Origin of the sequence: Qipengyuania vulgaris, from assembly GCF_009827325.1 — a bacterium.
Classification (GTDB): Bacteria; Pseudomonadota; Alphaproteobacteria; order Sphingomonadales; family Sphingomonadaceae; genus Qipengyuania; species Qipengyuania vulgaris.
Map to the genome: position 1 here is coordinate 57,025 of NZ_WTYC01000002.1, position 54,706 is coordinate 111,730.

General features: G+C 58.1%; 57 protein-coding genes, 1 tRNA gene and 1 pseudogene (2 of these 59 running past the window's edge). 29 read left to right on the top strand and 30 right to left on the bottom strand.

Annotated elements, in window-relative coordinates; translation table 11 throughout:
* Together GRI69_RS04575 and GRI69_RS04580 are read right to left on the bottom strand one after the other, a co-directional pair.
* Positions 1-569 carry the 5' portion of a hypothetical protein gene (locus GRI69_RS04575; protein WP_160727100.1) on the bottom strand. Its footprint begins 22 nt before the window's first position, so the window shows 569 of its 591 coding nt (coding positions 1-569); its start codon is at positions 567-569; its stop codon lies off the left edge, out of view.
* Positions 566-1,804: a potassium/proton antiporter gene (locus tag GRI69_RS04580; protein ID WP_160727101.1), complete on the bottom strand. Its 1,239-nt coding sequence runs from the start codon at positions 1,802-1,804 to the stop codon at positions 566-568. The genes GRI69_RS04575 and GRI69_RS04580 overlap by 4 nt, the downstream gene beginning before the upstream one ends.
* A gap of 827 nt (positions 1,805-2,631) precedes the next feature.
* On the opposite strand from GRI69_RS04580, the gene GRI69_RS04585 reads away from it, so the two are divergent.
* Complete coding sequence (locus tag GRI69_RS04585) at positions 2,632-2,916, top strand: hypothetical protein (RefSeq protein WP_160727102.1); 285 nt, start codon at positions 2,632-2,634, stop codon at positions 2,914-2,916.
* Positions 2,917-2,993: 77 nt separating this feature from the next.
* Here GRI69_RS04585 and rnk read toward each other — a convergent pair whose 3' ends face one another.
* Positions 2,994-3,416 carry a nucleoside diphosphate kinase regulator gene (gene rnk / locus GRI69_RS04590; RefSeq protein WP_160727103.1) on the bottom strand — a complete coding sequence of 141 codons (423 nt, stop codon included), beginning with the start codon at positions 3,414-3,416 and terminating at the stop codon, positions 2,994-2,996.
* A 313-nt stretch (positions 3,417-3,729) separates the two neighbouring features.
* Between rnk and GRI69_RS04595 the strand changes: the two genes are divergently transcribed.
* The gene (locus GRI69_RS04595) at positions 3,730-4,695 is read left to right on the top strand and encodes a rod shape-determining protein (protein ID WP_160727104.1); all 966 of its coding nucleotides are present in this window, start codon (positions 3,730-3,732) and stop codon (positions 4,693-4,695) included.
* Between the two features lie 314 nt (positions 4,696-5,009).
* Here the strand turns inward: GRI69_RS04595 and GRI69_RS04600 are convergent, their stop codons facing one another.
* From GRI69_RS04600 to GRI69_RS04610, 3 genes are all read right to left on the bottom strand, one after another.
* Complete coding sequence (locus tag GRI69_RS04600; protein WP_160727105.1) at positions 5,010-5,675, bottom strand: DUF488 domain-containing protein; 666 nt, start codon at positions 5,673-5,675, stop codon at positions 5,010-5,012.
* Complete coding sequence (locus GRI69_RS04605) at positions 5,675-5,887, bottom strand: HVA1 family protein (RefSeq protein ID WP_160727106.1); 213 nt, start codon at positions 5,885-5,887, stop codon at positions 5,675-5,677. Before GRI69_RS04605 ends, GRI69_RS04600 begins: the two co-directional genes overlap by 1 nt.
* Positions 5,888-6,015: 128 nt before the next feature.
* Entirely contained in the window at positions 6,016-7,614 is a 1,599-nt protein-coding gene (locus GRI69_RS04610) for a glutamate synthase-related protein (RefSeq protein ID WP_160727107.1), read from the bottom strand.
* A gap of 541 nt (positions 7,615-8,155) precedes the next feature.
* On the opposite strand from GRI69_RS04610, the gene GRI69_RS04615 reads away from it, so the two are divergent.
* From GRI69_RS04615 to GRI69_RS04640, 6 genes are all read left to right on the top strand, one after another.
* Positions 8,156-8,650, top strand: coding sequence for an MgtC/SapB family protein (locus GRI69_RS04615; protein ID WP_160727108.1), 495 nt, complete (start codon positions 8,156-8,158; stop codon positions 8,648-8,650).
* Positions 8,651-8,981: 331 nt separating this feature from the next.
* Positions 8,982-9,593 carry a DUF3261 domain-containing protein gene (locus tag GRI69_RS04620; RefSeq protein ID WP_160727109.1) on the top strand — a complete coding sequence of 204 codons (612 nt, stop codon included), beginning with the start codon at positions 8,982-8,984 and terminating at the stop codon, positions 9,591-9,593.
* The gene (locus GRI69_RS04625) at positions 9,590-10,804 is read left to right on the top strand and encodes a type II toxin-antitoxin system HipA family toxin (protein WP_160727110.1); all 1,215 of its coding nucleotides are present in this window, start codon (positions 9,590-9,592) and stop codon (positions 10,802-10,804) included. The genes GRI69_RS04620 and GRI69_RS04625 overlap by 4 nt, the downstream gene beginning before the upstream one ends.
* A gap of 291 nt (positions 10,805-11,095) precedes the next feature.
* A complete protein-coding gene (locus GRI69_RS04630) occupies positions 11,096-11,446 on the top strand; it encodes a hypothetical protein (protein WP_160727111.1) in 351 nt (116 codons plus the stop codon).
* 21 nt (positions 11,447-11,467) lie between these two features.
* Positions 11,468-12,463, top strand: coding sequence for a GSU2403 family nucleotidyltransferase fold protein (locus GRI69_RS04635; RefSeq protein ID WP_160727112.1), 996 nt, complete (start codon positions 11,468-11,470; stop codon positions 12,461-12,463).
* A gap of 521 nt (positions 12,464-12,984) precedes the next feature.
* Positions 12,985-13,461: a hypothetical protein gene (locus GRI69_RS04640; RefSeq protein WP_160727113.1), complete on the top strand. Its 477-nt coding sequence runs from the start codon at positions 12,985-12,987 to the stop codon at positions 13,459-13,461.
* A gap of 252 nt (positions 13,462-13,713) precedes the next feature.
* Here the strand turns inward: GRI69_RS04640 and GRI69_RS04645 are convergent, their stop codons facing one another.
* The gene (locus GRI69_RS04645; protein ID WP_160727114.1) at positions 13,714-13,914 is read right to left on the bottom strand and encodes a DUF6961 family protein; all 201 of its coding nucleotides are present in this window, start codon (positions 13,912-13,914) and stop codon (positions 13,714-13,716) included.
* Between the two features lie 87 nt (positions 13,915-14,001).
* Positions 14,002-14,358, bottom strand: coding sequence for a thermonuclease family protein (locus tag GRI69_RS04650; RefSeq protein WP_160727115.1), 357 nt, complete (start codon positions 14,356-14,358; stop codon positions 14,002-14,004).
* A gap of 482 nt (positions 14,359-14,840) precedes the next feature.
* Between GRI69_RS04650 and gntA the strand changes: the two genes are divergently transcribed.
* From gntA to GRI69_RS04690, 8 genes are all read left to right on the top strand, one after another.
* A complete protein-coding gene (gntA, locus tag GRI69_RS04655) occupies positions 14,841-15,530 on the top strand; it encodes a guanitoxin biosynthesis heme-dependent pre-guanitoxin N-hydroxylase GntA (RefSeq protein ID WP_160727116.1) in 690 nt (229 codons plus the stop codon).
* On the top strand, positions 15,527-16,108 hold the full coding sequence (locus tag GRI69_RS04660; RefSeq protein WP_160727117.1) for a DUF1989 domain-containing protein: 582 nt from the start codon (positions 15,527-15,529) through the stop codon (positions 16,106-16,108). The genes gntA and GRI69_RS04660 overlap by 4 nt, the downstream gene beginning before the upstream one ends.
* A 352-nt stretch (positions 16,109-16,460) precedes the next feature.
* On the top strand, positions 16,461-16,805 hold the full coding sequence (locus GRI69_RS04665) for a c-type cytochrome (RefSeq protein WP_237452947.1): 345 nt from the start codon (positions 16,461-16,463) through the stop codon (positions 16,803-16,805).
* A gap of 403 nt (positions 16,806-17,208) precedes the next feature.
* The gene (locus tag GRI69_RS04670; RefSeq protein ID WP_160727119.1) at positions 17,209-18,738 is read left to right on the top strand and encodes an acetyl-CoA acetyltransferase; all 1,530 of its coding nucleotides are present in this window, start codon (positions 17,209-17,211) and stop codon (positions 18,736-18,738) included.
* Positions 18,739-18,756: 18 nt separating this feature from the next.
* Positions 18,757-19,572, top strand: coding sequence for a WecB/TagA/CpsF family glycosyltransferase (locus tag GRI69_RS04675; protein ID WP_160727120.1), 816 nt, complete (start codon positions 18,757-18,759; stop codon positions 19,570-19,572).
* 69 nt (positions 19,573-19,641) lie between these two features.
* A complete protein-coding gene (locus tag GRI69_RS04680; protein WP_160727121.1) occupies positions 19,642-20,427 on the top strand; it encodes an enoyl-CoA hydratase-related protein in 786 nt (261 codons plus the stop codon).
* 3 nt (positions 20,428-20,430) lie between these two features.
* Positions 20,431-21,246, top strand: a complete 816-nt coding sequence (locus tag GRI69_RS04685; protein ID WP_160727122.1) for an HTD2 family dehydratase — start codon at positions 20,431-20,433, stop codon at positions 21,244-21,246.
* Complete coding sequence (locus GRI69_RS04690) at positions 21,243-22,883, top strand: acyl-CoA dehydrogenase family protein (RefSeq protein WP_160727123.1); 1,641 nt, start codon at positions 21,243-21,245, stop codon at positions 22,881-22,883. Before GRI69_RS04685 ends, GRI69_RS04690 begins: the two co-directional genes overlap by 4 nt.
* Before the next feature lie 109 nt (positions 22,884-22,992).
* Here GRI69_RS04690 and GRI69_RS04695 read toward each other — a convergent pair.
* Positions 22,993-23,487 (bottom strand): annotated as a pseudogene (locus tag GRI69_RS04695) (magnesium chelatase ATPase subunit I); the annotation flags it as partial.
* Positions 23,488-23,625: 138 nt separating this feature from the next.
* Here GRI69_RS04695 and GRI69_RS04700 point away from each other — a divergent pair.
* Entirely contained in the window at positions 23,626-24,126 is a 501-nt protein-coding gene (locus tag GRI69_RS04700; protein ID WP_160727124.1) for a TspO/MBR family protein, read from the top strand.
* Between the two features lie 583 nt (positions 24,127-24,709).
* Positions 24,710-26,143, top strand: coding sequence for an amidohydrolase family protein (locus GRI69_RS04705; RefSeq protein ID WP_237452948.1), 1,434 nt, complete (start codon positions 24,710-24,712; stop codon positions 26,141-26,143).
* A 3-nt stretch (positions 26,144-26,146) separates the two neighbouring features.
* Here GRI69_RS04705 and GRI69_RS04710 read toward each other — a convergent pair whose 3' ends face one another.
* Both GRI69_RS04710 and GRI69_RS16020 read right to left on the bottom strand, forming a co-directional pair.
* Positions 26,147-27,574 carry a serine hydrolase domain-containing protein gene (locus tag GRI69_RS04710; RefSeq protein WP_337191026.1) on the bottom strand — a complete coding sequence of 476 codons (1,428 nt, stop codon included), beginning with the start codon at positions 27,572-27,574 and terminating at the stop codon, positions 26,147-26,149.
* 5 nt (positions 27,575-27,579) lie between these two features.
* Positions 27,580-28,872 (bottom strand): DUF3667 domain-containing protein, encoded by a 1,293-nt coding sequence (locus GRI69_RS16020; protein ID WP_237452949.1) that lies wholly within the window; start codon positions 28,870-28,872, stop codon positions 27,580-27,582.
* Positions 28,873-29,312: 440 nt separating this feature from the next.
* On the opposite strand from GRI69_RS16020, the gene GRI69_RS04730 reads away from it, so the two are divergent.
* The gene (locus GRI69_RS04730; RefSeq protein WP_160727128.1) at positions 29,313-29,537 is read left to right on the top strand and encodes a hypothetical protein; all 225 of its coding nucleotides are present in this window, start codon (positions 29,313-29,315) and stop codon (positions 29,535-29,537) included.
* A 13-nt stretch (positions 29,538-29,550) separates the two neighbouring features.
* Here GRI69_RS04730 and GRI69_RS04735 read toward each other — a convergent pair.
* The 5 genes from GRI69_RS04735 to GRI69_RS04755 all read right to left on the bottom strand — a co-directional run bounded on the left by GRI69_RS04735 (position 29,551) and on the right by GRI69_RS04755 (position 32,786).
* Positions 29,551-29,627: transfer RNA gene (locus GRI69_RS04735), tRNA-Met, on the bottom strand.
* Positions 29,628-29,706: 79 nt separating this feature from the next.
* Positions 29,707-30,225, bottom strand: coding sequence for a 2'-5' RNA ligase family protein (locus tag GRI69_RS04740; RefSeq protein WP_160727129.1), 519 nt, complete (start codon positions 30,223-30,225; stop codon positions 29,707-29,709).
* The gene (gene mltG / locus GRI69_RS04745) at positions 30,222-31,190 is read right to left on the bottom strand and encodes an endolytic transglycosylase MltG (RefSeq protein WP_160727130.1); all 969 of its coding nucleotides are present in this window, start codon (positions 31,188-31,190) and stop codon (positions 30,222-30,224) included. Before mltG ends, GRI69_RS04740 begins: the two co-directional genes overlap by 4 nt.
* A gap of 1 nt (position 31,191) precedes the next feature.
* Positions 31,192-32,451 carry a beta-ketoacyl-ACP synthase II gene (gene fabF / locus GRI69_RS04750; RefSeq protein ID WP_160727131.1) on the bottom strand — a complete coding sequence of 420 codons (1,260 nt, stop codon included), beginning with the start codon at positions 32,449-32,451 and terminating at the stop codon, positions 31,192-31,194.
* Between the two features lie 98 nt (positions 32,452-32,549).
* Complete coding sequence (locus GRI69_RS04755; RefSeq protein ID WP_006834437.1) at positions 32,550-32,786, bottom strand: acyl carrier protein; 237 nt, start codon at positions 32,784-32,786, stop codon at positions 32,550-32,552.
* 152 nt (positions 32,787-32,938) lie between these two features.
* Between GRI69_RS04755 and GRI69_RS04760 the strand changes: the two genes are divergently transcribed.
* On the top strand, positions 32,939-33,370 hold the full coding sequence (locus GRI69_RS04760) for a ferritin-like domain-containing protein (protein WP_160727132.1): 432 nt from the start codon (positions 32,939-32,941) through the stop codon (positions 33,368-33,370).
* A 67-nt stretch (positions 33,371-33,437) separates the two neighbouring features.
* Here GRI69_RS04760 and aspS read toward each other — a convergent pair whose 3' ends face one another.
* Positions 33,438-35,294 carry an aspartate--tRNA ligase gene (aspS, locus tag GRI69_RS04765; protein WP_160727133.1) on the bottom strand — a complete coding sequence of 619 codons (1,857 nt, stop codon included), beginning with the start codon at positions 35,292-35,294 and terminating at the stop codon, positions 33,438-33,440.
* A 154-nt stretch (positions 35,295-35,448) separates the two neighbouring features.
* On the opposite strand from aspS, the gene rnd reads away from it, so the two are divergent.
* Positions 35,449-36,681, top strand: a complete 1,233-nt coding sequence (gene rnd / locus GRI69_RS04770) for a ribonuclease D (RefSeq protein ID WP_160727134.1) — start codon at positions 35,449-35,451, stop codon at positions 36,679-36,681.
* Positions 36,678-37,574 (top strand): LysR substrate-binding domain-containing protein, encoded by an 897-nt coding sequence (locus GRI69_RS04775; protein WP_160727135.1) that lies wholly within the window; start codon positions 36,678-36,680, stop codon positions 37,572-37,574. Before rnd ends, GRI69_RS04775 begins: the two co-directional genes overlap by 4 nt.
* Here GRI69_RS04775 and GRI69_RS04780 read toward each other — a convergent pair.
* On the bottom strand, positions 37,571-37,828 hold the full coding sequence (locus GRI69_RS04780; protein ID WP_160727136.1) for a hypothetical protein: 258 nt from the start codon (positions 37,826-37,828) through the stop codon (positions 37,571-37,573). The genes GRI69_RS04775 and GRI69_RS04780 overlap by 4 nt on opposite strands.
* A gap of 103 nt (positions 37,829-37,931) precedes the next feature.
* Complete coding sequence (pgsA, locus tag GRI69_RS04785; protein WP_160727137.1) at positions 37,932-38,525, bottom strand: CDP-diacylglycerol--glycerol-3-phosphate 3-phosphatidyltransferase; 594 nt, start codon at positions 38,523-38,525, stop codon at positions 37,932-37,934.
* Positions 38,526-38,641: 116 nt separating this feature from the next.
* Between pgsA and GRI69_RS04790 the strand changes: the two genes are divergently transcribed.
* Positions 38,642-39,988, top strand: coding sequence for an MFS transporter (locus tag GRI69_RS04790; protein WP_160727138.1), 1,347 nt, complete (start codon positions 38,642-38,644; stop codon positions 39,986-39,988).
* Here the strand turns inward: GRI69_RS04790 and GRI69_RS04795 are convergent.
* Positions 39,981-40,175 (bottom strand): hypothetical protein, encoded by a 195-nt coding sequence (locus GRI69_RS04795; RefSeq protein ID WP_160727139.1) that lies wholly within the window; start codon positions 40,173-40,175, stop codon positions 39,981-39,983. The two genes, GRI69_RS04790 and GRI69_RS04795, sit on opposite strands and share 8 nt — an antisense overlap.
* A 147-nt stretch (positions 40,176-40,322) precedes the next feature.
* Between GRI69_RS04795 and GRI69_RS04800 the strand changes: the two genes are divergently transcribed.
* Complete coding sequence (locus GRI69_RS04800; protein WP_160727140.1) at positions 40,323-41,990, top strand: thiamine pyrophosphate-binding protein; 1,668 nt, start codon at positions 40,323-40,325, stop codon at positions 41,988-41,990.
* Positions 41,991-42,055: 65 nt separating this feature from the next.
* Here GRI69_RS04800 and GRI69_RS04805 read toward each other — a convergent pair whose 3' ends face one another.
* Positions 42,056-42,238, bottom strand: a complete 183-nt coding sequence (locus tag GRI69_RS04805) for a CsbD family protein (RefSeq protein WP_160727141.1) — start codon at positions 42,236-42,238, stop codon at positions 42,056-42,058.
* A gap of 119 nt (positions 42,239-42,357) precedes the next feature.
* Positions 42,358-42,768 carry an EVE domain-containing protein gene (locus GRI69_RS04810; protein WP_160727484.1) on the bottom strand — a complete coding sequence of 137 codons (411 nt, stop codon included), beginning with the start codon at positions 42,766-42,768 and terminating at the stop codon, positions 42,358-42,360.
* Between the two features lie 211 nt (positions 42,769-42,979).
* On the opposite strand from GRI69_RS04810, the gene GRI69_RS04815 reads away from it, so the two are divergent.
* From GRI69_RS04815 to GRI69_RS04835, 5 genes are read left to right on the top strand one after another with little or no spacing between them, the layout of a single operon-like run.
* Complete coding sequence (locus GRI69_RS04815; RefSeq protein WP_337191027.1) at positions 42,980-44,623, top strand: putative bifunctional diguanylate cyclase/phosphodiesterase; 1,644 nt, start codon at positions 42,980-42,982, stop codon at positions 44,621-44,623.
* Positions 44,624-44,670: 47 nt separating this feature from the next.
* Positions 44,671-45,480 (top strand): diaminopimelate epimerase, encoded by an 810-nt coding sequence (dapF, locus tag GRI69_RS04820; protein WP_160727143.1) that lies wholly within the window; start codon positions 44,671-44,673, stop codon positions 45,478-45,480.
* Positions 45,462-46,652: a MiaB/RimO family radical SAM methylthiotransferase gene (locus GRI69_RS04825; RefSeq protein WP_202391853.1), complete on the top strand. Its 1,191-nt coding sequence runs from the start codon at positions 45,462-45,464 to the stop codon at positions 46,650-46,652. Before dapF ends, GRI69_RS04825 begins: the two co-directional genes overlap by 19 nt.
* Entirely contained in the window at positions 46,649-47,572 is a 924-nt protein-coding gene (ftsY, locus tag GRI69_RS04830) for a signal recognition particle-docking protein FtsY (RefSeq protein ID WP_160727144.1), read from the top strand. The genes GRI69_RS04825 and ftsY overlap by 4 nt, the downstream gene beginning before the upstream one ends.
* Entirely contained in the window at positions 47,572-48,225 is a 654-nt protein-coding gene (locus GRI69_RS04835) for an inner membrane-spanning protein YciB (protein ID WP_160727145.1), read from the top strand. The genes ftsY and GRI69_RS04835 overlap by 1 nt, the downstream gene beginning before the upstream one ends.
* Positions 48,226-48,237: 12 nt before the next feature.
* Here GRI69_RS04835 and GRI69_RS04840 read toward each other — a convergent pair whose 3' ends face one another.
* From GRI69_RS04840 to ccmE, 8 genes are all read right to left on the bottom strand, one after another.
* Positions 48,238-48,447: a hypothetical protein gene (locus tag GRI69_RS04840; RefSeq protein WP_160727146.1), complete on the bottom strand. Its 210-nt coding sequence runs from the start codon at positions 48,445-48,447 to the stop codon at positions 48,238-48,240.
* Positions 48,448-48,517: 70 nt separating this feature from the next.
* A complete protein-coding gene (locus GRI69_RS04845; protein WP_160727147.1) occupies positions 48,518-48,730 on the bottom strand; it encodes a cold-shock protein in 213 nt (70 codons plus the stop codon).
* Positions 48,731-48,972: 242 nt separating this feature from the next.
* Complete coding sequence (locus GRI69_RS04850) at positions 48,973-50,910, bottom strand: potassium transporter Kup (RefSeq protein ID WP_160727148.1); 1,938 nt, start codon at positions 50,908-50,910, stop codon at positions 48,973-48,975.
* A gap of 121 nt (positions 50,911-51,031) precedes the next feature.
* Positions 51,032-51,679, bottom strand: coding sequence for a tetratricopeptide repeat protein (locus GRI69_RS04855; RefSeq protein ID WP_160727149.1), 648 nt, complete (start codon positions 51,677-51,679; stop codon positions 51,032-51,034).
* Complete coding sequence (locus GRI69_RS04860; protein WP_160727150.1) at positions 51,676-52,080, bottom strand: cytochrome c-type biogenesis protein; 405 nt, start codon at positions 52,078-52,080, stop codon at positions 51,676-51,678. Before GRI69_RS04860 ends, GRI69_RS04855 begins: the two co-directional genes overlap by 4 nt.
* Complete coding sequence (locus GRI69_RS04865) at positions 52,077-52,604, bottom strand: DsbE family thiol:disulfide interchange protein (protein WP_160727151.1); 528 nt, start codon at positions 52,602-52,604, stop codon at positions 52,077-52,079. The genes GRI69_RS04860 and GRI69_RS04865 overlap by 4 nt, the downstream gene beginning before the upstream one ends.
* On the bottom strand, positions 52,601-54,556 hold the full coding sequence (locus GRI69_RS04870; protein WP_160727152.1) for a heme lyase CcmF/NrfE family subunit: 1,956 nt from the start codon (positions 54,554-54,556) through the stop codon (positions 52,601-52,603). Before GRI69_RS04870 ends, GRI69_RS04865 begins: the two co-directional genes overlap by 4 nt.
* A protein-coding gene (gene ccmE, locus GRI69_RS04875) for a cytochrome c maturation protein CcmE (RefSeq protein ID WP_160727153.1) crosses the window boundary here: on the bottom strand, positions 54,553-54,706 show its final stretch. 308 nt of this gene lie beyond the right edge of the window; 154 of the gene's 462 nt are visible here — the last part of the coding sequence; the start codon falls outside the window, past its right edge; the stop codon is at positions 54,553-54,555. Before ccmE ends, GRI69_RS04870 begins: the two co-directional genes overlap by 4 nt.

Here is a 54,706-nt window from a genome sequence, read left to right on the forward strand (position 1 = left end):
TTTTCCGGGTCGCCCTCTTTTGCTCTCTCTTGGCGGATTTCTACTGAATGCTGTTCGAGCAATCGCGTGGCACTACCGACGAGCGCTTCGACCTCGTTACGAAGTCCTATCGGGAATAAAAGCGTCCACTCCACCCCCGCGCATTCGAAGATTGTGCCGCACCCTGATTGCGCCATCATGCCGCGCCGACAGGCTATGATCGCGCCGTCCTCACGTTCGGCATATTCGATACGCGGGTAATCCTGGTCAGTGACGGAGAATATCTGAGCCCTACCCGTCTTGTCCGATTTTCCCGCAGACATTTCATCGAGCACAATCTCCGCAGCAAAATCGGGAAATTTTATCCGTATGAAATCTTTCTGACCGCCCACTCGGATCGAGGGGATATACGCGGCAGGAATGGTATACTCTCGCTCACCCAACTCGAACTCGTGAACGGCAGTTTCCTGAACTACGTCAGGCTCGGGCGCCGACGAAACTTGGGACGCCTCGGATCCGCTCTCATTGCCTTCCGGCGCGCAGCTAGAAAGTGAGAGACCCAGCAAAAATACAAACGGTAGTGGTTTCAATGAACATCCTCCAAAGCGCGATCGCGTGCCGATGCCCGGTCGTAATGATCACCTATGGCCAGTTTCTTCGCGACCCAGTTGATTGTAGGGCCCTGGATAACACTGGACAGAAGAACGACGAAAAAGACCACGTTGAAAATCGCAAAAGCTCCGTCGACACCGGCCACGATGGGGAAAGTCGCCAGCACGATTGGGACTGCGCCGCGAAGTCCAGCCCACGATATAAATACTTTTGCCCGCCATCCGAACTGCCGGAAAGGTGCGAGGCACACAAAGACACTGATCGGGCGGGCCACGAACATGAGAATAGCCGTTATTGCTAGACCCGGAACAATGACCGGACCCAGTTGAGAGGGTGTCACTAGAAGTCCCAGGGTCAAGAACATTGCCACCTGGGCAAGCCATGCCATTCCATCCTGAAAGGTCGATACGGTGCGCTTGGCAGCATAATGACGGTTGCCAGCAACGAGGCCCGCCAAATAGGCGGCGAGAAAGCCGTTGCCCAACAACAGTTCGGCGGCACCGAATGCGATCAAGGCAGCCGCAATCGAAATCACGAATGCCAAGCCACCTTGGCGGTAACCCCCTCTCTTCAGGATCTCGGGCATGGCAAAGCCGATCCCCACTCCTATCAGGGCTCCCATCACCATCTGAATCATGAAATCAGGCGCAAGGGCGAAGGGAGAGGCGCTGGGATTTGACATGAACAGCAGGACGGCACCGACGAGAAAGATGGCCATGGGATCATTCGAGCCGGATTCGACTTCGATGAGCGCGGGCACATCTCCATGCAAATCGAGCCCGGTAGAACGCAAGATCGCGAACACCGCCGCAGCATCAGTAGAAGCGATGATTGCTCCGAGAAGCGCGGCTTGTGCGGGTGTAACTCCTAAGAGGAATACCGCCGATATTGCCACAACGCCTGCGCTAATGAGAACACCGACGGTGGCCATCACGAGCGCGGGTCCCGCTACTCTCTTAACGTCCCGCCAATCTGTATCCAGACCGCCCGAGAACAGAATGAAGATGAGCGATGCTATGCCGACGGCCTGAGCGAGGACGAAGTTGTCGAAAGAAATTCCGCCCGGTCCTTCGACGCCCGCCAGCATACCAAGGCCTAAAAACCCGATAAGTGCAGGTAGTCCGAAACGGCTCGAAAGACTTCCAGCAAGGACGGTTGTCAGAAGCAGCACGCCAATCAGGAGAAGCGTGGATTCAGTATCTAGAAACCCCATGAACAGGCCGTAGCACGAGAGGGTAGATTGGCACCTACATTCTTTTGGTCGGAACTGTTTGCGTCCGGTCGACCCGAAAACGTGGGTCTGATAGCCTTGTCTGTATGGTAGGAAATCGAACTTTAATAAGCTCTGCGGCGCTGCTTCTCTTGGCTGCTTGCGTGGGAGAGAACGGTAAATGCAGCGGCTTCGAAATAAGCTCATCTAGTGGTCGAAGCTTTACGGTCCCGGAGCTTATGGCTCACGCGACTGCGATGGGTATGACACAGCAGGAAGCGGAGACGCTGATATATCTGGAAGGCATATCGTCTACCACGTCGCTTAAGCCGGGTGATACTCTTTGCATCGATGGCAAACCGGGCTGATCTCGCCAACGGTGGTCCTTGCCGTGCGCTGCCCAGGCGATTATTACTACAACGATGGCGTGGTTCAGCTTACGCAGATTTGTTTTCAGGCTTGGGCTGTTATCAGTTCTCGTTGCTGTCCTGTGTCAGGCCACACCCTCCACTCCATTTGCGGAAATCAGGAACCGCGGTTCAGCATTTGATGCAACCACCGTCGAGGTGGCGATACTAGCGCAGCGCGATGGCGTTGAGCAGCTGGCCCCAATTCTCAAACCTGCACCGGTGCCAGTCCTCGTCCCCGTGCCTCGATCGCGGGCTATGGATTTCGTGGTCGACCACCCGTTCGATCCCCGAAAGACCGGACCGCCTCTAAAATCTATCTGGCGACTTGTGCCCCCGATGAGAGGGCCGCCCATCCTCACCTGATCTATCTGACCTCCAATCGGGGTCTTAGCCTGACCAAATAGATTAAGGTGTTATATCATGAGTGACCATAAGGCGGCAGCTGCCGATCCTTCCGCGCGGTTCGATGAAATCGAGCAATTACTCAATTCCTATCCGGACGTTAGCGATGAGCAACTGGGCGAACTAAAGCGCTGGTTCAAGAGAGAAGCCAGCGCATTTGAAGTGGCCAGCCTGGCTAGCAAACAGCCGGCTAGCTACGCAAAGTTTCGCGCTGACCATATCGACAAGTTTAGCAAAATCGAAATTCTACTAATCGGGGCCGTATCCCTCGCTATCTTTGCTCTGATTCTTGTGTTCGTTTGACGTAGGGGAGCCCGCCCACTCGCTAACAAGTGGGCGGGCTGTTCTCACAGCCAGCCAACGATCGCGCCCGAGAAAAATTAGGCCGCTTCGTCCTGAAGCTCTGGCTGACTGACCTCCACGATACGAAGACGTCTTTCTTCACCGGATCTATCGGGCCAGTTGATTGAGGCACCTTTCCTCATGCCGATCAGACCGGCGCCTACGAGGGTCATCACCGAAAGTCGGTTCTGGTCCATATCCGCGTCACGCGGCCAGACCAGTTCAACCTTCCTTTTGTCGCCTGATCGCTCATCCACGAATTCGACGTGCGATCGCATGATCACAACGTCGGAAGGGATATCCTGGACAGACAAAACATTTGCTCGGTCAAGCTCCTCGCATAGCTTGTGCGCGACGTCGGGGCTGCGCTCCTCGATACTAACCGCCAACTCGTAAAGAGCGTCGGCTTCGGTATCGATAACGTATATTGGCGGGGGTCCACCGTTCTCAGAAACAGTCATGTCGGTAACTCGCGTAAGTCGCCGCAATATCAGATGCGGCCTGGCTGAAGATCGTCCGGGAGCCTCGCCCCGGACCGCTTCACGGCCGACGAGACGAGGCACGCGCCCGTGCGGGCAGCTGTCCTGCGTGTGCGAGATGTCGCTTCAGAAGCCGAGAAAAGACCATGCTGAGTATCTGGGCCCGGAGGGCAGGTAAGTCAAATTATGGAAATCAACTAATGATCGGCGAGTTATCAGAGACATTCCCGGCCGGAAGGCCTACCTTAGAAAAATGATAAACTTCCGCTCATTCGCTTCTTCGCGCAGGCCCGACATGGCTATCGATCTCGGCACGGCCAACATGCGTATCATGGTTCGCGGGGAAGGCGTCGTCTTCGATGAGCCCTCCCTGTGCTGTTATGAAGATCGCGGAGGCCGCCCACATTTCGTTGCGGCGGGCAGTGAGGTTTTCGCAATGGTGGACCGGGTTCCGATAACCTTTTCTGTTCGCCGACCGCTAGCGAGGGGGGTATTGCAGGACATTGAAGCCACGAGTGCACTGCTCTCTCACGGACTCTCTGCTGTGCTTGGGAAGAAGCGAAAATCTCGTCCCACTGCCATGATAGGTATTCCGGCAGATGCCACGAAAGCAGAGTCAAATGCCCTATTAGCCGCGGCCGAAGACGCCGGGTTCGGGCGAATTGAATTGGTGAGTGAACCTTTTGCAGCGGCGATAGGAGCCGATCTCCCGGTTCGAGAAGCGCGCGCTTCCATGGTTGTCGAATGCGGAGCCGGCACCACCGAAATCGCCGTGTTTTCGCTCGATGGTAAATGTTACTCGCGCTCCGTGCGCTTGGGTGGTCTGGGTCTCGACGAGGCTCTCATCGAACACCTGCAGACGCGGCACCATTTTCTGATCGGAAAGCTCACCGCCGAAAACCTCAAGATGCGGCTTTCTTTGGAAAATGATGAGAGCCAAATCTTAGAGATCAAGGGACGCGGCCTGCACAACGGCTTGCCCGGGGTCATAACGCTCCCGGCCTCGGAGTTTTCTCCGATCCTTAAGCGGCACTTCGCTCGTTTCGCGGATGCCGTCCGGTTGGTTATCGGCGAGATTACTCCTGACCTGGCCGCGGATTTGCTAAGCGAACGGCTAGTAGCGACCGGGGGCGGCATTTGCGCAGGTTTTCTTGCCGATGCCGTCGCAGTGGAGTGCGGTCTGCCCATCACGGTCGCCAATGATCCTTCTGGATGCGTTGCACGGGGTTTGAACCGTCTGATGGAGGAAAAAGCGGCTTGATCCGGTTTCTGCTAGCCTTTTCTCGATGAAGCTGAACCCGCTCGCTACGCATTGGGACGCGATGTTTGAATGACATTGCCGTCCGACAATCCGAACCGTGACACGCCGAGGGATGAAAACCCGGGCCAGCCAATCGCCGCCGAAGAGACGATGGCATCTCTACTCTGCCGCGGCGATCGTGGAAGAAAGGTTGAGGTCGTTCAATATCGGCACGTCGAGAACGAAGTCACTGCACTTGGGACGAGGCGGCGCCTTGGTGCTATCAGTTGGAGAACAGCCGACGGGCGGCCTGTCCGGCAGATAGACGCCGACCTCTACGAGATCGAATCCTCGGGCGAACTTCTCGAACGAGTTTCTTGATCTGCGCGCCGCGCTCGCAATTCATTCTCTCGAATAGCGAGGCGTTCATGTCGGCACAGCGGAATATGACCGGTCGATGTCTGGTCGGTTTTCGCTTCGGGATAGATCACCTCATCCACGGATCGGCGAACAGCACCCTTGGTCATCTCGGCTGTGTCTTGGCGGCCAGGAGCCATTAAATGACAAACTTTGTGCCCCCGTGCCATCAGATGATCAGCGATGATCCGGCGATGGCAGCGCCACCAGACAGCTTCCGAGCACATGAGGGCCACGTGTCGATCGCACGCCAACTTTTCGATCTCGTCGAGGGCTGACTTAAACTCATCGCCGAGCGCGTAGTCGGCATAGTTATGAAAACTTTGGACGCGCCAATATCCGTTGAGTGCGGGATCTATCGATGGGTGCTTTTTTCGCCGACCGCCGAGCTTCTCAAAATGCATGTACTCAATTTCATGCTCGTCCAGCGCCGCTGGAAATGTGTCGACATTGAAAGCAGGATTGGACCGGGAGCGAGGGAATGCGCGGACGTCAGCCAGAAGATCGACGCCAGCTTCGACTAACATCTCAAGAACAGTCTCCGGACTGCGATTAGAATGCCCGATGGTGAAGACAGTGGGCATTAGCGCTCGAGCTTGGTCAATGCGCTTTCCTTGTGCGCGGCAATATGATCGGTCTTGTCGCTCTCGATCTCGTATTGCGGTTCATCTTCCGATGCGCGATGGGTATGGCCCTTGTATTGAAAATCCTTTTTATGGACTTTCGAAATTGTTCCATGAACCCGTCCGGCTTCGGAATTCCAGCTTACGTGATCTCCCACTGAAAACTTTGCCACGGCTGTGCTCTCCTGCCTGACTGAATAAGACTGCTCAATTATACAAATCGAACGCAGTCAGATTGTTTCGCGATCGCGTTCAGGTTTTCTTACCCCGGGCAAACGGGCAAAGCATCCACACCGCCGACTCATGAAGCGAGTTCAAATCGATCGGCGCGTGCCAGCTTCCAAGCCGCGCTGTAGAAATCACGGTCATGGGATCCCGTTAGCAGTTCACCTTCCTCAAGAAACATATGCAACTGCGAAAACAGGCGGATTTCGGTCAAGGAGACCCGGCGCACGAGATGATGCGGTCCAATTTCCGACGGATGTGAAAGGCCGGCAGCAGCCGTCATCTCGGCCAGAGCACGAAGCGTATTATGGTGAAAGCGCCTTACTCTTTCGGCCTTGTCAGGAACGACGAGCGCGCGTTGGCGCAGCGGGTCCTGCGTAGCAACGCCCACCGGACAGCGGTTCGTGTGGCAGGAAAGCGACTGGATGCATCCCAAGGCGAACATGAAACCGCGTCCTGCATTGGTCCAATCAGCACCCAAGCCTAGTACAGCTGCAATGTCGAACGCGCTCACGATCTTACCGGCTGCACCAATTTTAACGCGATCCCGAATACCTGCCCCCACAAGCGTATTATGGACAAATAAAAGGCTCTCGCGCAGCGGCATGCCGATATTATCCGCAAACTCCACCGGCGCCGCACCGGTCCCACCTTCCGCACCGTCAACGACGACAAAATCCGGATAGGTTTCGGTTTCGCGCATCGCCTTGACCATTCCCATGAACTCCCAGGGATGACCGACACACAGTTTAAAACCAACGGGCTTTTGCTTGGAGAGTGCGCGCAACTGGGCGATAAATTCCATCATCTCGAGGGGATTACCAAATGCCGAGTGCTCAGCTGGTGAGATGCAGTCTACGCCAATGGGGATCCCTCGGCTCTCGGCTATTTCGGACGTAACCTTTTCGCCCGGAAGAATGCCGCCGTGACCAGGCTTTGCCCCTTGGCTGAGCTTGATTTCGATCATCTTCACTTGTGGATCGCTGGCCTGGTCAGCGAATTTGATTGGATCAAAGTTGCCGTTCCTCGTGCGGCAACCGAAATATCCGCTACCGATTTCCCAGATGAGATCCCCGCCATATTCCCGGTGGTAGCGGCTTATTCCGCCCTCCCCTGTATCATGAGCAAAATCCCCTAATCTGGCGCCCTTGTTGAGCGCCCGTATGGCGTTGGCGCTCAGCGAACCGAAGCTCATTGCCGAGATGTTGAACATCGAGGCGAGATATTGGGATCCAGTCTCGGCATTCCCGATCGCTATACGAAACGTATCGGGATCAGCTTGAGGCTTGGGTTTTGTCGAATGCGAAATGAACTCATATCCATTCCGATATACATCGGCTCGCGTGCCAAAAGGACGATCGCTTACTTCGTCCTTCGCACGGGCATAAACCAGAGATCGCTGCGCTCTGGAAAACGGTGTCTGATCGTCATCACTCTCGATCAGATATTGACGAATTTCGGGCCTGATCTCTTCGAAAAGCCAGCGTAGCCGTCCAATGATGGGATAATTTCGCCGGACCGAATGTCGCGTTTGATGTAGATCGAGAAGCCCTAAGATTGTGAATGTCGCACAAAGGGTAAAAGTGAGCACTGCCCAACGCTCGGAAACGTAGGCAGCAGATAGTAATAGCCCAAACAGGCTCGCGCCGAGCGCGGTGAAGCGAGAAAAGAACACGGGGATGGCTCCGGTCGCGCCAATAGCGCGATGGGGACTGACATTGTCACAGCAAGGAAGTGATAGTGACCGAACGATCGCGTGATATTAAGCGACACCCTAGGTCACCACGAATGACCTAGGGATGTAGGCGTGCGGTGCTGCTGCCCGCAGGAGTCCCTGCGGCAAGTCCGATATTTTCTGAAACCATCAGCCTTTAATGTGCCCTACGAGATCGGAAATCAAGGAGGTGAGATAGCACTCCTGCGGAGCTGCAGTGCTGGATGGGGCACCACCCTAGCAAGCGTTCCGTGGGACATGGCGAAAAGTGCGGTGCCGCTGCCTCTTGCACCCTACCAATCTTGTCTTCTTCCATAGCCAGGGCGCGCCATGGATGCGGCCCAATTGTGGGTCACAATCTCATTGCTTTTTTCGGTCACGCTAGTGCGAATTCCTAGGTCGGCATCTTGCGATGCGCCCAACAAATAACGGTGGTGATTATGATGCCCCGGAACGTCTGAGCTGGTTTTGGTTAATGACTACAACAACCGCGGAGCTTTGAATGTTCGAGCAGTTTCTGGGTCCTGATCATTTCGACATCATGCCCCATCTTGTTGCAATTGGATTAGCCTATCTATTGGCGTTCCCGATCGGCTGGAACAGGGAGAAATCAGAAAGAAGTGCCGGACTTCGGACTTTTCCTCTCGTAGCAGTTGCCAGCTGCGGCTTTATCCAGGCGGCGGAATCTATGACGGCCGACACTCCAGAAGCGATGGCCCGGATTGTGGAGGGTCTTATCACCGGCATGGGCTTTATCGGTGGTGGCGCCATTCTGCGCCTGAAGGACTCGGTCAAGGGCACCGCCACCGCCGCTAGCCTCTGGATAACCGGAGCTATTGGAGCCGCGGTTGGGCTTGGCAGCCTCGATGTAGCAATCATGCTTTCGGTCATAACCGTCGCCACACTATGGATCATGGCCCCCCTTAAACATTTTGGACACCTCGATAACGATGAGGCAGTCGAGGACAGCGAAATTGGACAACCCCGGGAGAAATGAGGCATGTCATTGATCACGCACGTTACGCGGAGCGAATCCCCAGGCGGTGAGAGAACTTTGCTCTCCTGATACTCCTTTATCCCACAGCAGTAAAAATCTCTAAAAGACTGGGATAACTCATATTTATGGCTAGACGCCGCCTTCTTCGGTCACAGGGGTGCGGCAATCACCGCATGCGAGATCAAGCTCTGATTGTTCCACACTGCAATGCATATGCTATAATATATATTTGAGTGATGAGATATGCGTTTGCATATTTCGATGGTTTTCAGCCGCGGTGATGATATGTAGGCGCATATACTCCTAGAGCAATATACGTGGAAACATATCGATGAGTGAAATCTCCGAAAGCATTAAAGCTGCTCGCGCAGCAAAAGGCTTCACCCAAAGACAGCTGGGCGAACGGGTAGGCCTGCCCCAAAGTCATATCTCGAAGATTGAGAGCGGCGCCGTGGACCTCCAACTCTCCAGCCTTATCGAGATCGCGCGGGCGCTCGATCTGGAGTTGAAGCTTGTGCCCCGCAAAACTCTACCAGCGATCGAGAGCGTCGTACGCTCTCAGCGGGAAAGACACGACACAAGCCGCGCGCTCACAACGATTGCCGAAACGAGAAGATTTGCTGAGCGCATCCGCGAGAACTTCCCAAGCGTCACCCAAGTAGATGAACTTCAAAAGGCCTTGAACAACATCGAGCCGGCTTATTTCAATCCCGAAATGCTCAGAGACATTCAGGAAGCATTGCAGCCGGTCGCCCACCTCAGAAAACACCTGCAAGATCTGGGTTGGGTTCTTGAAGACCAGGTGGGAACGAGAAAACTCGTGCGGCAAATCCAGAATGCGACCCGCGCACTCCAAAACATCAGAAATCTTCAAAGTCATGCGACGCATTTAGAGAATGCGCCTCGACTGCCGGCATATCGGCTCGAGGAGGACGACGAATGATCGACGCAGCAGCCCTCGATATCTTTCTCGGTAAAACGCGCGTTGGAACGATCGCCCGGCTCGATGGAGATGCCAGCATCTTCACATTCGACGAAACCTATCTGGCCAGTCCGGATAGGCAGACGCTTTCACTCGCCTACAAAGATGCCAACGGCGACATTCTCTCGGATACGCGAAGCTATCGCACCGTAATCGAGCCGTTCTTTTCCAACCTTCTACCCGAAGGCACACTTCGGGACTACCTGGCCCGGCGCGCCGGAGTGAAATCGGTCCGAGAATATCATCTACTCACACAGCTCGGGCACGATCTTCCGGGGGCAGTGCGGGCCGTCCCAGTGGATACAGAGGATACAGAGGCAGACGAGCCCGATGAAAATGCCGTGGAGCAACAGGGAAAGCGCGCGCTGCGCTTCTCGCTCGCCGGCGTGCAACTCAAGTTTTCAGCGGTCAAATCTCATGAGAAAAATGGAGGGCTAACCATCCCAATCACTGGCAGCGGGGGGGACTGGATCGTCAAGCTGCCTTCTGCCCGGCACCCCGACGTGCCGGAGGCGGAGTTTGCAGCGATGAGCCTAGCAGGCAAAATTGGGATCGATGTACCTGACAACGATCTGCTACCGCTGGATCGGATCGGCGGTCTACCCGAGGGCATCCACCGCTACGGGCAATCCGCTTTTACCATCCGGCGCTTCGATCGGGGCGCGGAGGGTGCGATACATATCGAAGATTTCGCTCAGGTATTCGGCGTCCTTGCGGAGCAAAAATACGAAAATGCCAGCTACCGTCAGATCCTCAGTGTGCTTGCCATCGAAACAGACGAGCAAAGCATATTGGAGTTCATTCGCCGCCTCACCTACTCGGTCCTGATCGGCAATGGCGACATGCATTTGAAGAACTGGTCCTTGATCTATCCCGACACGCGCAACGCGCTGCTAGCACCAGCCTATGACTTGCTTTCGACGCTCGCCTATATTCCGGGCGACGATGCGGCGTTGAAATTTCATCGTTCGCGAAATTGGACATCTTTCACCTACGACGAACTCGAGACGATCGCGGACAAGGCCAAACTGCCAGCACATTTGCTGATCTCGACGGCGAAAGAAACCGTTGCGCAATTCGACGAAGTCTGGAGCAGCGAAAGCGGCCACCTCCCCTTCCCCGGTGACGTGCGTATCGCAATTGAAAAGCACCGCAAATCTCTTGCGATTTGAGATGAACGATATGGCGCGGCAATCCGCAGACGCCTGCCAATCGGATCGACTCCCCGACCCAGGACTGAATTCACCATGATCATCGCCCTGCTCTTCAACTGGCGAGCTACGAGCAGTCCGGGAATTATTGGCACGAGATCAGAAAAGAGGTGTTCGGAACGCAAATCATCCAGAACTCCGGACAGCACATGAAGCTCTCGATCGGCGACGTGCTCGTCGGACTAAAGAGGGGACAAGATCCTCAAGCGCTGTTCATGGCGGCTTTTGGAAATAGCGAATGGGGGATGATCCATGAACAACGGTTGTGCGACGGATTCCCAACCGTTTTTCGGGATGATCTTCGAAAACATGCCTCGCGCATTGGCGTCCGATCTTCATGCCGCGCTCGAAGACCACGATGGCTACCTCGGTCCGATTTCAATGCACTTCGAGGTCCCGGCTCATCTAGCTCTCCATCGGCTTCGTCTGCCCACCGAGTTCCGCCTTCAGGGCAAGATGTTTCGTCAATTCTACCGCATGGGCAATCGGGAAGGTTACAAGGTGGAGGACCTCAACGAGATGAAGCAGTTGGGCTATCCTCGGGCGGTGAGAGAATTTTGCTCTCCTGATACTCCTTTATCCCACAACGTTGTAAATTTCTAAAACGTGGGATAAATCACGCGCATGGCCATCATTCGCCCCTTTTCGCCGGAGCAGGAACGCGCGCTGATTAATATGCACCAACGTTACGATGCATGGATCGACGCCGAGCGGGACTTAATCGCCCTTCCGTACGACCTGCGCCGCAAGAAAGTCGGCGAATACGAGTATCTCTATGAGATCTACGACCGCTCGGGCAACGGCACGAGCCTCGGGGCATGGGATGAAGAGAAGCAGCGCCTGTTTGACGAATACCGCGAACGAAAAAAATCCGCCAAGCAGCGCCGCGAAGGTGCGAGCGCAGCACTTTCCGAAAGTAGCCGTATTGCTCGCGCGCTCCGCCTACCCCTCCTCTCCGCAGATGCCGGACCGATTCTGCGGGAGGCGGATCGCCGCGGTCTGCTCGGATCCCACCTTCTGGTTGTCGGCACCAATGCCATGGCGGCCTATTCGATCGAAGCCGCGGGCAGTTTCATCGACGTGCCTGACGAGACCGAGGACTTCGACCTCGCCTGGGCAGCGGAGGAAGAAGCGGGCGAAGCTCTAGTTTGGGACATGCTGAAAGCCGTCGACCCGACTTTTGCAATTAATTCCGAACGTGATTTCCAGGCGCGCAACGCCAAGGCTTATGAGGTCGAGATCCTCGTCGCACCTTCGCGTGCTGAGACACTCGGTACGAAGGATCGGCCTAAACCCGTACCTCTCCCCGAACAGGAATGGCTGCTTCCCGGGCGCCGGATTGACCAGGTCGTGCCCTGCCGCGATGGTACGCCGGCGCGCATCGTTGCGCCCGATCCGCGCTGGTTCGCGCTGCACAAGCTATGGCTGGGCGCGCAGGCCAAGCGCAATCCTCTGAAGCGCCGGAAGGACACCGCACAAGGCTACGCCCTGCTCGATGCCATCGCCGAAGCCATGCCGCACTACGATGTTAGCGAGGACTTCGCTGACGGGCTTCCTGCGGAATTGACACCCTTCTTCGAAGAGTGGCGTTCACGCAGGCTCCGGGAGAACAAGCAATGAGCCCGTGGTCACGTTCGTATCCCGAACACTGAATGTTGATCTACGCTCCGAGTTTAGGCTTCGCACGTTCGGTGTCCCATCCGGGACCTAGGCATGGATTATGCTCATTCTGCGAACGACGATCGCGACGGAGAAAAGGAGTGACGGGACAGCTACACAAGAATGTAGCACAAGAATCGCAGTAGCTCTTAGAAACCGCAGAAATCCGTCACTTTCTACCCGAAATTTTGGTTTGGAATCCTCTCTCTGGAACCGAATTCAAGCATACAAGATCGTCTTACCGGCTTGAACTTGCACAGTCGCACCTCCGGTAAATCCCTTAAGGTGGCTCCCATAGGGTGATCATCCAAATTTCGCGATCCCAAAGATCACCATACTCAGGACATCCGCAGCGCCACTAACGCGCCGCCACAAAAAGCGAACCGTCACTGACCGGATGGTCGGCCGGAAAGCTGTGTTGCTTGCCATTCTATGATGCCCCGGCGAACTAAATACCGGTGGCATCGGAAAGGATCTATCTGATGCCTGATACCGCTCTTCACACACCAGCCCCGACATTCACACCCAGCCCTCACGATCTTCGTCCGAAAGCTCTGGTTTCTGTCGCCCCGTTCGAAGCGAACGACAACGAGACTAACCTACTCCGGCTACGGCCAGAAGCTCGGATGTTCGAGCTGCCTACCGCAGTCTGGGGGTTAATGATCGGAAGCTACGCTATCTTTCTCCTTGCCCTGCTCGGGGCAACGGGAGGTGCGCATGCCGCGTTCGCAATCACAATTTCAGCAGCTTATGTCACCATGTTTTTTGGAACGGCCCGTGTGATGCTGCGCCAGTCCCCTCCGCAGGCGCGTAGCGCTTTGAACCACGCCGGTTCGGTTCTCCAAACTGCATATGGACCTTTACCAAGAGGTGCGGTTTTCGGGCAGGTTCTTATCGTCCCCGCAGTGGTCGCGTTTTTCGGAATAGGTATCTGCATTATCAGCGCAGTAGTCATGTGACGGGATCGGAAAGAGGATACTGCCATGTTTTGTGAACACTGCGGCGAACTAGCTCCTCCAGGTCCCTTGGACCTTCGCAACTGCGCTCCAAGGCCGAAATCATCATCAGGATTTCTGAAACTCATGTCCGCTAGTTTGGTGAACTGGCTGAGAAACCTGTTCAAAGATCATAAAGTTTGAACTTTGAAATCTCCCCTCTGTCGGGCGAGGCAAGCGTCACTTATCGCTGCGGTCTGGGTGACCCGCGCAGCGCTAGTTGGGTTCCGTCATAATTGCGTCACGCAACTCAACGTATCGACGTGCTACGTTCATCCATAATTCCTGCCCGCCGCTGTCGCCTTGGGATTCGAAGTGAAGCACCCGTTCAGCGATGAAGCGCTCCGCATCTTCACCGTGTTCCCGGTCCACCCACAGAGCCATGGCCCAGATTTCCTGCTCGCGCGTAACCGTCATTCGATCACTTCCCCAGTTACCTGCCCGAGCCTCGCGACAGGGCTGCCCGGCGAGAACGAAAATTCGCACGAAAGGGTCTTTCTACGGTCAATCATTGCGGCACCAAGGTTCGCGCCGACCCGACCAGGTTCGCGCCAATCCCTCTTTTACCAGCTGCGTGCCTATTGAGCGTCCTGAACGGTGCAGCGTCGCGAGGGTCCTCCCGTAGCGGTCCTTGCCATTACGGGTTATTTCGAAAGCATCGGCGTTCAATAACTGCATAAGCCTGTCGCGCGACCGAATGGCCAAAGCTCGTTCGTATGCGCACGCACCGTTCAGTTCCGGCGTATCAATATCCGCTATCCGGATCTTCTCTCCTTCGAACCATGCGGTGTCGCCGTCGTGAACACAGTGGTCTCGTGGTCCGGTGGAGCAAACGGCAAGTGCGGCGGCAAAGAAAAGCATAGAGGGAACCTAGCGGTTCATCGCGCAATTTCCTACTCAGAACAAATATGGAACATGAGCCGTTTCGATTCGGAGATAAACATGCTTGTTCTCAGTCCCTCCATGTTCGCTGCCACAGCTTGTGTGATCACCCCTTGGCTGCACTGATCTGGTCGGAGCGCCGTAAACCATGAGCTCGAAGCGTCTCGATACGATCGCCGATTATACCCGTCACGGATATACCCTGCGCGTGGACTGTCTGAAGTGCCGCCGGGTTGCGATTATCAATCTCCTGGAACTCACATTGAGGTGTCAGGAGCGCGGATGGTCCAAGCAAATTGCTGCAGTCGAAAGGCGCTTGCGGTATTCACAATGCGGTAATCGTGCGGTCAGATTGGGACCGGCATTCGGTCCGTCACCTAGAGCGTCTGAACAGAGTTGATGTGAGCCAGAACTCGAAGGCTGGCGACGGAACCGGCTCCGTCACACGGAGTTCCTTCCGTATGTTGATCGACGAACGGACCCGGATCGAGGGTGAAGACGAACTGCGTGCCCGTATCGCCCAGCCTGACTTTCCCTGTGTGGGCGCGAAGTCGGCCTTGGCGAAGGGCACGCTAAAGACGCTCGTGTGCCATAGCCTCGACAGTGGCTGGGACGATGTGCTCATTCACCGAGAGCTCATGGAATGGGCAGAGGACTACAAGTCCGATCCCACGGGGCTCCGAAGTCTAGCAGCGGTATTTTCAGGGCCAGATGGGCTAAGTGAACCTGAGTTCGAAGCCCTGATGTGGACGCGAATCCAGTCCTTTGCCGACAAGGACCATTGGCTGGGCCAGCGATACGACCACCGTGTTAGTGCCGACCCTTCGGATCCGCATTTCTCATTGAGTTTCGGGGGCGAGGCTTTCTTTGTGGTGGGCCTTCATCCCCTCGCCTCGAGGCCGGCACGACGATTCCCACGACCCACGTTGGTTTTCAATCTTCACGCCCAGTTCGAGCAATTGCGAGAAGAAGGCCGTTATGAGCGAATGCGGGAAAAGATACTCGAGCGAGATATAGACTTGGCCGGTTCACTCAATCCGATGCTGGCGCGGCACGGCGAAGTAAGTGAGGCGCGTCAGTACAGCGGTCGTCTGGTGGCCGATGACTGGTCCTGTCCCTTTCGCGACAAGCGCGCCAGTGAGGAAGCATGACCGAAATCATTGCGCCCCGGAGCGGTACCGCCTTCACTCTCGAGCGCGGACAATTGCTGAAGGTCATTGACCCGGAGGGTACCCAAGTCAGCGACCTGCTAGCCTTTGCAGCCGATGACGTGCGCGAGGCGCTCTCCAACGGGCGCACCTTCGACTATGAAGAAACGTTGCGGATGGGCGCGGGCAATCGTCTGTGGTCGAACCGGTCGCAGATTATGTTGAGCATAATTGAAGACACCGTCGGAACGCATGATTTCCTGCTCACGCCGTGCAGCGAAGCGACGTTCCGCCATTTCTATCCTGAGGAACCGGTCCATCGCGGCTGCTTTGGCAATCTGGCTGAAGCCTTGGCGCCCTTCGGGATCGAACCCGATCAGATCCCCTGCGCCTTCAACGTGTTTATGAACGTTCCGGTTACTCCCGATGGCAAGCTTCGTGTTGACCCGCCGGTCAGCATGCCGGGTGACTACATCCGCCTGCGAGCGGAGATGGATCTGATAATTGGTCTCACTGCCTGTTCCGCCTATGCCTCGAATGGAGGGAGCTTCAAGCCCATCCACTACGAGATTGAGAAATAGTCCTTTTCGAAATGGAGCGGATTGCGTTCCTGCGCTCCGGAAATCTGTGACGCTCAATACCCGCCACAGATCGCGGCGACGAGCTGCAGTTGCATTTCCTAGGCGTGGAAAGTTCGGTGCGACAAAGCCTCAATGGCGTCTCCGGGGCAGTTGGCAATCGATCCCGGCAGCCCGAGATTCCGGTTGAATACACATTTTTACCTGCTTGAAATGGAACGCGTCTTCTTTTCTGTGGGGTTGGCAACTCAGTTTCTCCAACACCAGCGCCCAGTCTTTCAGGTTAGAACGGCGCGTCTCTTTCTATGGGATGAAAAAGCTGTATTCTCAGCCAATGAGAGTTACTGCTTGCCTTATGGCCCTGATGCTTGCCGGATGCCAATCGACAGCCTCCGATCCTGTTTCATCTACCGCAGTTTCGGCGGGAGGGTTCAAGAAGGACACGCCCGAATGGCGGGGCGAGAAATTTGCTAACAATCGTTGTGCGAGGTGCCATTCCGTCGGTTTCGCCGAAACCTCGCCGCTGTCAAATGCGCCAAGCTTCTCCGAAATTGCGAACACCCGGGATCTGACGGCGGCGAGCCTGGCAGAGTGGATGAAAAGCCACGAGAACTATCCCGACGAGATGTATTTCCAGATACCAGAGGAGCACATCGACGACGTAGTGGCCTACATGATCACGCTGCGCCGACCAGACTGACACTGGGACCGCCGCATAGCGACCAAATAGCGTTCCCCCGGTCCAGCCAACTCCCCTCATTATGTCGATCGCAACTCTCTCGCAGACCAAGGTCAGCGCCGGCGCGAGCAAGGTTGTACGGCGGCGGTAGGTGGTCTTTACGGAAAGACGTAACTGGAAAGGTTTTTCAGGCCTGAACGTATGAGTTTACGGTAAAATAGGTTCCGTGCTTGCGGGCGACGTTCTGAGTGCCGCACACTTGGTGTGTTTCCCTGCCTTGGCACCTTGACGTGGCAAGCCGCAGGCGCGCTGAAAGGAGAAATCTTAACTCTCAGATGCTTGGGGTATTTCCGGCTCGGGTCCCTGTCACCCTCGCCACTCCCTTACATTTGCGAATTCAGCCCGCATCGCTAAGCCCTGCGACATGAGCGAGACCGATCCGCACAAAACTCCCGTTATCATTGGCGTGGGTCAGATCAACGACCGTCCGGAGGATCCGCGCGACGGCCTCGACCCGATCGGCCTGATGGCAGAGGCCTTGCGAAGGGCAGATCAAGATGCGGGCGGCGGATGGCTGGCGGATTGCGATTCGCTTTCGGTCGTGGCGCAGCTGGCGTGGCCGCAGCTAAACCCGGTCGATGGCAAGCTGGCCAAGATGCTCAGCCTCAATCCGGTACATAGCATGCAGACCGCAATGCCGAGTGGAGACAGCCCGGTCCTGTTGTTGCACGAAGCTGCGAACCGGATCGCGCGCGGAGATGCACAGATATGCTCCGTCGTCGGAGGTGAGGCTCTGCGCACGGCAGCGAAACTCGTTACTTCGAAAGCCAGCGAAAACGGAGAGAAGCCCAATGCGCTGCGCGATGCAAACCATCGCAAGCGAACCGGTTATGCGCAGACCTATGGGCTAGTGCTGCCGACCGACGTCTACCCGCTCTACGAGAACGCCAGCCGCGCCGCTTATGGGCAAACCCTTGAAGAAGGCCAAGCAGAGAGCGGAGTTATCTGGTCGAAAATGAGCGAGGTCGCCGCCGGGAACGAGAGCGCGTGGATACGCAGGCCAGTCGGTCCCCGCGCCATCGTCACGCCGACACCCGACAACAGGCCCATCGCTTTTCCCTATACCAAGCTGCAGGTCGCCAATTCCTCAGTGAATCAGGGTGCCGGCTTTCTGGTCACCAGCTTGGCCGAAGCGCGGGCGCGGGGCATTCCCGAAAGCCATCTGGTATTCCTGGGCTATGGAGCGGCGGCGCATGAAGATGCCGATTTCCTTGCCCGTGACGATTACGAGGCTTCGCCGAGCCTGGCGGTATCGATCGAGCGGGCATTGAATTTGAACGGGATTTCGACCTCAGATCTCGCCCATGTCGAGCTGTATTCCTGCTTCCCCTGCGTTCCCAAGATGGCGCGGCGTGTTCTCGACTGGCCCCTCGATAAGCCCATGACCGTCTTTGGCGGTCTTACCTTTGGCGGGGGCCCCGTTGGCAATTACATGAGCCATGCGATTGCAGAGATGGTTTCGCGCCTCAGGGGAACTTCCAGTAAGGGCCTGCTGTTCGCCAACGGCGGTTATGCGACACATAACCACACGCTCGTTCTGTCCGGCGCGCAAACCGGAGCGCTATTCCCGCAAGATTTTGATTTTCAGGGCGAGGCAGACAGCCGGCGGGGCAGTATTCCGGAACTCGACGAGGCCTATTCGGGCGATGCGACCATCGAGACCTATACCGTTCATTACGGCCGCGAAGGATCTCCGCGATCGGGCGTAATCGTGGCGCGAACGTCTGCCGGCGGGCGAACACTGGCGCTTGTCCCTCCATCGGATGCGGAAACCATCTCGTTCCTGACCTCCGGCGCTCCCGAATCGGTTGGTCGCGCGGGATTGATAAGCCGTGATGAAGAAGGCATGGGGCTTTGGCGCATGCCAGCGAACCCTGCTGAAAAAACGGATTGAGGTTTTCAAGACAGGCTGATGCCCGACGAAGTATGGACACCAATACGGCACGTCTATGTTGCCGGTCAGTGGGTCGCTGCGGCGAGCCGCCAGGACTTTGTCGGTGCTGCGCACGCCGATGCCGATTATGCCGACAGGCACGGCCGGGTTCGCACACGCCTGATCTTCGATGCAAACGGACAAGGCACGTCGCTCGCCCGCACCAGGCCCGATTTCCGCGAGGCGCTGGCGCATGCGGATGTCGTCCATGCAGACGGACAGTTCATTGTGAACATGGCTCGCCGTTATTGTGCCGAGCCAATTCCCGAACGCGCGCCGACAACCGACATGATCATGGACTTCGCGAAGCGCTGCGAACAGAGCGGCCGCAGCTTCTATCTGCTCGGCGCCTCCGAAGAAACCAACGCCGATTGCGCTCGGATTCTGCAGGAAATGTATCCGCGGCTGAAGATCGTCGGCCGCCATCACGGCTATTTCAATGGCAGCGAAGAGCAAATCCTCGCCGATATCGCGGACAAGAGGCCCGATTTCCTCTGGGTCGGCCTCGGCAAACCGCTGGAACAAAAATTTTGTGCCGAATATGCTCATCGGATCGACGCGGTCTGGACCATTACCTGCGGCGGATGCTTCAACTTCATCACTGGAGAATACCGGCGCGCGCCCGAATGGATGCAGAATTCCGGGCTCGAATGGGTGCACCGGATGTTCACCCAGCCCAAGCACCTGTTCTGGCGATATTTGACCACGACGCCGCACGCCCTGACGATCGCCCTGCGCCAGTCCGACAAGCGGTTGAAGGTCATGAAGTACGACACGCCTTTCGAGGCGAACTGAGCAGGTAGGTTGCCTTTCCAGACCTGTTTCCCCAAGACATCGCAAACACCGATTTGACGGGAACGGGAAATGAGCGACTTCGAAACCATCCGCGCGGATAGCAGCGGCAGTATCCTGACCATAACCCTGAACCGCCCTGAACGGCTCAACGCTTGTCCTCCCGGCATGGCCGACGAGATTTTCGCGGCGATCCGCGATCTTGGTGATGCCCGCGCCGTGGTCCTGAAAGGAGAGGGCCGCGCTTTCTGTTCGGGCGCCGATCTTGCTGGAAATGCGGAAATGTCGATCAGCGGCGGCGACCGTGCCTATGCATCGCTGAGCCAGCATTACAATCCGATGATCCAAGCACTCGCTACCCTTCCGGTGCCGGTCGTCTCCGTCGTCCAGGGACCGGCTGCAGGAGTTGGATGCTCCATCGCACTTGCTGCCGATTTTGTCATCGCGGGCAAGAGCGGATATTTCCTCCAAGCGTTCGCCAATATCGGGCTCGTGCCCGACGGCGGTTCGAGCTGGATGCTGCCCCGACTCATCGGGACCGCCCAGGCGACCCGCATGATGATGCTGGGCGAGAAGATCCATGCCGAAGAGGCGGAGCGTCTCGGTCTGATATACAAGTGTGTCGAAGACGAATCGCTGGAAGGCGAGGTTCAAGCATTGGCCGAGCGGTTAGCAAACGGCCCTACGGTGGCGCTCGGCCTGATGAAACAGACGCTTCGCGACGGACTTTCACAGGATTTGGCAACCACGCTTGGCGCAGAGGCGAAGGCCCAGCGTTCGGCGGGAAACACGCAGGATGCCGTTGAAGGCGCCATGGCGTTCCTTCAGAAGCGGAAGGCAGATTTCAAGGGAAGTTGAGGCATGACCGGCGTGAGCGAAGCGCAAGTCGCCGAATGGCAGCAGGCTGTCGGACGGGAATTGGTCGAGGAAGAAACACTCGATCCGCTGGCCTTGCGCCGCTTCGCCCGTGCTGTCGGTCGAGAAGACGAGACCGACCGGGTCCCCCTGCCCCACTGGGCCTTCTTCCTTCCTTGTCCGGACGATGGCACGATTGGACCCGACGGACATCCTCGAAGGGGAGGTTTCCTCCCCGAAGTCGCGCTTCCTCGCCGAATGTACGCCGCTTCCGACATCACGTTCGGCCGCCGTCTCGAAACCGGCGCACCTGCGCGTCAGACGAGCCGCGTGATGGAACTCGAACATAAGGCCGGACGAAGCGGGGACCTCGTTTTTGCGAGGGTCGAAAAGCGGATCGAACAACACGGCGAGTTATGCGTTCGTGAACTGCAGACCTACGTCTATCGCGGAGAAGGAGAGCCGATCTCTCTGCCCAAAGCTGCTCAGACGACACTCGAGGGCGAGCTCTGGCACCCTCGCGAGGTCAATCTTTTTCGCTTCTCCGCGGCAACTTTCAATGGGCACAGAATTCACTATGACCTGCCCTACACGATTGAGGTGGAAGGATATCCCGCGCTAATCGTCCATGGTCCCTTTACCGCCGCCAAACTCGCCGAACTCGCCATGCGTGAGGGAATACTCTCCAGCTTTTCCTTTCGCGCCATGGCGCCGCTCTTTCTGGGCCAGACCATTGTATTGCGCGCTGTGCTGAAGAGCCGCTACGAGGCGGTGCGATGCGATGGAACCGTGGCGATGATTGCCACTGCGGAGTTCCTATGAGCGACGACATCGCCCTTGCCCGCGCAGCTTCCCATGCTGCAGCGGAATTCACCGACAGCGTCCGATCGAAGCTCGCCGACTTGGTTGCGCCCGACGGCAAACTCGACGCCAAACTTGCCGAGCGCGAACAGCACCTGCTTCATGGGTTTGCGTGGATGGCCACCATCTCCGCCGCGATTGACGCTGCCGCGAACTGGGCGGGTCGGGCGCATGATGCAGGCGCCTTCGGAGAGACCGACGAGCTCGTCCTGAGCATCGGTATCGGCGAATATTGCGCGCAGCTCGCCAGCGGCGTTGTGATGAGCCAGAACGAAACGGTCCGGCCCTGCGATTTCGGGCTCGACGAGGAAGCACGGGAATTCGCCTGTGACGATGCCGTCAGCCAGTTCATCACGCTTCGCAACACTGCGGAAAAGCGCGCGGCTCTGGCCCGGCGACTCGCTGAAGGCGAGCGCCCCTTCGAGGGTACGGGGGATGGCATGCTCGACATGGTCCGCGACCAATTCCGAACATTTGCCGCGAACCGCATCGCGCCCTACGCACATCGGTGGCACCTGGAAGATGCGCTGATTCCCTCCGAACTGGTTCAGGAAATGGCGAATCTTGGCGTGTTCGGGGTTTGCATCTCCGAAGAATACGGCGGCTTGGGCCTCGGCAAGCTCGCCATGTGCCTCGTTTCGGAAGAACTCTCACGCGGCTGGATTTGTGCAGGGTCGCTGGGCACGCGTTCCGAGATTGCGGGCGAGTTGATCGGCGAGAACGGAACGGACGAACAGAAAGCCAGATACCTGCCGAAGATCGCGGATGGATCGATACTCCCGACCGCGGTCTTTACCGAGCCCGATACGGGTTCCGATCTTGCATCGGTGCGAACGCGGGCATCCCGTGCCCCGGATGGTGTTTGGCTAATCGAGGGCGCGAAGACATGGATCACCCATGCCGCCCGCGCGGATTTGATGACCATCCTTTGCCGCACCGATCCCGGCACCCCGGGCTATGGCGGACTTTCCATGCTGCTCGCCGAGAAGTCCCGCGGCACGGAGGAATGTCCGTTCCCCGATGATGGCATTGCAGGGGATGAAATAGAGGTTCTCGGCTACCGCGGGATGAAGGAGTACTCACTAGGCTTCGATAGGTTTGCGGTAGATTCCGACGGACTGCTTGGCGGTGAGGAAGGACAGGGTTTCAAGCAGCTCATGCGCACCTTCGAAGGCGCACGTATCCAGACGGCCGCCCGGGCGATTGGTGTGGGATGGAATGCGTTTGATCTCGGCCTGCGCTACGCCGCGCAGCGTACCCAGTTCGGCAAGCCACTGCTGGCCTTCCCCAGAGTGTCCGACAAGCTTGCCATGATGGCCTGCGAACTCGTGATGGTACGCGAACTGACCTATTCCGCCGCCCGTCACAAGGATCGCGGCGAGCGCTGCGATATAGAGGCAGGAATGGCAAAGCTGTTGGCTGCACGCGTTGCTTGGGCGAATGCCGACAACGCACTACAGATCCACGGCGGGAACGGATATGCGCTGGAATATCAAATCAGCCGAGTCCTTTGCGACGCACGAATCCTGAATATTTTCGAAGGGGCCGGGGAAATCCAGGCGCACGTCATCGGCAGAGGATTGATGGCGTTGCGATAGTGGAAGGATGGGCGCAATCGCGTTTATCGGCATCGGAAAACCCCTCGACACCCGCGAAGCCCGACATCGGGGCAATTGCGACGAAACGGGATGACAACAACTATTCGTGGAGACTGACTCCTTCACGCTCGACCACATTCTCGCCCGAAGCCGCAACGTCGAGCAGCAGGTCGACCAGATGGTCTTCAAGCAGGTTGATCTCGTCAATGTAGAGAAAGCCACGATGTGCCTTGGCCAAAAGCCCCGGCTCGAATGCTTTCTCCCCAGAACGTAGCGCTCGTTCCAGGTCGAGTGAGCCGATTACCCGGTCCTCGGTTGCCGCAAGGGGCAGATCGATATAGGGAACAGGGCGTAGGCGCATCGGCCCAATTCCGCAGACATCGGGATAGCGCCCCTGATCTTCTTTCGAGCAACCGTATGGGCAATCCTTGACCGCCGAAATCGGCGGCAGAAGCGACGCAAGCGCCCGTGCGGCGGTGGATTTGCCCGTACCCCGATCTCCGAACACCATGACCCCGCCAATCGCCGGATCGACCGCGCTTACCAGCAGTGCCTGCTTCATTTCGTCTTGAGCGACGATCGCGGAAAAGGGAAAGCGCGCCATATCTTGCACCTTCCTGCAACAGCTCTCGGTCGGCGGCAAGGTCTTTACCTGCGGTCGTTGCAGCGGGTTATACAGAAGCCCACTGCAACAGGATCATCCGGCTATGCACAGCGAGAGTGTGCGCTTATGAGATAGCCAATGGACTTCTCAATCCTTTTCGCCGCCATCTGGGCAATTTTCCTCGCATTTGGCGGAGGCTTACTCACCCAGATCGATGATTGGTATCACCATCTCGAAAAGCCTTCCTGGCAACCGCCAAACTGGTTGTTCGGTCCGGCCTGGACAATCATTCTCGGGCTCGCCGCTTGGGCATTCGTGTTGAGCTGGGACAACGCCGCCAGGGCCGGGCAGGAAATTTTCCTGATCGGCCTCTATGTAGCCAACGGCGTGTTTCACTTCCTGTGGTCACCCCTGTTTTTCAAGGCACGGCGGCCGGACTGGGCGCTGATCGAAGTCCCATTTCTCTGGCTATCCGTGCTGGCTCTCTGCGTATTCCTCAGAGACTGGTCGGTCCTGGCCAGCTGGCTGATCGTGCCGTACCTAGTCTGGGTCAGCTTTGCAGCCATTCTGAATTTGAAAATTGTCGAGCTAAACCGCCCGTTCTCAAAAGCCGCCGATGCGTCCAACAGTAGTAAATAAGGAATAAATGTTGGTAGCGGAGGAGGGACTTGAACCCCCGACACGCGGATTATGATTCCAACGGAATGGGGCGTAGACGCGTCTACGTTGACATGATCACTCCGCGATCCCGCTGCTTCTGGAATGGCGGGAAGCCAAGCGCAGCGTCTGTTTTTGGGATGAAAAGCAGCCATTAGTCAGGTCGTTTCCAAACGGCACCGATAAGGCCAACGATCAGTGCAAGGCCAAGCGCCCAAGGAAAGATCTGCCCCCCAATTATCGCACGCTCTGAAACTGCAAAACCTAGCGCAGTCAAAATAAACCCAATCGGTAAGCCGACGATCGAAAAGACTAAAAGTCTTATTGGCGAAAAACTCATACTCTTCACTATAAACCAAGTTTCTGCGAGCCGCACAGAAATATCCAAAGTTAGGGTCACTCCTCCGGTTTTGGGTGGGAAACGGACACAGGCTAGAGGGCCTCTTCTCCAAAAAAATTCACTACCGCCGGAGTAAATAGGATGCGGCACAATACGCAAACGAGCACGTGGTTGCAGACTTCACAATCGCATGGCTAAATTAGCGTTCCAGCGACGGGGGATGCTATGAAAGTCTTGAGAGCCCTTCTTTGCAGTTCGGCTGCTCTGTTGGTGACACTGGCGAGTGCTGCAGGCGCGCAGGACGAAGACGCGTTGCTCTTGAAGGACGTGCAGATCCTTCATCTCGAAGGGGAACATGCACGCTTGGTCCCTGGAATGTCGATTCTAATCAAGGACGGCAAGATTGCCCGGATTATCCCGGCCGAGGAGGCCGAAATGGACGGCCTTGCCATGATCATTGAGGGTAACGGTCGGATCGTGATGCCTGGCCTCGTCGATATGCATGTTCACGTTTGGGATCGGCAATCTCTGGGCGCATATCTGGCGGCTGGCGCTACAACAATCCGCAACGCATCGGGGATGCCATTCCATCTTCGGCTAATTCGGGAGATCGAGCGGGGCAACGTGATCGGCCCTCGTCTGATTACGACCGGACCGATATTGAACAGCCCCGGCCCCAACGAGCAGGTCAACCACCAAATTGTTTCGACAGCTGCGGAAGCCCGCGATGCCGTGCAACAGCAGCACGAGGCCGGCTATCGCAGACTTAAGGTTTATTCCAATCTCACACGTGAAGCATATGAGGCAGTCCTGACCGAATCGGACAGCCTCGGAATGACGGTCATGGGGCACACTCCCGAAGGAGTTCGAAAGCCCGGAATGCCCTACCAAATCCCGTTCGAAATAGCATTCGGGGAAATCCTCGATGACGGCTTTGTTACGATCGAACACGTTGAATCAATTGTTTGGCACGGATTAAGGGACCGCCATGACCAAGCGGCTGGGCGTGCGCTCGCGAGTCAGATCGCAGCCGCCGAGGTGCCTGTCGATCCAACTCTGCTCGCGTTCTACAACCTTTTAAGGGTCGCCGAGACCAAAGGCGCATATCTTCAGCGTCCAGGGACCGAGATGCTCAATCCCCTGTTGGTCGCTCAGAGCCAGGCCGAATATGAGCGGTGGTCCAGCGAGGACGTGGACCGGAACCGTGCTGCATTCCAGTTCTACAAGAGCATGGTGCGGTTAATGTCGGAGGAAGGCGTCCTGATTATTGCAGGGAGCGACGCCGGTATCTTTACGAACGTTCCGGGGATCTCGTTGATCGAGGAACTCGAATTGCTCGAAGAAGCTGGGCTGGACCGAGTTGCGGTTCTCCGCGCGGCGACGATCAACTCGGCGATCGCGCTCGGAGAGCAGGATCAGGTTGGTCGCGTGGCCGAAGGTTACCGGGCAGATCTTGTTCTATTGGGCGATGACCCGACAGTAAGCTTGGAAGCCCTCAGATCAGTCTCAGCCGTCATTGCAGGGGGCAGATGGTTCGACAGAACTGCGTTGGATGATCAGTTGGCCGCTGCATCCCAACACGACGTGGTGCGAACTCATCGCAACCTAGTCGAAGCCCTGACTGCACAAGGCGTCGATCCAGCCACTCTTGGACTATGAATTTCATTCGGAAGAATGCTGACGGCCTCCAGTAGAGTATGCGAGAGCCAAACGAAGCATCGCCCAGATAGGAGCGACTATGGCTGAAGCAATCAAGCACCAGGCGAAGTCGGGCTGATAGAGTTGAAGGGTTGCGATCGAGCCCCCGAAAATGCTCGGCAACGGCCAGACCAGAAACCACGCAAGGCCAAGCATCGCGACAAGCGGGAACCAGAGGCTGAACTTGCCGCTTATGCTGTCTCTCTTCGCAATCAAGGCTGACCTTCCTCTCCAAGAGACGAATGCAAACAGCACAAACAAGGGCGGCAGGATTGCAATTGAGAGGTAGGCGATTTTTGGCCCCCACCGTGACCCGTCATCATCATGAGATTGGCCCAAGGCTCGCGCCCCAACGCCACCGATTAGATACCAGGTATCGGCGAAGCCCAAGCCGCCATTGGCGTTGGCCAACACCACTACGCCTTTCTTTTCGGCGGGTCTGAAGGAGACAAGCGCTTCGGCTCCGGGCACCAATCCGATATGATAGACAGCCTCGTGCTCAGCATCGATAGACCAGCCCAGTCCATAAGAGGGCGAGGCAGGGCCAGAAGCCATCACCATTTCGGATTTGGTATTGGCCGAGAGGATGTCGTCTTCGCCGTTTAACCACATGGCGAGATAGCGTCCCATATCCTCCACGCTGGCCACGATCCCCCCAGCCGAAGCATTGATCGGATAGCCATCACCGCTTGCATAGGCACGGACACTGCCAAACCAAGGACGATGCCCGGTTGCCATGCCCGCAGGATTGGGTCCGCTCACCACCAAACTGTTTGTCATCCCAAGGGGTTTGAATATCCGTTCGTCGATGTAGTTCGAGTAGTTTTGACCGCTCACTTCCTCGATGACCGCTCCTAGGATTTGATAGTTTGCGTTGGAATATTCCCAGACAGCGCCCGGTGCGTTCGCGGGAGGCACCTGCGCAAGCTGCTCCGCATATTGGATAAGTCCAAGTTGTGATGCGTCGGCATTGCCATGCTGGCTATTGCCCTGAACGGTCGAGAACCCGCTAGTGTGGTTTAAGAGCTGGCGCACCGTCACGCCGCGTGCAGGTCCCGTTGCGAAAACGGGCAAGTGCTGCGATACGGGGTCATCCAGCGTGAGCTCCCCGGCTTCGACCAGCTGCATGATGGCGAGCGCTGTAAAGCTCTTGGTGACCGAACCGATTGGGAACAGCGTATCTCGTGTGACCGCCTCGTCACTCCCCCTTGCAGTTCTTCCAAATCCTCTTGCTGTGATCTCACCGTCTTGCACTAGGGCGTAAGCGATACCTGGCGCAGCGCTCTCTGGAAGTTCGGCTGCGATGAAGGGGTCGACTTGCGAACTTCCCGCGCTCGCAGACAGGTTTGAACCAGCCAACGCAAGAGCGGCAAATACCCATGTCATTTTCATGCGGATCAAAATGCACCAAGCACTAGAAGGGCCTGCAAGAACAGTATCAACACGATCAAGACGAAAGCGAGTAGAGCCAGAAAGCGCCAGACGGTCGAGAAGCGAGACAAGTCGTATGTGTGTCTCAGATGCTTGTAGACATGAAGCGGTGCGACCGTCGCAAAGATTGTAAAAGCATAGCCACCACTTTGATCAACCGGGCTTGCTGCGACCAAAGACATCGCGATAAACAAGAGCGACATGAAGCTCAGCGAATAGGTCACAAAGATTGCATGGTCATAGGCTTTGAACCGTCGTTTCCATGCAAAGAGCAGCCAAACAAATGGGATGGACAATGGGATCAGAAGCCAGCTGAATTTGTAGCCGTTCGTTTGCAGTTTGTAGAGCATCAGGCTCGGGTTTGATCTCCATTTCTCGACGAGCGAATCCACCAATCCAACCCCGGTCTTTCGGGCTGCAATCCTCCCTTCATTGCTTTCAAGGAAGGGAATTGTGCTCTGCGCTTGTTCTTCAAGTTGTTGGAGTTCCGATAAGCTCCCTTCTGCGGCAGCGATCTCGGCAGCCAGATCGGCGTATTCGGATGACCCTTCTGGAAGGGCTTCCAGCCTTTCTCTTGCTTCGGCGATCTGCTCTTGGCCAGCTGACTTTAGCTCACCGACGTAGCTGCTATCGCCCGATATCAGCCATTGGGAGAGATTCCGCCCACGTGTCTCCAGCAGCCTTAGATCATCTTCGAGGCTTGCACGCTGCGTCACAAGCGCCTCTCGGCGCGCTGCATCAAGATCGGGCGATGCCAGTTCCGCATCGATGTCGGTGATTTGTGCAAGAACCTCTTCGCTCTCGGCTTCGACCATCCGAGTGACCTGCGTGCGCGCAACACTTGTCAGATCGGTGGGCGTGGTGAGCCCAACCATTTGAAACACAGCGAACATCAGAAAGACGCTGAAGAGGAACATGGCCATCGGACTGACGAACTTGGCGCGTTCGCCATCGATATAGCGTCGCGTGAGCTTGCCAGGTTTGAAGACTAGCAGCGGCAGCGTTCGCCAAAGCTTGCCATCGAGATGCAGAACACCGTGAACGATATCGTGGCCAATTGCAGCCAGGCTGCGATGCACCTCGCGCTTCTGCCCGCACTGCGGACAGTGAGGGCTTGTGAACGAAGTGCCGCAGTTAAGGCAGGTCGTCTTTTCGTGAACTTCGGGCTGCTGGTTGGTCTCGCCTTGGCGCGGTTCCACAGATCGTCCGGCGAGTGTTCCCTCAATCGCTGTGCCAAGTCCATCTGTGATGTCGTTCATAATCGCCCCTCGTCACTTCTGCCTTATACCCAAGCTGTGGCTCGCAGCAAAAAAGGTGTGTGTGTGTGTTTCCGGACATGCACTGGTTCGGCGTTACGATGTAGGAACTCGCGAAAAGGAAATAATCTCGCGCTTGCGGTGAACGAGCGTCTTGGTGTTTCACAGCTGTGGCTGAAATGGGCTGTTTGCGGAACAGCGGCATTCACGGCGGCTATGGGCTACGCAGCAAGAAGCCCCCGCTCCATCTCGCCCATGAGATCCACGTCCTCCGCTGGATCGTGGAACAGGTGCCCATAAACGTCATAGGTCATCGTGATGGACGAATGTCCCAGCATGGTCTGTATCTTCTTTGGCGGCCAGGCAGCTTCGGGAGAAACCAGCACTAGCCTTGTAATTACAAAAGCTTTGCTGGAGACACCTTGAACGAACGGGGGTGACTGATGGAATTGACTGTAGCCGATGCTGAACGCCTGAAGGGCGGCTTAGCGCAGCACCGCATCAAATCTCGAGGGGTTTTCGTCCTCACAGCCATCGTTTTTACAGCGCTCTCTATGGCAGTCTTGCTGCAATTTCAGGTGCTTATATCTGCGATCTGTAAAAGATGCCCAACCGACCAAACTTTTTACAATCAGGAGGAAGGCCAAGTCCTGGAATTTTTTGCTTGAAATCAAGAACTTATGGTAGCGGAGGAGGGACTTGAACCCCCGACACGCGGATTATGATTCCGCTGCTCTAACCAGCTGAGCTACTCCGCCCCGAAAGGCCGTGTCGGCAGGCAGTTTGGCCCGCTCGGCAGGCGGCGCATTTAGGGCGGGAGTGCCCCCCGGTCAACAGTCATTTCCCGCGAAAGGCAAAGCGGCGCAGGAATTCCCAAGGGCCGCCGCGATAGACATGTAAAGCGAGTCCGGGAAAGGCGAATTCGCGAGGCTCGAAAAGTCCTGAAAGTCGAGCCTGGAGCGCTTTGGCTTCTTTCGAAGTTACCTTGTTCTGGATTGTCACATGCAAGCGCGGTCGGTGTTGGTCCTGTTGGGTTAACAGACCGCGAAAATGTTCCGCAATTTCGTCTCGCAAGGCGAGGAGGTCCGGGCTGGAAAGCTTGACTGCCGTACCGCCGCCGAGCGACATCAATCCTTCGACATTTCCCCTCAGTGGCGGCACCTCTCCAGCCAGACGCGCCAGATAGCGCCGCACCTCTTCCTCGCATTGTGAGGGAATCGCATGGAATAGCGTGACATGCGCCTCCAGGTAATTGCGTTCAGGCGGGAAATATTTGGTGCGGAGGTCGGTGAAGCGACGATGCAATTCGGGCGGGAGCTCCGCCGTCAGGATCAGGGGAGCATCGGCTGCAGTCACATTTCCCCACGTTCGCGGCGGAGCTTGCGCCAGGCGGCCGCGTTGCGGTTGTGCTCTTCCAAGGTCTCGGCAAAGACATGGCCGCCGCTGCCATCTGCAACATAATAGAGCGCCTTGGTTTCAGCCGGATCGAGCACGGCGGCGATACTTTCGCGTCCCGGATTGGTGATCGGACCGACCGGCAGGCCTGCAATGGCGCGAGTGTTATAGAGGTTTTTGTCTCGAAGTTCGGACACGCGAATGCGGCGCCCCAAGGGTTTGCCCTTGGTGATCGGGTAGATCGTCGTCGCATCGGCCCCGAGCATCATGCCGATGCGTACGCGGTTCGAAAGCGCGCCCGCCACCATTCGACGTTCTTCGGGGACGGCGGTTTCCTTCTCTACGATGGAGGCGAGAATGATCGCTTCTTCGGGTGTCTTCACTACGGCCTTCTCAGTGCGCTTCTCCCACGCTTCCGCCAAGAATCTGTCCATCGCACCCTGCATACGGGCGAGGACCTCGGCGCGGCTCTCGCCGCGCTCGAAGTCGTAAGTGTCTGGAAGGACAGAACCTTCCTCGGGAACTTCCACCTTACCCGTCAGAAGATCCTCCGCCATCAACCTCTCCCAGACGAGGATCGAGGGCAAACCTTCGGGAACGGTCACGAACCGGCGGATTACCTGGCCATGCTGGAAGGTATCGAGAATTTGCGATGGGCTCGCGCCCGCCGGGATCAAGAACTCGCCGGCCTGAATGGGGTCACCCGAGCCAAGGATCTTGGCGCGCAGGAGAAAGGCATCCGAGGAATCGATCAGTCCTTCTTCGCCCAGTTGGCGAGCCACGGCGGTCAATGTCGATCCGGAAGGTACGATAAAACTCGTGTCTTCCTCGACGTCGGCCGAGGCGTACCAGCCGCTGGCGAACCAGGCGAGGCCGGCGAGCCCGAGAAGGACCACGGCCCCCAGCGCGAGGCCGAGTTTCCTCATTTCAATCGACCTTCTTGACGATCAGCGAGGCATTGGTCCCGCCGAAGCCGAAGCTGTTGTTGAGCGCGGCTTTGACTTCACGCTTTTTCGCCGTGTGCGGGACGAGGTCCACGCCTTCCGTCCCTTCGTCAGGATCATCGAGGTTGAGCGTGGGAGGCACGATCTGGTCGCGGATGGCCAAGATACAGAAGATCGCCTCTACTGCCCCCGCACCGCCCAGCAGGTGACCGATCGCAGATTTCGTGCTGCTCATCGAGGCACCGCACAAATCGTCGCCCAGCACGCGTTTGACGGCGGCGAGTTCGATGGTGTCGGCCATGGTCGATGTGCCGTGAGCGTTGACGTAATCGATGTCGCAAGGCTCGAGACCCGATTTCCGGATCGCCATCTTCATCGCCAGTTCCGCACCTTTGCCCTCGGGATGAGGTGCGGTGACGTGGTATGCATCGCCCGACAAGCCGTACCCTACGACTTCGGCATAGATCTTTGCGCCGCGCGCCTTAGCGTGCTCATATTCCTCGAGCACCACGACCCCGGCGCCCTCGCCCATGACGAAACCGTCGCGGTTCTTGTCATAGGGACGGCTCGCCTTTTCGGGCGTGTCGTTCATGCTCATGTTGAGCGCACGCGCTTGTGCGAATCCGGCCACACCCAGCGGATTGATTGTACCTTCCGCGCCGCCCGCCAGCATGATGTCGGCATCGTCGAGCGCGATCATACGGGCAGCATCGCCGATCGAGTGTGCACCGGTGGAACAGGCTGTCACGACAGCATGATTGGGACCCATCAGGCCATACTTGATCGAAACCTGACCACTGATCAGATTGATCAATCGTCCATGGACGAAGTGCGGGCTGACACGGCCGGGTCCGCGTTCTTTCAGAACGAGCGATTCACTCTCAATACCGGGAAGGCCGCCGATGCCCGAACCGATCGAAACGCCAGCGCGTTCCTTCGTGGCCTGGTCCATTTCGGTGAGACCCGCATCTTCGAGCGCCTGCCCAGCGGCGTCGATACCGTACACGATGAAGGGATCGACCTGGCGCTGAACCTTGTGGTCTACACGCTTGTCGGGATCGAAACCGTATTCATGGTCCTTGGGTTTGACCTCGCACGCGATCAAACACTTCTGACCTTCGGTATCGAAGCGGGTAATCCTGCCCGCCCCGCTCTTGCCCGCGATCAGATTGGACCACGTGGTTTCGACATCAGCTCCCAGAGGGGTGACAAGGCCAAGTCCGGTAACGACCACACGACGCATGAAATTCTCCGCTCAAAAGGCAACAGGCCCGGCCCATCATCCGGGTCGGGCCTGTCCGGTCCCGTACCTGTCGCACGGGCAATCAAAAGGCTTCGGGCTTAACCCTTGTGCTCTTCGATATACTTAGTCGCGTCGCCGACGGTGGTGATTTTCTCAGCTGCATCGTCGGGGATTTCCACGCCGAATTCTTCTTCGAAGGCCATCACGAGTTCGACGATGTCGAGGCTGTCTGCGCCCAGATCGTCGATGAAGCTAGCTTCCTGGGTGACCTTGTCGGCCTCGACGCCGAGATGCTCGACGACAATCTTCTGCACGCGGTCGGCAGTATCGCTCATTCTATTCCCTCTCATCTTGGGGGTTTCGTATTGGCGTTCGCCCTAATCAACGGCGCGGCGCAGCGCAAGGGCATCTCGTCCGGTTGGTCGATCCCATTCTTCGTTTCACCCGTTTCATGACGAGTTACAATATTGAAAAAGGGAACAAAATCATGGCCACCACCATATTCAAAAGCCTTACCGACACGGCGTTCGATTCGGTCGAGGGTTACCGGCAGGCAGGCGAAAAGGCGAACGACCCGCAGCTCAAGCAGGCCCTGCAGCAGCGTTGCAGCCAGCGCGAGAACTCCCTGCGCCAGATGAATGCCGAACTCGAGCGTCAGGGTGACGAGCTTGTTACAAAGGGTACCCTCAGCGGCGAAGCGCATCAGATGTGGCAAAGCATCTCATCCGCGTTCGAAAACGACGACAAGGCAGCGGCGCACCGCGTCGAGGAAGGCGAAGATTACCTCAAGGACAAATTTCAGGAGGCAATCGAGAGCAACCAGCTCGAAGCTCAGGAACTGGCCGTCGTGCAGCAGGTCTATAATGAAATTCGCGAAGGCGAACGTTTTGGCGACATGATCGAAAAGCAGTACGATTAGGGCCTATAGCACCCAAACAGGAAAGGGCGCGGATATCCTCCGCGCCCTTTTTTATGTCGAGCTAAAATCAACCCTCAGGCTTTTGATCGCGGTCGGTCGCAGTGCCGTTCATATCGGTCGCTTCCGAGCTATCATCCGCTGCGACCGCCTCGCGTGCGGTTGGGGAAAGCTGAATGTTCAGTTCGCGCAGCTGTTTGGCACTCACGATAGAGGGCGCACCCATCATCAGGTCCTGCGCACGCTGGTTCATCGGGAAGGCGATGACTTCGCGGATATTCGGTTCGTCTGCCAGCAGCATGACGATACGGTCGATGCCCGGAGCCGATCCACCGTGCGGCGGTGCACCTAGCTTGAATGCCTCGATCATGCCGGAAAAGTTCGCATCGACATCCTCTCGCGAATAGCCGGCGATCTCGAATGCCTTGTACATGATTTCCGGCTTGTGGTTCCGGATGGCACCCGATGACAACTCGTAGCCGTTGCAGACGATGTCGTACTGCCATGCAAGGATATCGAGCGGGTCCTTCGTTTCGAGCGCTTCCATCTCGCCCTGCGGCATGGAGAAGGGATTGTGGCTGAAGTCGACCCGCTTGAGGTCCTCGTCATACTCGAACATCGGGAAATCGACGATCCAGCAGAATTTGAAGCAGTCCTCCTCGACCAGGCCAAGTTCCTCGGCCACTCGGGTGCGCGCGGCGCCAGCCAGCTTGGCAGCGTCCTTTTCCTTCCCCGCAGCGAAAAACAGACCGTCGTTCTCGCCCAGGCCTAGTTCGGCATAAAGCGCTTCCATGCCTTCGGCGCCGTGGTTCTTGGCAATCGGGCCGCCGAATTCGCCGCCCTTGCGCGTGACGTAACCGAGTCCGGCGAAGCCTTCACGGCGCGCCCAGTCGTTCATCTCGTCGAAGAACTTGCGGCTCTTCTCATGCGTATTCGGCGCGGGGATGACGCGCACACGCCCGCCGCCGCCGACTATCTTCTCGAACAGGCCGAAGCCCGATTTCTCGAAGTGCGAAGTCACGTCGCTGATGATCAGCGGGTTGCGCAGATCCGGCTTGTCCGAACCATACTTCAGCATCGCTTCGGCATAGGGGATACGCGGAAATTCGCCGGCGGGGGTGACGGTCTTGCCGCTGGAGAACTCTTCGAACACACCGGCCAGGACGGGCTCGATGGTGTTGAACACGTCTTCCTGCGTCACGAAGCTCATCTCGAAGTCGAGCTGGTAGAATTCCGGGCTGCGGTCGGCGCGTAAGTCCTCGTCACGGAAGCAGGGGGCGATCTGGAAATAGCGGTCGAACCCGGCCACCATCAATAGCTGCTTGAACATCTGCGGTGCCTGCGGGAGCGCATAGAAGCGGCCCGGATGCAGACGGCTGGGCACAAGGTAGTCGCGTGCGCCTTCCGGGCTGGACGCACCGAGGATCGGGGTCTGGAACTCGCTGAAGCCCTGCCCGATCATGCGTTGACGCAAGCTGGTGATGACCCGGTTGCGCAGCATGATGTTGGCGTGAACGCGCTCGCGGCGCAGGTCGACGAAGCGGTATTTCAGGCGTGTTTCTTCCGGATAGTCTTCCGCCTGGTTTACGATCAGCGGCAGGTCCTCGGCGCGGCTCTGGATTTCGACTTCGCGGGCGAAGACTTCGATTTCACCGGTGGGCAGGTTCTTGTTGACCGCCACTTCGTCCCGCGCCTTCACCGTACCATCGATGGTCACCACCGATTCCAGTTTCAGCTTTTCGAGCACGGGCAGAGCCGCACTGTCGCTGTCGGCCACGATCTGGGTTATTCCGTAGTGGTCACGCAGATCGACGAATAGCACGCCGCCGTGGTCGCGCTTGTTGTGCACCCAGCCGGAAAGGCGGACCGTCTCGCCAACGTTTTCCTTCGTCAGCTGTGCGCAGTTGTGGGTACGATAGGCGTGCATCTAAAATCTTTCCATTTTCGGAGTTATGCCGCTAGGGCGCAGGCGCCGCGCTCCTTAGCAGGAATCGCGCGCGCTAACAGGGCACCAGCGGGTTTTTGTCAAGGCTCGTGAGAGGTGCGGGAGCGGTACTCCGCTCAAGACAAGAAACGAAACGATGAAAATACACGATCTGATTACCGACACCGATACGCTGGCCGCACTTTGCGAGCGTCTTGCGAAAAGCGACTTCGTGACCGTCGACACCGAATTCATGCGCGAGAACACCTATTGGCCCGAGCTGTGCCTGGTGCAGATCGCCAATGAGGAAGAAGCGGCGGCGATCGATCCGCTGGCGGACGGCATAGACCTGAAGCCCCTGTGGGACCTGCTTTGCGAAAACGAGGAAGTCCTGAAGGTCTTTCACGCTGGCGGACAGGACGTTGAAATCGTCTACAATTTCACCGGCAAGACCCCGCATCCGATCTTCGACACGCAGATCGCGATGATGGCGATCAGCCAGAACGAGCAGATCGGTTATGCCAATCTCGTGGAAAGCTGGCTCGGTATTCCGGTTGATAAGGGTGCGAGGTTTACCGACTGGAGTCGCCGTCCGCTGACTGAAAGACAGATCGAATATGCGATCGGCGATGTGACGCACCTATCGGACATATTCCCGAGGATATTGAAAAAGCTAATCAAGACGGAACGCGGCGGCTGGCTGGATGCCGAGATGGACAAGCTCGCCGATCCGGCAAACTACGCCAATAACGCCGACCAGGCCTGGAAGCGCATCCGCTCGCCGGGACGCAACCCCACGGTGCTGGGCCGGTTGAAGGCTCTGGCCGCCTGGCGCGAGGGCGAAGCGCAGCACAAGAATATCCCGCGCGGTCGCATCATGCGCGACGAAACCCTGGCCGATATCGCCAGTCATCCGCCCAAGAAACAGGGCGACCTTATCAAGGTGCGCGGCCTTTCCAACGCCTGGAAAGACAATGACATCGGCAAGCGCCTGATGAAGGTAATCGACAAGGCCGAACCCTTGCCGAAGGAAGAAATGCCGGAGAAACCGAAGCGAGGGGCACCACTGGGCAAGGAAGGTGCGCTGGTGGCGGATCTGCTCAAGCTGTTGCTCAAAATTCGCGCCCGTGAAATCGATGTCGCGTCCCGCCTTCTCACCCGCTCGGATGAGATGGAGGCGCTTGCCGCAGGGGTTCGCAAGCTGCCGATCCTGCAGGGCTGGCGCTACGAGGTCTTCGGCAAGGACGCGCTCGAGCTGGTCGAGGGGCGTCTGGCCTTCGCCGTGAAAGACGGGAAGCTACTGATGACTCATGTCGACGATGTCCACGCGGGCATGATGGACGCCGCTCATGATGAAGTGATCACTGGAATGGAAGCGGACGCCGGGTGAGCACCTACCTCCCCACCCTCAAGCAGCTGCAATACCTCGTCGCGTTGCACGAGCATGGCCATTTCGGCCGCGCAGCGGATGCGAGCTTCGTGTCGCAATCAACGCTTTCGGCAGGAATCCGCGAGCTGGAATCGCTGCTTGGTGTGACGCTGGTCGAGCGCAGCCGCCGCGTTGTGCGTTTCACTGCGCTGGGCAACCAAGTGGTCGAGAAGGCGCACCGTGTCTTGCGCGAAACCGAGGAACTGGCCGATCTCGTTCAGGCAGCAGGCAAGCCGTTGGCAGGACAGCTCCGGATGAGCGTGATCCCGACCATAGCCCCATTCATGCTGCCGCGATTCCTGCCGCGCCTGCGGCGCGAACGTCCAGATCTGGAGCTATTTCTGCGTGAAGAGACCAGCCATGATGCTGTCGAATCGCTGCAGCATGGAAGGGTTGATTGTGTTCTCTTGGCCCTGCCTTTCGTCACCGGTGAAGTCGATCAGGCGCATATCGCCGATGACCCGATCTATGTGGCGTTCCCTAAGGATGATCCACGCGATCCGCCGGAAACAGTCACGGCCGACATGATCGACGACGGGCGGCTGCTGCTGCTGGAAGATGGCCATTGCCTCAAGGATCACGCGCTGGCGGCTTGCAACCGCCCCGAACTGCGCGGCTCGACGACCATGATCGGCACCAGCCTCCATACGCTCGTCCAGATGGTGGACAATGGTCTGGGGCTTACGATGCTACCCGAAATGGCGGTGGACGCGGGCATCCTCAACGGTACGGAGGTTGTTGCGCGCCCCCTTAAATCGAAGCGGGCTAGCCGTGAAATCGCTCTGATATGGCGTAAGAATTCGCCTCGACGTCAGGACTTCGAACTGCTGGCGGAAGAACTGCGCGCCGGTTAGGCGAGTTTTGCTTCGGACTTCGATTTCATAAAATTATCGAGCTTGCGGTAAGCGAACAGAGGCACAATCACGCTCAAGGCAATTCCGCCGAGAGCGCATATTCCGAGCCAGATCGCCATCGCGGTGCCGCCCGATGCCCACATCCCGTAAAGCACAGGCGCCGCGAGCACGAGACCACGAACTTCATTGAAGATCATTGCGACTGCGCCAACCTTCAGCAGCGCAGCGAGGAGCATATGGATGGAAGCACTCATGTCTAACAACATGAACGCATTTGGTTGAGAAAAGGTTCACCTATGCAACGGCGTTGCATCTACGCATTGCATCGACTCGTCGCACTACGAAAGTCGATTGGCGCTAATCCATGTGCTTGAGGCCGACGCGCAGGTAATCCCAACCCGTTATGACAGTCATGGCCGCAGCTGCCCACAGCGTGACGAGGCCGACTGTATGCGGTACATTGGCCTCCAGCGTACCGAGCATTACATTCCAGCTAGGCAGACCCTGCCCGAGGATCAACGAACCGAGTGCGAGCAGCTGGAAGGTCGTCTTCCATTTTGCCAGACGGCTCACTGGCACCGATACCTGCAGGCCGCCAAGGAATTCCCGCAAGCCCGAAACCGCGATTTCGCGCACCAGAATAATCAACCCGGCGATCACGTGCATATCGCCCACGTAGGGGCCACGCAGAACGCCTTGGGCCGCCAACACGAGAATCACCGATGCGACCATGATCTTGTCAGCGATGGGATCTAGAAAGATTCCGAGCTTCGAAACTGCCCCGCTGGTGCGCGCCAAATATCCATCGAAATAATCGGTAATGCCCATAAGGCAGTACAGCACGAAGGCCATGAGATAGCCCGCTTCCCATCCAGGCCACCATAACAGGAAGGCGAGCAAGGGAATCGCGACGATACGCGACAATGTGAGGATGTTTGGCAGTGTCAGCATCTAGGCATGTCCCCCTAACCGTATTCGCCCTGCCGCAAAAGACATCAAGCAGGGTTGTCCGCCGCCACGATGTAGCTACCAAGTGCATCCTTCGGGAAGGTTTCCGCCGGGGGTTCATGTTCACAAGTCCGCATCTGCTGCGCACGAGGCGGTTTCTGCCGTTGTTCGTGACGCAGTTATTCAACGCCTTCAACGACAACCTTTACAAGACCGCGATGGTCCTGTTCGTTGTCTACCAGATCTATAATTCCGAAGAGGCGGAGGGCATTTTCTCTGCCGTTGCATCCGGGCTGTTCATTATCCCGTTCTTTATTCTTTCCGCACTCGCCGGACAGCTTGCCGACATGCGTGACAAGGCGGCGATCATCCGGAAGGTGAAGGCGTTTGAGATTGTTCTGATGATCATCGGTGCCAGCGGCCTCATGCTGGCATGGCGTGGCTACGAAATGCCGGTGAGTCTCTTCGGGATCGAGACCAGCTTTCCGGTCCTGCTGATGCTTCTGGCGCTGTTTCTGACTGGTGTGCAGTCGACTTTCCTCGGACCTATCAAATACGCGATCCTTCCGCAGCATCTGCGCAAGGAGGAGGTTTTGGCAGGAACCGGGCTGGTGGAGGCAGGGACATATATAGCCATTCTGGCAGGGACGATCCTGGCCGGCTGGATCTCCGTCGAGATCGCGGCCGTTGGCGTCATCTTCACTTCAATCGTCGGCTATATGGTGAGCCGGCAGGTCCCCCCTGCCCCGCCGCAAGGCGAGGTTGAGAAGCTCGACTGGCATATATTGCGCGCGTCCGTGCGCCTCGTGCGGGATACCATGCACAATCGAGAGGTCTATTACGCAATACTGGCTATCAGCTTCTTCTGGACCATCGGAGCAGTGCTCTTCATCCAGTTCCCCCCGCTCGCCAAGAACGTGATCATGGCAAGCAAGGAAGTGGCGAGCATATTCCTCGTGATTTTCTCGATCGGCGTTGCCATCGGATCGGTCGCAGTGGGAGCCTTGCTCAAAGGCAAGGTCTCGGCCCGTTATGCCCCCCAATCGGTAATCGCGATGGGCGTTTTCGTCGTCGCCTTTTACGTCGTCTGCAAGATCTGGGAGGCGGACAAGCCCACGCAATTGCTCGACGTGGCAGGCTTCCTCGGTTGGCCGATGGCAAGCATTATCCTGTTGTGCCTCCTGGGAATCGCAATCTCGGGCGGAATGTTCGTGGTTCCGCTATACGCTTTTCTCACGACCCGGGTTGCGCCCGACAAGGCCTCTCGCACGATTGCGGCGAACAATATCGTCAATTCTGGCGCGATGGTGGGTGGCTCACTGCTTGCTATGGGAATGAGCGCAGCAGGTGTGCCGATCGTTGAGCAGGTGCTTATCAGTGCTGGCATGTGCCTAGTGTCGGCATGGCTTGGCCGCCGGTTGCTGGAAGCCGAACGCGCCGCATCTGCGGCGGATGAAATCAGATGATAAAGGCCAGAACGGCTGCCACGGTCGCAAAGTAGGTGGTTGCTACGCCGCGCACATCCTGCGCGGTGAGCTTCCAGTCTACCGGCTGCCCTTGCGGCGCGTCGGCAAACAGCGTGCGACGGTGGGGAATGCTGGCTCGCATCCAATGGCGGGCCGCTTCGTTCGACAGGACAAGTGCGCGTCTCATGATGCGGGTTTAACGATTTTTTAACCATTGGTTTCCCGGCAAATTCGCTCTGTTTCATTTCGGGACGGTTCGCCGGCCTAGTGGAGATACGAGTTAGCCTGCTTCCGGCGATTGCACGAAGAAGCACGCGAGGCTAACCGCCATTTTATGACCAGACGTCCAACTCCCGCAGCCGCCACGCTACTCGTTGATTGCTTGATCGCACAAGGTTGCGAACGGATTTTCACTGTTCCCGGCGAGAGCTTCCTTCAGGTGCTCGACGCGCTGGGACAGCAGGACGCAATCGATGTCGTCACCTGCCGCCAGGAAGGCGGTGTCGCCATGATGGCCTGTGCGGATGGATCGATGACCCAGCGCCCGGGCGTGGCATTCGTGACGCGCGGTCCGGGAGCGACCAATGCCAGCATCGGTGTCCATGTAGCGATGCAGGATTCTCAACCGTTGATCCTTTTCGTCGGTGACGTCGACAGCGAAATGCGCGACCGCGAGGGGTTTCAGGAAGTCGATTTCGCAGCCTTCTTCGGCCCTATCGCCAAATGGGCAGCCCGGATCGACTCCGCCGATCGCATCCCCGAGTACGTCGCGCGCGCCTACGCTACCGCGATTTCCGGGCGTCCCGGGCCGGTCGTGCTCGCTCTCCCCGAAGACATGTTGAGCCGCGACACTTCGGCCCTGTCGCGCCCGCGCGTCGAACGTCCCGCGCAGGCGCCCTGCCCCGATGCGATGCAGGCGATGATGGCGTTGATCTCCGACGCAGCCTCGCCAGTCGCGATAATCGGAGGTGCGGGCTGGAACGCCAAGGCTCGGGAGTACTTCCAGCTTTTCGCCGAGCGGATCGGTATCCCGGTCGCCACAGCCTTCCGCCGGCAGGACGCTATTTCCCCCGCCAGCCGGGTGTACGCTGGCAATCTCGGCTATGGCCCGAATCCCAAGCTGATCGAGCGAGTCAAGAACGCCGACCTCGTGCTCGCGGTCGGAGCGCGGCTGGGCGAGGCAACCACGGACGGCTACACCGTCCCGCCGCTCGTGGCGCAGGATCGCAAGCTCATCCACATCCATCCCGATCCGAAGGAGCTAAACAGCGTATATCCGGCCGATCTCGCCATTTGTGCCGAGATGGACGAGTTTGCCGAAAGCGCTGCCCTTTGGGATGAAGGGGATGCGATCGACTTCGACGCCGGTGCCGAAGCCCATGCCGAGTGGGAAGCTTGGGCGACCGCCCATCCGACGGACCATGCGCTCGACATGGGGCAATGCGTGCAATTCATGCGCGATACTCTTCCTGCCGATACGATCATCTGCAACGGAGCGGGAAACTTCGCGGGATGGTGGCACCGATATTGGCGTTATGATGGCTTCCCCACCCAGCTTGCTCCGACATGTGGAGCCATGGGCTACGGAGTGCCTGCGGCGATCTCGGCAGCACTGCGCTTCCCGCAACGCACGGTGGTCGCAGTCGCAGGAGACGGCGATTTCCTGATGAACGGCCAGGAACTGGCAACCGCAGTCCAACATGATGCGAACCTGATCGTCATCGTGGTCGACAATTCAGCATATGGGACGATCCGCATGCATCAGGAGCGCGAATTTCCCGGCGAGGATCGGGTGAGCGCCACCCGTTTGAAAAACCCTGACTTCGCCGCCTTGGCGGAGGCTTATGGGGGCTGGTCTGCGAGCGCTTCTAAAACCAAAGAATTCAAGGAAGCTCTCGTGGCAGCGCAAGGGCGTGCGGGCGTGCGTCTAATTCATTGCAAAATCGAAATTGAACAACTTGCTGCGAGCGGCGCGAGCATTAGCGGCCTTCGCAATCGATAGAGATACAAAAAAGGCCGCCTCCAATTAGGGAGACGGCCTTTTCGCTATTTGGGTATTGCCGATGATCAGATATCGTTACCCAGCTTACCTTCCACTTCACCGGCAAATTGCTGGGCTTCACCCTTGCGTTCCTGACGCTTGCCTTCGCGATCAAGACGCTCGTTATCGGTCATTTCGGCCACTGCCTGCTTTGAATTGCCGCTAGCTTCATTGGCATTGCCTTTGATCTTCTTGGTTAGTTCGCCCATGGGACGCTCCTTCTAATGTGGCGCCTGGAAAAAAAGACGCGGTTACAGAAGGATAAGCATTCAGAAGGAACTAACGTTCCGCGCTCATGCGCCCAGACGGTTGCTCCGTGCGACGAAGCTTAAATACCGGCCATCGAGCAGATGATCGACCATTCTTCGGGTTTGATCTCTGCCACTGAGAGGCGGGACAGTTTTACCAATTCGCAATCCGCCAAATTCGGCTCCGCCTTGATCTGCTTGAGCGTGACGGGATGAGGCAGCCTGGTCTTGGGTACGATCTTTACTGCAGCCCACTTGCCTTCGGGATCGGTGGGATCGGTGATGCCCGCTGCGCTGATTTCGCAAATGCCGACAATTTCCAATCCTTCGCGAGAATGGTAGAAGAACGCCTGGTCCCCCACTTCCATAGCCGCAAGATTGTTCTTGGCCCGATGATTGCGGACGCCGTCCCAAGTACCCTCATTCTCGGCGACAAGATCGTCCCAGCCGTATTTGAATGGTTCGGATTTCATCAGCCAGTAACGTGCCATCTGCGCGATTTCCTTGTCGATCGTGAATGCCAGCAACGGGAACTAGCGAGCGGGATACCTGCTGGCCAGTCCGCCCCGACCATCAAATTGGCAGTTAACGGGTTTTTAGCCTCGCAAGCCTAGATGGATTGAATGAACAAGTTCGGGGGGTCCCTTGTCTCGAATGCCAGCGCCTGACAATACCCCGACATTGTCGGAGGCTATTCCTACCGTGAATGGGACGCGTCACGATCTGGTGACGCTGGGAGTCGCCCTTGCCGCGATCATTGTATTCGTCGGAGTGGCAGGAACGGTCCTGCCCGCGGCGATCCGCGCGTTGCAAGGCCAGGGGGCACGCCCGGACCTTATCCTGACCAATGCCCTCTTACTCAACATCGCGCTGATCCTGCTCGGCTGGAATCGTTACAAGGCACTGACAGGAAAGCTGGAAACGCACCGAAAATCCGAAGAAGAAGCGCGCCGTCTCGCCGATTCGGACGATCTTACCGGCTGCCTCAACCGGCGCAGTTTCGCGGCACACCTCGAGAAGATACTGGGAGAAGGTACGAAGGCGGAAAGCGCGCTTGCGGCGATCGCGATCGATCTCGACAATTTCAAACAGATCAATGATGTTAACGGGCACGCTGCAGGTGATCTCGTTCTTCGCACCGCCTGCGACCGCATCCGTCAACTTTTGCCCGACGGTGCCTCGCTGGCCCGCTTGGGCGGCGACGAATTCGTCTGTGCAGTGCCCTACAATCTTGCCTCACCGGGACGTATCGAACTGTTGGCATCAAGGATGATCGAGCACGTTTCGCGGCCCGTTGTTCATGATGGCACTGCCTTGGATGTCACCATTTCAATCGGGATCGCCAGTTCGATCCACCTGTCGGAGGCGAGCAAGGAAACGCCTGCGCAGGGCCTGATGCACAAGGCGGATATCGCCATGTATCATGCAAAAAAGCAGGGTAAGAACCGTTTCTACTGGTTCGAACCGCCGATGGAAAACGAACTACGCTTCCGTAGCGAACTGGAAGCTGGGATTCGCCGCGGCATCGAGAACGGCGAATTCGTGCCCTATTACGAACAGCAGGTCGATCTCGACAGCGGGGAACTGGTCGGTTTCGAGATGCTGGCTCGGTGGGATTCTCCCGAAATGGGTATTGTCGGCCCCGAAATCTTCATTCCGATAGCCGAGGAAATCGGAGTCATCGCAGAACTTTCGGAAAAGCTGATCACCCGGGCCTTTGCCGATGCGCTTTGCTGGGATCCGCAAATCACGCTTTCGGTAAACATCTCCCCTGTGCAGATGCGCGATCCGTGGTTTGCCCAGAAAATGCTGAAGATGTTGGTCGAACACCGGTTCCCGCCACACAGGCTCGACATCGAGATAACCGAAACCTGCCTGCACGAGAATATCGGGATGGTACGGTCGATGATCACCTCATTGCGCAACCAGGGCGTCCGGGTAAGCCTCGACGACTTTGGAACCGGCTATTCGAGCCTGTCCCAACTGCGCAGCTTGCCCTTCGACCAACTGAAGATCGACCGCAGCTTCATCAGCGAACTCAAGAACGGCGAACAGAGCGACAAACTTGTCGATGCCATCATTTCGATGAGCGACGGTCTGAAAATGCCGATCACAGCGGAAGGGATCGAAAACGAGGACATTGTCGTGGCGCTGAAACGGTGGGGCCAAATGAGGGGGCAGGGTTATCACTATGGACGCCCCGAACCCGGGGACAAGGTCCTCGAACGCTTGGCTGCATGTGGAAGGCTGATACAGGATTCCGATTCCCGGTCACTTGATATAACCGGGTTCTCCGGGGCCGATGAGATGCAAAAGAAAGCCGACAGCGGTCAACGCGCCGTCTGATACGACACTGGACGCTGTGCCCCGCACACCCTAGATGCGCGGTCCTGATGCGCGTCCCTTTCACCAAGATGCATGGCCTCGGCAACGACTTCGTCGTTCTCGATGCCCGAACGCAGGAATTGCCGGCGCTCGAACGGTCACGTGTTGCAGCGATCTCCGACCGCCAGACCGGAATCGGATGCGATCAGTTGATCGTCCTCGAACCGAGTGAAGACGCAGATTTCCGTATGCGGATATACAATCAAGATGGCGGAGAGGTCGAAGCTTGCGGCAACGCTTCACGGGCGGTCGCAATCCTTCACGGCAGTGATGCGCGCATCGAGACAGCTGGCGGCATATTGAGCGTTTCACCCGCCGCCGGCGGTGCGAGCGTCCAGATGGATGAGCCGCGGTTCGGCTGGAATGACATCCCTCTCGCCTATGCGATGGACACGCTTGCCATGCCGGTCGGCTGGGACATGCTCGATGACCCCGGTGCGGTGAATGTCGGCAATCCGCATGTGGTTTTCTTTGTAGATAATACCGATACCATCCCACTCGATCGGTTGGGACCGGAAATCGAGAACGATCCGCTCTTTCCCAATCGCGTGAACGTGAACGTCGCCACCGTCGAAAGCCGGAAGCGGATCCGTTTGCGCGTCTGGGAGCGCGGAGCGGGCCTGACCCGTGCTTGCGGAACCGGGGCATGCGCCACGGCGATCCATGCCATGCGGCGCAAGCTGGTCGATAGCCCGGTTACCGTCGCCCTGCCCGGGGGCGAACTCGTCATCGAGTGGCGGGAGGGTACGTCCATCCGCATGACCGGCCCGGCGACCGAGAGTTTCCGCGGCAGTTTCGAATGGGACGATTACGCGTGAACGCTCCGCAGGTCGTATCGCTGGGCTGCCGCTTGAATATCTCCGAAAGCGAGCGCATTCGCGCCATGCTGGCAGGCGAAGACAACCTCGTTGTTGTGAATAGCTGCGCCGTGACCAGCGCGGCCGTTCGGCAGACCCGGCAAGCGATCCGCAAGGCGCGCAAGGCCAATCCCGATGCGCGGTTGCTGGTGACCGGATGCGCAGCAGATATCGAGCGCGACCAGCTTTCCGCCATGCCGGAGGTCGACGGCCTGATCGCCAACGAGGCAAAGCTTGACCCACGGGCCTGGAATGTCCCGGCCGGCGCTGCGCCCGTTCCCGCCTTGCACACCCGGGCTTTCGTCGCAGTCCAGAACGGCTGCGACCACGCCTGTACCTTTTGCGTGATACCACAGGGGCGCGGACAGAGCCGGTCACTGAACATTGCCGAGGTACTGCGCGAAGTCGAGGCGCATCTTAACGCCGGCGCGGCAGAAGTCGTGCTGACGGGGGTCGACGTAACCTCATGGGGTCACGACCTGCCCGGCAGCCCCAGCCTCGGCTCGCTGGTCCGGGCAGTGCTCGAAGCCTTTCCCGCCCTTGCCCGGATTCGCATGTCGTCGATCGACGGGATCGAGGTGGACGACGAACTGTTCGAGCTTTTCGCTTCCGAGCCGCGCGTGATGCCACATATCCACCTGTCGTTGCAGCACGGGCACGACCTGATCCTCAAACGAATGAAGCGCCGTCATCTGCGCGCAGACGCAGTCGAACTGGTGGAAAAACTGAAATCGCGGCGGCCCGAAATTGCGGTCGGCGCCGACCTCATCGCGGGTTTCCCGACCGAGACCGAGGATCACCATACCGCGAACCTTTCCATCATCCGGGCACTTGCTATCGTTCACGGCCACATTTTCCCTTACTCGCCGCGTCCCGGCACGCCGGCATCGCGCATGCCCCAGGTGGAGCGGCAAACCATCAAACGCCGGGCGGCAGAATTGCGGGCGGAGGTCGCCAATATGCGTGCAGATTGGCTGGCAACGCTCGTCGATGAGCCGCTGGAAATTCTCGCCGAACGCGACGGCACCGGCTATTCGCCCCAATTCGCCCGTGTTGCGCTGCCGATTGGCACTCCGCGCGGCTCGATCGTCACCGTGACGCCAACGACCCTTGAGGACAATCTCCTGTCATGAGCAAACCTAGCTGGACCGAGCGCCTGTTCGGCGGCTTCAAGAAGACCTCCGAACGGCTGACCGAGAATCTCGCCGAAGCGGTTACCAAGGCAAAACTCGACGATGCGACACTGGACGACGTCGAAGATGCGCTGATCATGTCCGATCTAGGGCCCAGCGCGGCCGCGCGCATCCGCGAACGCCTCCGCGAAAAGCGCTTCGGGCTCGAGATCAGCGCCGAAGAATTGAAGCAGGCCGTTGCGGATGAAATCGCCGCCATCCTTCGTCCGGTGGCCAAGCCGCTTGAAATCACCGCCTTTCCCCGCCCGCAGGTGCTGCTCGTGATAGGCGTCAACGGCAGCGGCAAGACCACCACCATTGCCAAGCTGGCGCATCTTTTCGTCGAAGACGATTACAACGTTATGCTGGCGGCAGGCGACACTTTCCGCGCGGCTGCCATTGGTCAGTTGCAGACCTGGGCCGACCGGGTTGGCGTGCCCCTCGTGCGCGGCCCCGAAGGGGGTGACCCCGCCAGTATCGTGTTCGACGCGGTCAAGAAAGGCACCGAGATCGGAACCGATGTCCTCATTGTCGACACCGCCGGCCGCTTGCAGAACAAGCGTGAACTGATGGATGAACTATCGAAAATCCGGAAGGTGCTCGGCCGGCTCAATCCAGAAGCGCCGCATGATGTGGTATTGGTCCTGGATGCGACCAATGGCCAGAATGCACTTTCGCAGATCGACGTATTCAAGGAAGTTGCGGGCGTGACGGGACTCGTGATGACCAAGCTCGACGGCACCGCGCGCGGCGGCGTTCTGGTGCAGGCTGCGGAGCTATACGGGCTTCCGATCCACGCAATTGGAGTGGGGGAGAAAATCGACGATCTGCGGCCATTCGATCCTGATCTTGTCGCGCGCGTGATCGCAGGAGTTGCATGATGAGCGATACCGAAACCGCCAAGACCAAGAAACCGACCGGCTGGCTGCACACGCTGGTTGATTACGGTCCGCTGCTGGTCTTCCTGGGTGTCTACAAGTTCTACCAGCCGCCCGAGACATCTACTTTCGGCGAAATCGCGGCAGTGATCTACGGCACGATAGCCTTCATGGGTGCTGCGGTAGTGGCGCTTGTCTTCAGCAAGTGGAAATTCGGCAAGGTCAGTCCGATGCTGATCCTGTCCACGACACTGATCGTAGGTTTTGGGGCGCTGACGATCTGGCTGCGCGACGAACGCTTCATCCAGTTAAAACCGACTGCGATCTACCTGCTTTTCGGTGTGGTTCTGCTCGTCGGCTGGCTGCGCGACCGTGCCTGGCTGCAAGTGCTGCTGGAAGCGGCATTTGAGGGCGTGACCCACCAAGGCTGGCTGAAGCTATCCCGCAATTGGGGCTTTTTCTTCTTTGCGCTTGCAGCGCTTAACGAAGTACTGGTTCGCACGATGAGCTTCGAAAGCTGGCTCTGGGCGAAACTATGGGTCTTCCTGCCCCTCACATTCCTCTTCACCTTCACGCAGATACCGATGCTGTTGAAGCATGGCCTGTCGCTGGAGGATACTGACGATGTGCTAAAGGATGAGCCCCCGACGGGCTGATAAACGGAGCCTTCAGGCGTCCAGTTCTTCGCGCGTCTGCTTTTCAACGCGAGCCTTCTCGCGTTCTTCCGCGACACCGCGGGCGTGTTCGGCGAGTCCACGCCAGGTTGCTTCGGAGCGCAAGGCGCGATCGCGCACATTGTCGAGAATAGCTTCGGAAGCCTCTTCCGCGGCCTGGTCGGCGCGGGCAGTACAGAATTCGTAGTTTTGCGTGTTGGCCATCCATGCTCTCCGAAAAAGGATACAACACGCCCTCCCCACCAAGGCAGGAAGGGCGTGCGCGATTGTCTGCTTAGTCAGCAGCCGAGAGGTTCACGGCGCTTTCCTTGCCGTTACGACCAGCTTCGACTTCGTAGTTGAGACGCTGTTCTTTATCGAGCGTCTGCATGCCAGCGGCCTGCACCGCCGAAATGTGTACGAAGCTGTCGGCCGAACCATCGTCGGGCTGGATGAAGCCATAGCCCTTGTCGGCGTTGAAGAATTTGACTGTTCCGGTCTTGCTCATGTGCGGTTCCTTTCAAGAACGCTTGAGGTTGCCCCGCGGCGACATGCCTAGGGGATCGTGCGTAAAATCGTCCAATGAAAGGAAGTCGTCGTCTGGTTAGCGCCGGGGCCAATAGAGGCAAGCGGCGGTCGTCAAAACCCGAAGTCCGTCGCAAATTTCGACGTCAGCAGACGGCTGTTAGCATGGTTTGGCGCGTTAACCTAACGAAATGGGCCGGGAGCTCTTACGGCCCCAATGCGGCCCTAGATTTCGACCTGGCTTCCGAGCTCAACCACGCGATTGGTCGGAAGGCGGAAGAAGTCCATTGCGGTAGCGGCATTCCGCAACATCCAGGCGAAGATCTTCTCACGCCAGATTGGCATGCCCGGCTTGTCGCTGGGTAGCAGCGTCTGGCGGCTGAGGAAGAAGCTGGTGTGCATCATGTCGAACTCGCCGCCGCAGCGTTCCATTTCCTTCAGGCCCTGCGGCACGTTGGTTTCCTGCATGAAACCATAGTGCAGAACGGCGCGATAGAACCCGTCGCCGAGATCGTGGATTTCGCAGCGCTCGTTCTCATCGACATAGGGTGCGTCGGCAATGAGGACCGTCAGGATCACGACGCGTTCGTGCAGCACCTTGTTGTGCTTGATGTTGTGCAGCAATGCGGACGGCACGCCCGCAGTCTGGCTGGCCATGAAAATGGCTGTGCCCGGGACGCGGGTGGCCGAATTCTTGGCGCTCTTGGCGAATATCTCGATAGGCAGCGCCGTTTCGTGCATGCGTTCGCGCATCAGCTTGCGTCCACGCGCCCAGGTTGTGAGCAGGGTGAAAGCAGCCAGACCGACCACCAGGGGGAACCATCCCCCATCGGGAATCTTGACGAGGTTTGCCGCGAAATAGGCACCATCCACGATCAGGAAGAAGATCACCACAGGCGCGGCGACCCACCACTTCCATTTCCATACGCCGATGAACAGAACCCCCATCAGAAGCGTGTCGATGGTCACCGCACCGGTCACGGCGATACCGTAGGCCGCAGCTAGGTTAGACGAATTCTGGAAGGTCAGGACGAGAAGTATCACCGCGACCATCAGTGCCCAATTGATAACCGGGATGTAGATCTGCCCCGCTTCGGTCTCGCTCGTATGGCGGATGGTCATACGCGGCATGAAGCCGAGCTGCATCGCCTGGTGGGTGATGCTGAAGGCACCGGAGATGACCGCCTGGCTAGCGATGAAAGTCGCCAGCGTAGCGAGAATGACGAGCGGAAGGCGATATTCCTCGCTTGCCAGCAGGAAGAACGGGTTACGCACCACTTCGGCTGCCTGTTCAGGCGGCAGACCCGCAATCATCGCCCCTTGGCCGAAGTAGTTGAGCAGCAAGCACGGCATGACGAAACCGAACCATGAAAGCCGCATCGGTCCGCGCCCGAAATGGCCCATGTCCGAATAGAGCGCTTCCGAACCGGTAACCGCCAGCACCACAGCGCCTAGGGCGAGGAAGGCGATCACGCCGTCTGTCAGAAAGAACTGAACCGCATACCAGGGGTTGAGCGCCCACAGTATGTCTGGGTTCTGTAGGATCTGGTTTGCGCCGAGTAGGGCAATGGTGACGAAATAGACGATCATCACCGGCGCGAAGAGTGCCCCTACCTTGGCCGTGCCGCGGCTTTGCAGAATGAACAGGAAGACCAGCAATACCAGCGCTATGGGAATGACTAGCGGGTCCAGCCCGGGATTGACTACAGTCAGGCCCTCCACTGCGGAAAGCACCGAGATTGCAGGCGTGATCATGCTGTCGCCGTAAAAGAGCGAGGTCGCGAAAACGCCCAGCAGCACAACCAGCCAACCGTACTTGGATCTGCCGATATGACGGCTCAGAAGCGCAACGAGAGCGAGGCTTCCGCCCTGCCCCTTGTTATCTGCACGCATCAGGATGGTGACGTACTGGATCGAAACCACAATGAGCATCGACCAGAAAATCAGGCTTACCACACCCAGCACATGCATCCGGTCGATCGCGATGCTTGCTGCACCTGCAAATGTTTCACGGAAAGCGTACAGCGGACTGGTGCCGATATCACCGAAGACGATGCCGATCGCACCGACGGCGAGTGCGGTCCTCGATCCCCCATGGCCTCGGCCATGCCCGTTCGCCCCGTCGTGTGCGGGGGTAGCTTCAGGCGCGTTCGCCTCGCTCATATAAAGGGTGTCACCTGCCGCATAGCGTCAAAACCTTGAGGTCGGGGAAGCCTGCCCCCGTGCAAGGGGGCGGCGCTTAGCACCATGGGAGAGAGGGAGCAATACGCGCCAAAGTGCTATATTATTCCAGATCACGTGGCTCGGCGGAGCCTTGCCCCACCATTGTTTCGAGCTGCATCAGCCGAAGCGCCAGCGATTCGCGCCATTCCGCTTCTTCCGGCGCCGCCTCGAGCGCCTCACGCCACAGTTCGAGGGTGCGCTCAACCTCGCCCGCACGAAGCCACGCAAGGCCGAGGAAATAGCGCGGACCGGCATTCTCGGCGTCGATCTGCTGGGCCTTTTGAAATGCATAAAGCGCAGCGGGCGTGAGTCGGCCTTCGGCATGTTCGACCAGCGCAATTCCCAAAGCGAGCCACGCTTCGAGATCACCCGAATTTTCCTGCGTAGCGCTACGATAGAAGCCAGCAGCCTGCGCAAAATCGCCGCGACGGGCAAAACCGTCACCGGTCGTGATCCAGCGCGACGGGAATTGCGACGTGTCGAAATATTCCCGGCGCGCTTCGATCAAGAGCTCTCCATCAGTGCCTTGTCGTTCCATCGCCATGCCCGGTGCAGAGGGTTGCCCGGGTGATCCGTGGAGCGCATATCCAGTAAGCCCGAATAGCAAGGTCGCTCCGAGCAAGGTCCAGCCATTACGATTGACCTTGAGCACGAAGGCAGCAGCCAGGAATACGGTCGCGGCCAGAGCGATCACCGGAGTCCAGCTCATGGGCGCCTCGTGAAGCGGCGCCGGAACAGGAGGCCTGCGATCAAGACCAGCAGCACAGGAATGGCGAAAAGCGGCCAGGTGGTCGTGCTCATGACGGGCTCATAGCTGACGTAGTCGCCATAGCGGCTCATCAGCCACTGACGAATCTCGTCAGGATCCTCGCCCGCCGCGATGCGGATTCGAACCTGATGGCGCATATCGCCGGCCATCGACGCGTCGCTATCGGCGATAGATTGGGACTGGCACTTGAGACAGCGCAGTGTCTCCATAAGCTCCTGCGCGGCGGCCTCCTGTTCGGGGTCGTCCAGCTGGCGATAGGCAAAGGGCGCGGGCGGCATTGCATCCTGTGCGGCAGACGGGGCCGCGAGCATGGCTGCCAGCAGGAGCGCGAGCATTCTCATCGTTCGGCCTTGCGCAGTTCTTCCAAGAGCACCGGTACGTGTTCGGGCCGGATATCGCCAATATGCTGATAGGTTATCACGCCATTGCCATCGATCACGAAGGTCTCGGGGACGCCGGAAGAGCCGAGCCCAAGCTGAACTTCGGACAAATCGTCACGCCCTATGCGGGTATAGGGATTGCCGTGTTCGGTCAGGAAATGCATTACGTCGGCGGGCTTGTCGCGAATGGCGACGCCGACGATTTCCACGCCTGTCTCTTTCAACTGCTCGAGCTGGGCGGCTTCCGCAATGCAGGGCAGACACCAGCTCGCCCAGATGTTGAGCAGTTTCGGTCCACCATCGTAAAAGTATCGGCTATCCACGCCCGGCCGGTCGAGGCTGGCAGGCGGCAAAGTGAAATAGGGTAACTCCTTGCCGACCATCGTGCTCTTGATGAAATCGTCCTTGGGCTGGCTCAGCTGGTAGGCCGCAAGACCCAGGAAACCGAAAAATACCAGGAACGGGAGCCACATACGCCAGCTCATGCGATTGCCTCCTCATCCATGCGTCGCAGTGCCAGCTTGCGGCGGATGGTCCTTCGTCTGAGGTCACCGCGCACCCGCCCGATCAGCGCCAGCAGGCCGCCCAGCGCTACCAGTATTCCGCCATACCAGATGAAGGTCACGAAGGGTTTCCACCACAGGCGCACCTGCCAACGACCATCGGTGCTGTCGCTACCCATCACGGCATAGAGCTGTCCATTCCAGCGGGTGACGAGTACGCTTTCCGTGGTTTGCTGCGGCGGTGCCCAGAAATTGCGGGACTGAGGTGCGATCTGGATCGGCTCTTCGCCCTTGTAGGCAATGTTGAGTTGGCCCGCCAAAGCGGTCCAGTTCGGTCCCGCGATCGGTTCCACTGCATCGAGCTGGACGGCCCATGGTCCGACCGTGGTCGTTCCGCCTTCTTCGAGCGCAGCCAGCCTTTCTTTCGAGAAAGCACTTTCGCTCGCCATGCCGAACAGCGCCACCGCCAGGCCAAAGTGAGCGATGACCATACCCCAAGTCGCTACCGGAACCCGCCGCAGGCTTCTCCCTCTCAGCGGCAGGAGGCTCGCCACAGCAAGGGCGACGGCGAAAGACAGGCCCAGCAGTGGCAACAGCGCCGCGCCGAACAGCACCGCACAAAGGATCAGCGCAGCCAGCAGTAGCGCCGCAACCAGCGCGATCTCTTTCGAAATTCGCCCCCAATTGTCTTGGCGCCAGCGTAGGAGCGGACCTACTGCCATCACCACCAGCATGGGGAACAGGAAGACGGCGCCTACCGGATTGAAATAAGGCGGCCCTACCGAAACGCGGACATCGAAAGCCTCGGTCAGCAGGGGATAGAGAGTACCCAGCAGAACCACCGCAAGGATGGCGCTGAGCATGACGTTGTTGACCACCAGCGCCGCTTCGCGGCTGGCGAGGGAAAAGCGTTCGCCCTCCGTGATGGAGCCCGCGCGCAGGGCGAAAAGCAGTAATGCCCCGCCGATATAGAGTGCCAGAAGGAACAGGATGAAAGTCCCTCGCTCAGGATCGACTGCAAAGGCGTGAACGCTGGTAAGGATGCCGGAGCGGACGAGGAAAGTCCCGAGCATCGACATGGAAAAGGCGACTACACCCAACATGATCGTCCATACCCGCAAAGCGTCGCGGCTTGCCAGGACGCTCGCCGAATGCAGCAGCGCGGTCGCGGCAAGCCATGGCATGAGCGATGCGTTTTCAACCGGATCCCAGAACCAGTACCCACCCCAGCCGAGTTCGTAATAGGCCCAGTAACTGCCCGCAGTGATCCCCAGCGTCAGAAACACCCAAGCCCCGAGTATCCAGGGGCGCATTGCCCGCGCGAAATCAGGCGTGACCTGCCGCGTCACCAAGGCACCTACGGCGAAGCTGAAGGCGACGGACAGACCTACATAGCCGAAATAGAGAGTGGGCGGGTGTAGCGCGAGGCCGATGTCCTGCAGCAGCGGATTGAGCCCGAGCCCTTCTACCGCCGGCTGCGAAAGCCGTTCGAACGGATTGGAACTCAGGAGAAGGAAGGCATAGAAGCCGAGCGCGACGAACCCTTGCGCAGCGAGAGTTGCCTGCATGGTACGCTCTGGCAGGCGCCGCTCTATCCCGGCGATCAGTGCCCCCGCCAGTGCCATCACCGTCACCCACAACAGCATCGAGCCTTCGTGATTGCCCCAAGCTCCCGAGAGCTTGAAAATCAGGGGCTTCAATGTGTGCGAATTCATCGCCACCAGTTTGACAGAGAGATCGGTGATGGCGAAAACCCACAAGAGCATCGCGAAGGACACCGCCACGAGGCCGCCCTGCAGGATTGCTGCTGGGCGGGTCAGCCCGGCAATCTCGCTCTCTGTCCCGCCCCTCAGCGCGAGAACTCCGCCAACCATCTGCAGCACTGCTAGTGCCGCTGCGAGCCACAACGCCGCGAGACCGATTTCGGCAATCATTCGAGACCGACCGTCGTGTCTTCAGCCATCTCCGCGGCCTGGTGCTCGCTCATCCCTTCAAGCTCGCGCGGAACGTAATTTTCGTCATGCTTGGCGAGCAGATTATCCGCCACGAAAGTCCCGTCGGCTGCGAGCCGTCCTTCGGCAACC

What these genes read in the sequence shown, in the direction of transcription:
- GRI69_RS04580 (WP_160727101.1), bottom strand. Translation starts at nt 1,804, where the DNA reads ATGGGGTTTCTAGATACTGAATCCACGCTTCTCCTGATTGGCGTGCTG.
- GRI69_RS04585 (WP_160727102.1), top strand. Translation starts at nt 2,632, where the DNA reads ATGAGTGACCATAAGGCGGCAGCTGCCGATCCTTCCGCGCGGTTCGAT.
- rnk (WP_160727103.1), bottom strand. Translation starts at nt 3,416, where the DNA reads ATGACTGTTTCTGAGAACGGTGGACCCCCGCCAATATACGTTATCGAT.
- GRI69_RS04595 (WP_160727104.1), top strand. Translation starts at nt 3,730, where the DNA reads ATGGCTATCGATCTCGGCACGGCCAACATGCGTATCATGGTTCGCGGG.
- GRI69_RS04600 (WP_160727105.1), bottom strand. Translation starts at nt 5,675, where the DNA reads ATGCCCACTGTCTTCACCATCGGGCATTCTAATCGCAGTCCGGAGACT.
- GRI69_RS04615 (WP_160727108.1), top strand. Translation starts at nt 8,156, where the DNA reads ATGTTCGAGCAGTTTCTGGGTCCTGATCATTTCGACATCATGCCCCAT.
- GRI69_RS04620 (WP_160727109.1), top strand. Translation starts at nt 8,982, where the DNA reads ATGAGTGAAATCTCCGAAAGCATTAAAGCTGCTCGCGCAGCAAAAGGC.
- GRI69_RS04625 (WP_160727110.1), top strand. Translation starts at nt 9,590, where the DNA reads ATGATCGACGCAGCAGCCCTCGATATCTTTCTCGGTAAAACGCGCGTT.
- GRI69_RS04630 (WP_160727111.1), top strand. Translation starts at nt 11,096, where the DNA reads ATGAACAACGGTTGTGCGACGGATTCCCAACCGTTTTTCGGGATGATC.
- GRI69_RS04635 (WP_160727112.1), top strand. Translation starts at nt 11,468, where the DNA reads ATGGCCATCATTCGCCCCTTTTCGCCGGAGCAGGAACGCGCGCTGATT.
- GRI69_RS04640 (WP_160727113.1), top strand. Translation starts at nt 12,985, where the DNA reads ATGCCTGATACCGCTCTTCACACACCAGCCCCGACATTCACACCCAGC.
- GRI69_RS04645 (WP_160727114.1), bottom strand. Translation starts at nt 13,914, where the DNA reads ATGACGGTTACGCGCGAGCAGGAAATCTGGGCCATGGCTCTGTGGGTG.
- GRI69_RS04650 (WP_160727115.1), bottom strand. Translation starts at nt 14,358, where the DNA reads ATGCTTTTCTTTGCCGCCGCACTTGCCGTTTGCTCCACCGGACCACGA.
- gntA (WP_160727116.1), top strand. Translation starts at nt 14,841, where the DNA reads ATGTTGATCGACGAACGGACCCGGATCGAGGGTGAAGACGAACTGCGT.
- GRI69_RS04660 (WP_160727117.1), top strand. Translation starts at nt 15,527, where the DNA reads ATGACCGAAATCATTGCGCCCCGGAGCGGTACCGCCTTCACTCTCGAG.
- GRI69_RS04665 (WP_237452947.1), top strand. Translation starts at nt 16,461, where the DNA reads ATGGCCCTGATGCTTGCCGGATGCCAATCGACAGCCTCCGATCCTGTT.
- GRI69_RS04670 (WP_160727119.1), top strand. Translation starts at nt 17,209, where the DNA reads ATGAGCGAGACCGATCCGCACAAAACTCCCGTTATCATTGGCGTGGGT.
- GRI69_RS04675 (WP_160727120.1), top strand. Translation starts at nt 18,757, where the DNA reads ATGCCCGACGAAGTATGGACACCAATACGGCACGTCTATGTTGCCGGT.
- GRI69_RS04680 (WP_160727121.1), top strand. Translation starts at nt 19,642, where the DNA reads ATGAGCGACTTCGAAACCATCCGCGCGGATAGCAGCGGCAGTATCCTG.
- GRI69_RS04685 (WP_160727122.1), top strand. Translation starts at nt 20,431, where the DNA reads ATGACCGGCGTGAGCGAAGCGCAAGTCGCCGAATGGCAGCAGGCTGTC.
- GRI69_RS04690 (WP_160727123.1), top strand. Translation starts at nt 21,243, where the DNA reads ATGAGCGACGACATCGCCCTTGCCCGCGCAGCTTCCCATGCTGCAGCG.
- GRI69_RS04700 (WP_160727124.1), top strand. Translation starts at nt 23,626, where the DNA reads ATGGACTTCTCAATCCTTTTCGCCGCCATCTGGGCAATTTTCCTCGCA.
- GRI69_RS04705 (WP_237452948.1), top strand. Translation starts at nt 24,710, where the DNA reads ATGAAAGTCTTGAGAGCCCTTCTTTGCAGTTCGGCTGCTCTGTTGGTG.
- GRI69_RS04710 (WP_337191026.1), bottom strand. Translation starts at nt 27,574, where the DNA reads ATGAAAATGACATGGGTATTTGCCGCTCTTGCGTTGGCTGGTTCAAAC.
- GRI69_RS16020 (WP_237452949.1), bottom strand. Translation starts at nt 28,872, where the DNA reads ATGAACGACATCACAGATGGACTTGGCACAGCGATTGAGGGAACACTC.
- GRI69_RS04730 (WP_160727128.1), top strand. Translation starts at nt 29,313, where the DNA reads ATGGAATTGACTGTAGCCGATGCTGAACGCCTGAAGGGCGGCTTAGCG.
- mltG (WP_160727130.1), bottom strand. Translation starts at nt 31,190, where the DNA reads ATGAGGAAACTCGGCCTCGCGCTGGGGGCCGTGGTCCTTCTCGGGCTC.
- fabF (WP_160727131.1), bottom strand. Translation starts at nt 32,451, where the DNA reads ATGCGTCGTGTGGTCGTTACCGGACTTGGCCTTGTCACCCCTCTGGGA.
- GRI69_RS04755 (WP_006834437.1), bottom strand. Translation starts at nt 32,786, where the DNA reads ATGAGCGATACTGCCGACCGCGTGCAGAAGATTGTCGTCGAGCATCTC.
- GRI69_RS04760 (WP_160727132.1), top strand. Translation starts at nt 32,939, where the DNA reads ATGGCCACCACCATATTCAAAAGCCTTACCGACACGGCGTTCGATTCG.
- aspS (WP_160727133.1), bottom strand. Translation starts at nt 35,294, where the DNA reads ATGCACGCCTATCGTACCCACAACTGCGCACAGCTGACGAAGGAAAAC.
- rnd (WP_160727134.1), top strand. Translation starts at nt 35,449, where the DNA reads ATGAAAATACACGATCTGATTACCGACACCGATACGCTGGCCGCACTT.
- GRI69_RS04780 (WP_160727136.1), bottom strand. Translation starts at nt 37,828, where the DNA reads ATGAGTGCTTCCATCCATATGCTCCTCGCTGCGCTGCTGAAGGTTGGC.
- pgsA (WP_160727137.1), bottom strand. Translation starts at nt 38,525, where the DNA reads ATGCTGACACTGCCAAACATCCTCACATTGTCGCGTATCGTCGCGATT.
- GRI69_RS04790 (WP_160727138.1), top strand. Translation starts at nt 38,642, where the DNA reads ATGTTCACAAGTCCGCATCTGCTGCGCACGAGGCGGTTTCTGCCGTTG.
- GRI69_RS04795 (WP_160727139.1), bottom strand. Translation starts at nt 40,175, where the DNA reads ATGAGACGCGCACTTGTCCTGTCGAACGAAGCGGCCCGCCATTGGATG.
- GRI69_RS04800 (WP_160727140.1), top strand. Translation starts at nt 40,323, where the DNA reads ATGACCAGACGTCCAACTCCCGCAGCCGCCACGCTACTCGTTGATTGC.
- GRI69_RS04805 (WP_160727141.1), bottom strand. Translation starts at nt 42,238, where the DNA reads ATGGGCGAACTAACCAAGAAGATCAAAGGCAATGCCAATGAAGCTAGC.
- GRI69_RS04810 (WP_160727484.1), bottom strand. Translation starts at nt 42,768, where the DNA reads ATGGCACGTTACTGGCTGATGAAATCCGAACCATTCAAATACGGCTGG.
- dapF (WP_160727143.1), top strand. Translation starts at nt 44,671, where the DNA reads ATGCGCGTCCCTTTCACCAAGATGCATGGCCTCGGCAACGACTTCGTC.
- GRI69_RS04825 (WP_202391853.1), top strand. Translation starts at nt 45,462, where the DNA reads ATGGGACGATTACGCGTGAACGCTCCGCAGGTCGTATCGCTGGGCTGC.
- ftsY (WP_160727144.1), top strand. Translation starts at nt 46,649, where the DNA reads ATGAGCAAACCTAGCTGGACCGAGCGCCTGTTCGGCGGCTTCAAGAAG.
- GRI69_RS04835 (WP_160727145.1), top strand. Translation starts at nt 47,572, where the DNA reads ATGAGCGATACCGAAACCGCCAAGACCAAGAAACCGACCGGCTGGCTG.
- GRI69_RS04840 (WP_160727146.1), bottom strand. Translation starts at nt 48,447, where the DNA reads ATGGCCAACACGCAAAACTACGAATTCTGTACTGCCCGCGCCGACCAG.
- GRI69_RS04845 (WP_160727147.1), bottom strand. Translation starts at nt 48,730, where the DNA reads ATGAGCAAGACCGGAACAGTCAAATTCTTCAACGCCGACAAGGGCTAT.
- GRI69_RS04850 (WP_160727148.1), bottom strand. Translation starts at nt 50,910, where the DNA reads ATGAGCGAGGCGAACGCGCCTGAAGCTACCCCCGCACACGACGGGGCG.
- GRI69_RS04855 (WP_160727149.1), bottom strand. Translation starts at nt 51,679, where the DNA reads ATGAGCTGGACTCCGGTGATCGCTCTGGCCGCGACCGTATTCCTGGCT.
- GRI69_RS04860 (WP_160727150.1), bottom strand. Translation starts at nt 52,080, where the DNA reads ATGAGAATGCTCGCGCTCCTGCTGGCAGCCATGCTCGCGGCCCCGTCT.
- GRI69_RS04865 (WP_160727151.1), bottom strand. Translation starts at nt 52,604, where the DNA reads ATGAGCTGGCGTATGTGGCTCCCGTTCCTGGTATTTTTCGGTTTCCTG.
- GRI69_RS04870 (WP_160727152.1), bottom strand. Translation starts at nt 54,556, where the DNA reads ATGATTGCCGAAATCGGTCTCGCGGCGTTGTGGCTCGCAGCGGCACTA.